We start from the raw sequence: 57,671 nt of genomic DNA, 5'->3' as shown, positions 1-57,671 counted from the left end.
GGAAAGAATGTATTTATTGCTCACAATCCTAGCTCAAATTGTAATTTATCAAGTGGAATTGCACCTATTAGAAGGTTTGTAACAAGAGGTATTCCTGTAGGGCTTGGAAGTGATATATCTGCAGGACATAGTTTGTCAATGACAAATGTAATTGTAAATAGTGGTCAGGCATCAAATTTAAAATGGCTTCAAAGCAGTAAAGTAGATAAGCCTTTTAGTACTGCGGAATTATTTTATCTGGCAACAAAAGGTGGAGGAAAGTTTTTTGGTAAAGTAGGAAGCTTTGAAAATGGATATGACTTTGATGCTCTTGTTATTGATGATAGCAGTTTATCTATATTTAAACAATTGTCAATAGAAGAAAGGCTGCAAAAGTTTATTTATACTGGAGATGACAGAAATATTAAGGAGAGATATGTAGCGGGCAAAAAAATAGAGGAGCCTAAGTGTTATTAAAAATAAAGTTCTTTAACTTAACAGGTTTTGGAACTTTAAATAATTTTATAATGGGGGTTAATTTATGGAAAGTGGAGTTAATGGACAGAAAAATTCGTTTCTAGAATCATACTTTAAGTTGAAAGACAATAACACAAATGTAAAGACAGAAATTCTCGCTGGATTCACTACTTTTATTACTATGGCCTATATAATATTTGTTAATCCAAGTGTCCTTAGGATAGCAGGTATGAATTCAGCAGGTGTAGTTGGAGATGCGGCTTCAAAGTTTAATGTAGGCTCTGATCCTATTGTGTCAGCGGTATTTGTTGCTACTTGTCTAGCTGCTGCTGTTGGAACATTTATAATGGGGTTCTATGCAAATTTGCCTTTTGCTCAAGCTCCAGGTATGGGTCTTAACGCATTCTTTACTTACACAGTATGTTTGACATTAGGTTTTAATTGGCACCAAGCTCTTACTGCAGTACTGACTTCAGGTATTTTGTTTATAATTATTACAGTTACATCCATACGAGAAAAAATTGTTGATGCTATACCTCAAAATTTAAAATATGCTATGTCTGGTGGTATAGGACTTTTTATTGCACTTATTGGTTTGAAAAGTGGTGGAATAATAGTTTCAAATAAATCAACACTTGTTGGGTTTGGAAATTTTGCACAACCAGGAACATTGCTTACCATAATAGGAGTTTTAATAATTGGTGTACTTATGGCAAGAAATGTTACAGGATCCATTCTTATAGGTATTGTTTTAACTACACTTATAGGTATACCACTTAAAGTTACTTCTCTTGCAAATTTACACATCTTTAGTGCACCACCTTCTCTTGCACCTACTTTTGCAGCTTTTGATTTTTCTGGCCTTTTTTCAAAAGGAGGTACTTCTATAGCAGGAGCAATTTTGAGTTTTGTTATGGTTGTTATAACAATTTGTTTGGTTGATCTTTTTGATACTATTGGAACACTTGTTGGAACTGCTACAAAGGCAGGGATGGTAGATGAAAACGGTAAAGTTTTAAGACTTAAGAAAGCTCTTATCTGTGATGCAGTAGCAACAACTGCAGGATCATTTTTCGGAACAAGTACTATTAATACCTATGTTGAATCAACATCTGGTGTTACAGCAGGAGGAAGAACCGGTCTCACAGCAGTAACCGTAGGTATATTATTTATTCTTTCATTATTCTTCTCAGGACTTGTTGGAGTAGTTCCTTCACAGGCTACAGCACCAGCACTTATTATAGTAGGTGCTTTAATGATGGGAGTAATCAAAAATATAGATTTTGGTGATTTTACAGAAGCATTACCATGTTTCTTCGCTATTTCATTAATGGCTTTTAGTTATAGTATAGCAAATGGTATTGCAGTTGCAATGATCATTTATCCTATAGTAAAAATAGCTACTGGTAGAGGTAAAGAACTTAGCCCAATAGTGTATGTTCTTGCCGTATTATTTGTGTTAAGGTATTTACTACTTCCGTTTGAGTAGAGTAATATATATTATATATTCAACTTTTACACATATGAGATTTTGACTTAATATAAAAACATTGTGAAGCAACTTTTTTAGTTAATAGTTAAGAGTGAAGAATTAATAGTTAATGTGGATTTTTTGCAATAGCTAAAAATCATCCTTCACTATTAATTTTTCATTATTAATTCTTAACTTGCGAAGCTTTGCTTCGCAATATTTTTAAACTGCGGAAGTAAGATCATAATAGGGCATTTTAATAGATTGGAGAAGTGAGTAGATGAATGAATTGACAAATAAAATCGATGCTGCTATGGGCAGGATAAAAGCAGAACTTGTACTGAAAGATGCTTTTATAATAAATGTATTTACTCAGACTGTTGAAAAAAAGGATATTGCAATAAATGATGGGATAATTGTAGGAATGGGTAAATATGAGGGAAACCATGAAATTGATTGTAATGGTTTTTTTGTAGCACCAGGGTTTATAGATTCTCACGTTCATATAGAATCTTCCATGGTAACTCCGGAAATATTTTCTGATTTAGTTATTAAAAAAGGTGTTACTACAATTATTGCAGATCCTCACGAGATAGCAAACGTTTTAGGAGAAAAAGGTATAGAATTTATGCTGGAAAACAGCAAAAAAGGGGATGGAGATATATTTTTTATGCTTCCGTCTTGTGTTCCGGCAGTAGATTTTGAAGATAATGGTGCAGTGCTTGAAGCAGATAATTTAGAAAAGTTTATTGAAGATCCTCAAGTTTTAGGACTTGGAGAAGTAATGGATGTTAATGCAGTTACTTCAGGAAATAAAGGGATGCTGAAAAAAATTTTAATGGTAAACAAGTATGGAAAAAGTTTAGATGGACACTGTCCTAAAATTAATGATAAAGAACTTAATGCTTATTTATGTGCCAACATTAGAACAGATCATGAATGTACCAATTATGAAGAAGCTTTAGAAAAAGTGAGAAATGGGATGTATGTAATGCTTAGGGAAGGATCTGCAGCTAGAGATCTGAAAAAAATATTACCTGCAGTAAATGACAAAAATTATAGCAGATTTTTGTTTTGTACTGATGACAGACATATTGAGGATTTAGTAGATGAGGGAAGTATAGATAATTGTATACGAACTGCTATAGCTGAAGGATTAGATGCTATAAAAGCATATACGATAGCATCATTTAATGCAGCTAATTGTTATAACTTAAGGGATAGAGGTGCTATTTCACCTGGTATGAAGGCTGATCTGGTAATATTTGAAGATATGAAAAAATTGAAGATTAAAAATGTAATTAAGGATGGTAAAATATATAAAGATAATCATATGTTTAAAGATATTTTTGCTAAGCCTTCAGTAAATGTAGATTATATAAAAGAAGACTTATTTAAGATTAAGGCTAAAGGCAAATTTGTAAATGTAATAAATGTGCAGCCAGGAGGACTAGTTACTAAAAAAGAAAAGAGAGAAGTTAAAATAAATGAAGGATTAGTTGAATGTGTTGAAAGTAAGGGAGAAGTTGTAAATAAGATAGCTGTGATAGAGAGGCACAAAAACAGTGGAAAACATTCTGTTGGGTTCATAGAAGGTCTAGGACTCAAAAAAGCGGCTATAGCTCAGACAATTGCCCATGATTCTCATAATATAATTGTATTAGGTGACAATGATAAAGATATGGAGATAGCAGTAAATAGCATTATATGCAATAATGGAGGTATAGTATTTGTATCTGAAGGTAAATTGTTAGAGTATTTAAAATTACCAATAGGTGGACTTATGACATCTGAGAATCCATCTTTGGTAGTAGATAAAATTATAAAATTAAATTCATTAGCAGTAAAGTTTGGAATTAAAAAAGAAGTTGATCCATTTATAACACTTGGGTTTATGGCACTTCCCGTAATTCCAGAGATAAAAATAACTTCAAGGGGATTATTTGATTATTCTAAATTTAGTTTTATAGATTTATTTACAGATATTTAAGTATAGCATATGGAGTTTCTATACAAATTTTGCGTAAAATTTAAACTTAGAGTATAATTTTATAGTAGATTATAATTGTTACGAGAAAGAGGTTATACTATGCCAAAAGATGCAAAAAAAGAGATATTAAATGCTGCTATGAAAGTAATTGCAAGGGAAAAAATAAGCGGTACCCGTATGCATATGATTGCAAAAGAAACCGAGAGAAGTCAGGCTAATTTGCATTATTACTTTCCAACTAAAAATGATATAATGATAGCCCTTTTAAATGATATACAAAAGCAATTTTCAGAGAACCGTAAGAAATATATAGATTTAGAAAATAAAAGTGTTTTAGAAAATATAAGAGGATTTTTTGAACAAAAGGAAGATGACATTTTAAATAATAAAGAATTAGATTATGTACAACTTGATTATTGGGTTCAAGGTACAGTAAATGAGGAAATAAGGGAAAAGTTTCAAAAAACTTTTAATATATGGCGCAGCGGCATTAGTAAAGTTTTAAATAAAGGGGAATTTAAAGACAGTGTAGATAATGAATATAAAGATATGCTAACATATATAATGCTATCATTAATGTTAGGAGCATCACTACAGTATCTTATTGATGAAGGCAAGTTTGATTTGAAAAAGTATTTTGATGTAGCCGAAGGGCTTATTGAACAGTGTTTAAAAGAAGAAAATTAGTTATTTTTACACTTGGACTAGAAACATATAGTCTTAAATTGTACATATATGCAAGTTGCAGCTAGATAAGGAGTATGGATATGGAGAAAGAGAAAAAAACAACAGGAGGTATAATTGCTGCTGCAGGAAAAACGTCAGAGAAAGATGAAACATATCCACTACGCAAAATTGGTTCCATCACTATAGTAAAAAGAATTGTCTTAACTTTTCAAAAGGCTGGGGTTTCACCAATTGTGGTAATTACAGGGTATAGATCTGAGGAAATTGAACGTAATTTAGCTTATTATGGAGTTATATTTTTGTATAATGGAGAATACGAAAATTCACAAATGCTTGATTCTGCAAAAATAGGATTGGATTTTTTAAAGAATAAATGTGATCAAGTAATATTTAATCCAGTAAGTGCCCCACTATTTACACCGGAAACTATTCAAAAGATGATAGAATGTGATAAACAATTGCTATCACCATCTTATCATGGAAAAACTGGACACCCCCTTTTGATATCTTCTAAGTTAATCCCTCAAGTTTTAAAATATGATGGTAATGGAGGGATGGAGGGGGCTATCAAAAACATTGGAATTGAAATACAGTTGATGGATGTGGATGACGAAGGAATTTTAAGTGATACAGGAGATCCTTGCCAATTGGAAAAACTTCTAAAAAAACATAACCAGCGGATTTTACATCCTTTTGTTAAAATAAGTATTGAAAAGGAGTCTATGTTTTTTAATTCAAGAACAAAATTGCTTTTGATTTTAATTCAGAATACACATTCTGTACGAAATGCATGTAAACACATGGCACTTTCCTATAGCAAAGCGTGGAATATGCTGAATCAGTTGGAAGAAGAATTAGGATATGCAGTGGTTAAAAGGAAACATGGTGGACGAAATGGTGGAAAAACTTATTTAACCGAAGAAGGTATGAAATTTTTAAAGAAATATGAGCAATTTGAACACAATGTTCGTCAGTATGCAAAAGATGAATTTGATAGACTATTTTAATGCAAAAAGCAAGTTCTTTTCACAAAGAATTTGATAAAGGTTAGCCTCCGTTTTATAATAATTATAACAATAAATTGTTAAATTTTTATAAAATAGGAGGTTATTTATGTTTACATTAAATATTAATGGTAAGGATGTAGCTTCGAATACTGATAAACCCCTATTGCGTTTTTTAAGAGATGATTTGAAAATCACTTCTGCAAAGGACGGTTGCAGCGAAGGTGCATGTGGAACGTGCACTATTTTAGTAGATGGAAAAGCAGTAAAAGCTTGCGTACAAAAAGTATCAAAATTTGAAGGAAAGAAAATCTTAACTGTTGAGGGATTAAGTCACAGGGAAAAAGAAGTTTACGAATATTGTTTTGGAGAAGCAGGTGCAGTACAGTGTGGCTTTTGTATTCCTGGGATGGTAATTTGTGCAAAAGCTTTATTAGATGTCAATTCTAATCCAACAAAGTTAGATGTAAAAAAGGCGATTAGAGGTAATATCTGTCGCTGTACTGGATATAAAAAAATTGAAGAAGCTATTTTAATGGCAGCAAAATATTTTAGGGACAATCTTCAGATACCAGCTCCTGTAGGTAAATTGAAGATGAATCAGAAATTTAAGCGTGTGGATGTAGACGAAAAGGTAAATGGAACAGGTATTTTTGTAGATGATATGGAGCTGCCTGGAATGATTTATGCCAAAACAGTTCGATCTAAATACCCAAGGGCTATTGTAAATAAAATTGATATAAGCAAGGCAGAAGCTCACCCGGATTGTGTGAAAATTTTACTGGCCAAGGATGTTCCAAATAATATTATTGGACACATAAAACAGGATTGGGATGTAATGATTCCAGAAGGTGCGACAACCAGATATATAGGAGATTCACTGGCACTTGTGGCAACTTATCATAAGGATAAGCTGGATGAAGTGTGCAAATTAGTTGATGTAGAATACACGGAATTGGAACCGATTACTTCTCCTGAAGATGCACTAAGAGCAGATGCACCTTTAATTCATTCAGATGGGAATATTATGAGTCGTTCTATTCTTCAACGTGGAAATGCAGATGAAGCAATTAAAAATTCTAAATATGTAGTGACGAGAAAATATAAAACTCCATTTCAGGAACACGGATTTATGGAACCAGAGTGTGCAATTGCAGCACCTGAAGGAGAAGATGGTATTTTACTCTATTCTGGCTCACAATCTGTTTACGACGAGCAGCGTGAAATTTCAAATATGCTTAAAATTCCAAAGGAAAAAATACACTGTCATTCCCAGCTTGTTGGAGGAGGATTTGGCGGCAAGGAGGACATGAGTGTTCAGCATCTTGCAGCATTAATGGCATGGTACACAAAAAAACCGGTAAAGGTAAAGTTTTCAAGGCAGGAAAGCTTAGATTATCATGTTAAACGTCATGCAATGGAAATGGAATTTACAACAGCTTGTGATGAAAATGGATATTTAACAGCTATGAAAGGTGTAATTATTGCAGATACAGGTGCCTATGCGTCCCTTGGTGGGCCTGTATTACAAAGAGCATGTACTCATGCGGCAGGACCATATAATTATCAGAATATTGACATTTTAGGTATGTCAGTTTATACAAATAATGTGGTTGCTGGAGCATTTCGTGGTTTTGGTGTAACACAAAGCTGTTTTGCTACTGAAAACAATATTAATTTATTGGCAGAGATGGTGGGTATTTCACCTTGGGAAATACGTTACCGTAATGCAATTCGTCCAGGACAGGTACTTCCAAATGGTCAAATAGCAGATAAAAGTGTTGCTATGGCAGAATGCTTGGAAGCTGTTAAAGATGTATATGAATCAAATCCTTATGCAGGAATTGCCATAGCTTTTAAAAACAGTGGAACTGGAGTGGGAAATAAGGATATTGGCCGATGCATTTTATCTGTAGAAAATGGAAAAGTTCATATAAAAACTTCTGCAGCTTGTATGGGACAGGGAATTGCAACAATGTGTACTACCATATTATGTGAAACAACAGGCTTAAATCCAGCACTTACTGTTCATGAAAGAGCAGATACCTTTCATACACCTGATTCAGGAACTAGTACCGCATCTAGACAGACTGTGGTAACTGGGGAAGCTGTAAGGCGTGTATCTGAAAAATTAAAAGCAGAATTGCACAAAGGATTGACTCTTTTTGATTTAGAAGGAAGAGAATTTTATGGTGAATATTCTGCGAAGACAGACCCAATGGGATCTCCAAAGAAAAATCCAGTAAGCCATGTAAGTTACAGTTATGGAGCTCAGGTTGTTATCTTGAATGAAGAAGGAAGAGTGGAAAAAGTAGTTGCAGCTTATGATATTGGAACACCTGTCAATATTCAGTCTGTTGAAGGACAAATTGAAGGTGGTATTGTTATGGGACTTGGATATGCCTTAACAGAAGAATTTAAAGTTGAAGGTGGCTATCCTAAGACAAAGCTAGGCACATTAGGACTTATGAGATCAACAGATGCTCCAGAACTTGAAGTTATTCTTGTACAAAGTAAAGGAAAGATTCCTGAAGCTTATGGGGCAAAAGGTTGTGGAGAATTATGTTTGATTCCGACAGCTCCAGCTTGCTCTCATGCATATTATAGATTAGATGGTAAATTTCGTAGTCAATTGCCATTAAAAGAGACATTCTATAAAAAGTTAAAAAAATAGTATATTACTCTTTTATATAAACTGAAATTTTGCAGAGTTTTATGAATTGAATATAGGGAGGTATTGTATGAAAAATATTAGTAAGTCTGTAAAGAAAAAAGATCATGAATTAAAAATAAGTGGCCATGCCCTTTATGTAGATGATCATGTGATGGATGATATGCTTTACGGCAGACTATTGCATTCCACAAAGGCAAGGGCAAAAATCACTAATATAAGTATTCCTAAATTACCTGATGGTTACTTTGTTGCTGACAAAAATGATGTAACAGGTGTAAATCGTGTTGCAATTGTGGAAAATGATACACCCGTTTATGCTGAAGATACTGTGGAATATGTAGGTGAACCTATTTTAATGGTTGTGGGACCTAGCCTTAAAGAAGTCAATAGGATTTTAAGTGAAATTATTGTAGTATATGAGGAACAGGTTCCTGTTCTGGATATGCAAAAATCTAATACAGTTTTTTTCCATTACAAGTGTGAAAAAGGAGATATTTGTAAGACTCTAAAAGAAGCTGATCAGGTTTTTGTTGAAACATTTCAAACTGGTTATCAAGAACAGGCATATCTTGAAACTCAGGGGATAATTGCTTATCCACATGATGGGCGAATGACAATACGTGGTTCTATGCAGTGTCCTTACTATGTGTATGGTGCAGTTTCCAAAGCTTTAGGATATGATGAAAAAAATATTCAGATTATTCAGGATGTTACTGGCGGAGGCTTTGGCGGTAAGGAAGACTTTCCGTCTATACTTGCATGTCAAACTGCAGTGGCAGCTAAAAAGGCAAATAAACCAGTGAAAGTAATATTTGATAGACGTGAAGACATGGAGTTTACTTCAAAACGTCACCCATCTATCTGTACCTATAAAGTAGCAGTTAAAGATGGCGAAATTACAGGTATGGATATTGATGTACTGTTTAATAGTGGTGCATATACAACTCTTTCTCCTGTTGTTTTACAGCGTGGAGTAATTTGTGCAAACGGCGTATATAGGGTAGAAAACTTGCGTGTTGTAGGACGTGCAGTTAAGACAAATACAGTACCTTGCGGTGCATATCGTGGCTTTGGTGCTCCACAGACTTTCTTTGCAGTAGAGATGATGATGGATCATATTGCAAAGAAAATGGGCGTTGACTCCCTTGAACTGAAGGAAAAATATATGGTTAAACAAGGCGATTCTACTTCTACAAGTGGAAAGTATCATTTCCATGTATCTCTGCCTGAAATGATCAAGCGAGCTGATGAACTTGCTGACTATCGTAAAAAACGTCAGATGTATAAAAATCAAAAGGGACGATACCGAAAGGGTATTGGCATGTCATTATTTTTCCATGGATGTGGTTTTACAGGAAGTGGAGAACGTGATCTCATAAAAGCTGTTGTAAAAATTAGAAAAAATGCAGATGATATAGTGGAACTTTTAGTGAGCAATTCGGATATAGGTCAGGGTATTAAAACTACTTTTTCTAAAATTGTTGCAGATACCCTTGGCATTTCTTATGATAAGGTGCTTATAAATAATCCGGATACAGACCATGTACCTGACTCAGGGCCTACTGTAGCAAGCCGTTCTTTAATGGTAGTTGGAGAATTGCTTAGGCGTGCAGCAGAGAAACTGAAAGGAGAATGGAAAACTGGAGAAGAACAGATTGTGGAAGAACATTTTGTGGAGCCCGACTTTATAATTCCATTTAGTCTTGAAAAGTTCAAAGGAGACGCATATCCGACTTTTTCCTGGTCTGTTAATGTCATTGAAGTTGAGGTGGACACACTTACTGCTATTACAAAGGTAACTGGAGCATGGGGTATTTTTGATGTTGGTGTTCCTATTGATATGAACATTATACAAGGACAGATGCAGGGAGGTTTTCTTCAGGGCATTGGATATGCTTCCATGGAGCAGATGGAATGCAATGATAAAGGCGTAATCCGTAATAATAGCTATAGTGATTATATTATTCCTACAGCAGTAGATGTTCCGAATCTTGTAACTGAAATAGTAGATAATCCATATAGCTGTGGCCCATATGGAGCTAAAGGTGCTGGTGAGCTTCCTCTTGTTGGTGCAGCTCCAGCTTATGTGGAAGCTATGGAGAATGCACTTGACGTAGATTTAAATAAAGCTCCATTTACTCAAGAGGATACTATGAAGGTTTTGCAGGAGGTGCTTAAGTAATGATAAAATTTATTCTTAATGGAAAAGAAGTTACATCTACTGCCAGGGGAAGTGAGCGTTTGCTTGATATACTTAGAAATGAGTTACACATTACTGGTGTAAAGTGCGGCTGTAAGGAAGGTGAATGTGGTGCCTGTTCTGTTATACTCGATGGCAAACTAGTTAATTCCTGTATGGTAGCAGTAGGTAGTATAGAAGGTAGTAGGGTTATGACTATTGAAGGATATCGTGAAACCAAACGTTTTGAAGTCCTTGATAAGGCATATGCTTCTGTTAGTGCTGTACAATGTGGCTTTTGTATTCCAGGTATGATACTTGCATCTGAATGTATACTTTCAAAAAATCCAGATCCTACAGAAGCGGAGATTAGAGAAGGCATTTCTGGAAATCTATGTAGATGTACTGGCTATAATGCTATTGTTAAAGCTATTGGTATTGCAGCAAAGGAGGGGAAAGGTTTATGGTAAATAGTTATAGACCATCATCTTTAAAGGAAGCATTGGATATTCTTGCAAAAGAGGAGGTTACTCCTTATGCAGGAGGTACGGATTTAATGATTAAGGCAGATGAAAATGCTAGATATTTGTTCTTAAATAAAGTATCTGAGATGAAAAATATAGTAGAGGATGAAAAGTATATTCACATCGGTGCGGGGTGTACTTTTACGGATGTTATTGAAAATGAATTGACTCCTGCTATTTTAAAAGAAGCAGTATCACAAATTGCAGCACCTGCAATTCGAAATTTAGGTACTGTTGGCGGTAATATATGTAATGGCTCACCTAAAGCAGATAGTGCACTTATCTTTTTTGTTACGGATTCTAAACTGCGTATTGTAAGTAGTAAAGAGGAGAGGATTATTCCTATTAATGAATTTTATCTTGGTAGAAAAAAGACTTCCCTCAAAAAAGATGAACTGCTTGTTGAAGTTCTTATGAATAAAGAAGAATTTGACAATTATTATTATAAGAAGGTAGGGGCAAGAAATGCCTTAGCAATTTCCAGGGTATCTTTTGCTGGTATTCTTAATGTAGAAAATAATAAAATTTGTAATTGCAGTACAGCCTTTGGTGCAGTTAAAGATGTTGTTATAAGGCTGCCAGTTATTGATAGAATGCTCATTGGTAAGACTATTGAAGAAGCAAAAGCTGTTAAGAAGGAGTACCTTGCAGCATATGATAAGGTTATTATCCCTATAAAAGGAAGGGTTTCAGCAGAATATAGAAAGACTGTATGTATGAATTTACTTCGTGATTTCCTTGAAAGTAATGGGATTTAACTTATAAGTAAAAATCACTTTATACTCCGGATATTTTTACAACCTTCAGTTCGGTTAAATATTTTGATAAGCCTAAGCAAAAAATTCTAAAAAATCTAAGAACTTTTGAAAACTCGTACCTCAAACAATTCAAAAATTTTAAGATTTTTTACGAATTTTTCACTAAGGCTTATGTACAAAATATTTAAAAGAACTTCATTATTGTAAAAATATCCTATGTATAAAGTGATTTTTTACAGTAGTGTAAATGCCTATATCTGCTTCAAATAATCCTTATTGATTAAAGCTAGATCAAGTTCTATAATTTGATCTAGCTTATTTGTTAATTTACTAAACTAAAGAAATAAAGGTTTATGTTGATTAATTGCGATAAGAAGTTTTTAGTATTTATGTATAATGTTAAAATCCTAATAAATGGGCTTGTGCAAAGCTTTTACTTTGATAACAGGGATAGATTAAAAATAATATTTCTTCCAAGATATTCTCCATATATGAATATGAATTTTCTAGTATAAGCTGAAGGTTCAACTGGAAACTCTATATATAGAAATTGTAGAAAAATTTGAATTTATACTTAAGGATATGCTGACAAAATTGAAAGCACACTTAAAAACTTTTCCTATAAGTCTTAGTGAAGTATTTTAGAAAATCTTAGAAGCGTAGATATGTCTGAGGTACGAGTTTAGCTAAGCTTCTTTAGATTTTCAAAATACGAACTGTAGACTTATTAAAAGCTTTTATGGTGCTAAAATTTGTGAGCATATCCTGAGTATATTTCAACTTTTTACTTAGAAGCACTATAATTACGTGTGCCTTATAACTCTACCGTAATTTCCTTTGCATACAACTCCATTTTTTACAGCAAGCTTTCCATTTAACAACACATATTTTACACCAACAGGTGGTTTAGTTGGATTCTTGTAATCTTCATAACCTATGATTTTGTCAAAATCAAATATAGTGATGTCTGCTATATTGTTAGGAACTAATTTACCTATATTTTTTAAACCCAGAGTAACTGCGGGAAATAGCGTTGATTTGTATATGGCATTTTCAAGGCTAATAGCCTTTTTTTGTCGTACAAATTTACCTATAAAAAGAGGATAATTACCATAGAAACGTGGATGTGGAACACCTGCAGGTATACTATCTGAACATATCATCTGTAGGGGATGGTGTATGAGTTTTATAGTGTCTTCTTCTGAAAATATATTTAAGGTAACTATTCCAATTCCTGCATTTTCTTCAATAAGTAGTTTAGATATAAAGTCTACTGGATGTATTCCCAAGTCCTTTGAAATATCTCCAACGGTTTTTCCAATGTACTTTAGATTTTTATCTTTTTTAAGTGAAGTGATGAGGATCCCATTCCAACCAGCTATTGCACTGTAATTATCCCATGCAGGGTAATGGATTTTTGTATTAGAAAGTTCATTTTTAACTCTATTTAATACTTGAACATCCTTTAGCTTTTCTAATAAGGTACCTTCTCCTTCTTTTGTAAGCCAGGGAGGTAAAAGTTGAGTCATTAAGGTACTGCCGGAGAGGTAGGGATGCTCATCAAAAGTGATGTCTATGCCATCGTCAATTGCTTTTTCTATGATTTCAATAAGTGAGTCAGCATTCAAACCTAATTCACTTGAATTATAAGATCTCATATGGGAAATTTGAAGCTTTACCTTAGATTCTCTGGCAATTGATATAATTTCTTCTAAAGCATTATTTATAGTGTTATCGTGATTTCTAACATGAACCATAACAATTCCATTATAACTTTTTACAACCTTACACATAGCAATTAATTCATCTCTACAGCTAAAAATACCTGGCATATATTGAAGACCTAGAGACATTCCAAAAGCACCTTTTCTCATAGCATCATCTACTAATCTGCACATGTGGTTAATTTCATATTGTGTAGGTATTCTAGGGTTAAATCCCATTACATTTGTCCTGACAGCACCCTGAGAAATTAATGAAGCATAATTGTTTTTTAATCCCATTGAATTAATTTTAGTCATATATTCATTCAGGTCAGAAAAGTGCCATTTTAGATCAGCACCTCCAACTATTCCAACAACATAATTTTTCCATGTATTATTCTGACTTTCTATATAAGGGAAAATTCCCAGGCCACATTGACCCACGAGTTCAGTAGTGACCCCTTGAATTAATTTTGAATTTCTAAGGCTTTCACAAGTAAAAGGCACTAGATCATTATGGCTGTGTACATCAATAAACCCTGGAGAAACTATTAATCCAGAGGCATCAATAACTTCATTTGCTTCACTTGGTATATTTTTCTCTATACTTATTATTTTGCCATCCTTAATTCCCATATCTGCATTATAGGGAGTAGTATTTGTACCATCTACAATTAAACCATTTTTTATTAAAATGTCTAACATTTAAATTACCTCTTTTTCAAAATTTCAATTAGAATGAACTCAACTTTTGCAGCTTAAAAACTTTGCGAAGCAATAGTTTTAATTAATAGTTAAGAATGAAGAATTAATAGTTAATGTGGATTTTTTTCCATTACACTACAAAAAATTTTTGATTAAGCTTTTTATCACTTGTTTTGCTAAAGCGAAACACTGCTGATTTATATAAACTTAAAGATTTTTTGCGACAGCTAAAAATCATCCTTTATTTTTAAATTTTCATTATTAATTCTTAACTTGCGAAGTTTTGCTTCGTAATTTTTTTATATTAAGTCAAAACTCTATATGTGCGAAAGTTGAGTAATCACTATATAAAAATAAACTTACACGTAGAAATGATTTTACAATAAACAAGCACATTTAAACATTTTGTATATAAGTCTTAGTGGAAAATTTATATACAAAACTTAGGACTTTTGAATTGTTTAAGGTACGGGTTTCCAAAAGTCCTTAGATTTGTATAAATTTTCTGCTTAGACTTATCAAAATGTTTAACCGGGCTTGTGGTTGTAAAAACATGCGGAGTATAAGTTTATTTTCTATTTAGGGTATTTATATTAAACTTTGATAGTCACCATCCCAAGTAATGTTTCTATATACTTTCGGATCAGTATTTCCTTCTGTACTAATGAGTAAAACGTTAGAATTTTTATCAAGTTTCAATGTTTCACGTAAGTCCTTATATTTATCCTTTGAAGAAATGGATAAGAGTCCTGCTGTTACAGCTCCTGATTCTCCTGATATTATTCTATTATCACCTTTAAGAGGATTTCCTAAGACACGCATTCCTCTTGCTGTTACCCAATCAGGGACTGATACAAATACATCAGCACAGTATTTCAAGATATCCCAGCCCATAGGGTTAGGTTCACCGCAGGCAAGTCCAGCCATTATCGTATTCATTTCTCCTGTGACGGCCTCAATTTTACCTGCTTTGCAGGATCTATAAAAACAATCAGCTTTTTCAGGTTCTACGATAATAATTTTTGGTGGATTTTTTTCAAATGTAGAAACAAATACACTTGCTATAACAGAAGCAAAGGCTCCTACACCTGCTTGTAAAAATACATGAGTTGGAACAGTTCCATGTAACTGTTCAATAGCTTCTTGTGCTAAAGTAGAATATCCTTTCATGATCCATTTAGGAATTTCAGTATATCCTTCCCAAGCTGTATCTTGAATGACTTCCCATCCATTTTTAGAAGCTTGCTTAGCTGTAAAACGTACTGCATCATCATAATTCCAATCAGTTATACTGACATCTGCACCAAATTCAGCTATGTTATTTAATCTGTTTTGAGTGCTTCCTTTAGGCATGTACACAATACACTTGTATCCCAGTTGTTTTGCCATCCAAGCGACCCCACGTCCATGATTGCCATCTGTAGTGGCAACAAAAGTAAGGTCCCCTAAATCACTTTTTACTTTCTCAGATTTTAGTAATGAAAATGGAAGTTCTGATATATCCTTGTCTAATTTTTGTGCAAGATGTTTTCCGATGGCATAAGAAGCTCCCAGCACTTTAAATGAATTTAATCCAAAACGAAAAGATTCATCTTTTACAAAAATATTAGATAGTCCTAAAAAGTTTGCCAATCCATCCAACTTAACAAGAGGAGTTTTTTTATATTGTTCAAAACTTTCATGGAAAGTCTTAACTTCACATAAATTTTTTTTACTTAATAAAGGTGTATGTGCTTTAACATCTTTTTTATTATTAACAATCCATTTCAACAACAAGTCGCCTCCAAATTATAAATTTTTAATAATAAATTAATTTCAAATAAATATTACTAACTAGTTAATCCACTTTTATTATAATTCTGAATTATATTCATGTCAATATATTGACATGAATGGTTTTAAATAGTATATTGTGTGCTTTTAACAAGCACTACTAATATTTTTGTGGAGTATTTTCAGAGGAGGCTTCAATATTAGTAACGTTTTTTTCACCGTGATTTAAAAATGCATTGAGAATTATTGCAACTACAGACGCAGAAACTATACCACTACTGAAGATTGATTTGAAAAATTGAGGAGTATGATCAAGTATAGTAGGAACAATAGTAACTCCAAGGCCTATGCCAATAGAGCAGGCAACAACTAGCATATTTGAATTCTTGTCAAAGTCTACACTTGAGAGCATTTGTATACCAGCTACGGCTACCATTGCAAACATTATGGTTGTAGCTCCACCTATAACAGGTTGGGGAATGATTGTAGCTAAAGCTGCAAATTTAGGGATCAATCCAAGACATATGAGAATAAAACCGGAAACGATTACGACAAAACGACTTTTTACTTTACTTAAAGCTAGGAGTCCTAAATTTTGATTGAATGTTGTGTAAGGGAAAGAATTGAAGATACCACCTAGGATTGTTGCAAGTCCTTCAGCTCTAAGCCCTCGCACAATGTCATTTTCTGTAATTTTTCTTTCGCATATTCTACCTATACCAAGATATGTGCCTGTTGATTCGATCATTACTGTAAGCATGACAAAGGTCATCATAATAATAGAGGCAAGATTAAATTTTGGTATACCAAAATTTAATGGACGAACAAAGCTTATCCATTTTGCACTCGCAACTACTGAAAAATCTACTTTCCCCATAAATGCAGCCACTATTGTGCCTAAAATAATGCCATTTAAAACAGAAATTGCTTGAAAAAATCCTTTAAAGAATTTATTGGAGAATATAACAACTAGCATTACAAATGCGCCGAGTAAAAGATTGGAGATGCTTCCAAAATCTTTAGCTCCTGAACCACCACCAATGCTACTAATGCCCACGTTAATTAGAGAGAGACCTATCATAGTAACGACTGTACCTGTTACAACTGTTGGAAAAAATCTTAACACTTTTCCGTATATTGGTGCAATTAATACCACAACAAGTGCTGCTACTATTATGGAACCATAGGCTGTCGGCATCCCATAACTTTTGCCGATAATAATAAGTGGACCAACAGCGGCGAAAGTACAGCCTAAAATTGCAGGTAGCTTAATGCCTACATAAGGCCCTATACCAATTGCTTGAATTAAAGTTGCAATACCACAAGTAAATAAATCTGCAGCTACTAAAAGTTCTAATTGTCTAGGTGTCAAACCTACAGAAGCACCAATAAGTAAAGGTACGGCTACAGCACCTGCATACATTGCAAGTACGTGCTGAAGTCCTAAAGTAAAAAGTTTTGGAAGAGGAAGCATTTCGTTTACTTTGTCTACATTTTTTACAGATTGTTCTGACATTTGTAAAACCCCCTATTAAATTTATTTAATATTTCAACTTTTGCACATATGAAAGTTTGACTTGATATAAAAAATTACGACGTAATTTTTTTAGTTAATAGTTAAGAATTAAAAATTAATAGTTAATGTGGATTTTTTTCCGTTACACTACAAAAAATCTTTGATTAAATTTTTGATAGCTCATTTTGCTAAAGCGAAACATGGCTGGTTCATATAAATTTAAAGATTTTTTGCAACAGCTAAAAATCATCCTTCACTATTAATTTTGATTTTTTGTTTTCTAGATGAGTAAAGAGCTGAAATTGATATCTAAGATTCCTGTGCCTGACAAGTAATAGGTAAACACATTATAGCAAAGCATTGTAGTGTATTGTAAATATAAGATGGATTTACCAGTTAGTATAATTTATTCTAATAATATTAATGGTATTTTGTCAACATTACAATTAAGAAGAAATTGTACAATGTAGAAACTGTAAGTAATATTAGACATTATTTTACTTTAAAAGAAAAATATTTTAATGTTGACAAAGATATTTTATTATTATAAAATCAAATTATACTAACTAGTTAGTCCAATTTTAAAATATACCATATCTAAGACAAAATATATTGATATTAAAATGTTAAAATATACTAATTCAATCATTGCAATTAGGAGGCATATCTTATGGAAAAATTAAAAGAACTTATTCAAAATTTAAAGAAACTAGATTATAAAAATATGTATAGTAATGATTTCTTTTTAACCTGGGAAAAAACAGACGAAGAGCTTAAGGCAGTTTTTACAGTAGCTGATATTTTACGTCAGATGAGGGAAAATAATATATCACCGCGTATATTTGATAGTGGACTAGCAATTTCATTATTCCGTGATAATTCTACAAGAACAAGATTTAGTTTTGCAAGTGCATGTAATTTACTTGGACTGGAGGTTCAAGATCTTGATGAAGGAAAGTCACAGATTGCTCACGGAGAAACTGTTCGTGAAACAGCAAATATGATTTCTTTTATGGCAGATGTTATAGGTATTAGGGATGATATGTTTATAGGCAAAGGAAACAAGTATATGCATAAAGTATCAGAATCAGTTCAAGAGGGATATAAAGCTGGAATCCTTGGACAGCGTCCTACCCTTGTAAGCCTTCAGTGTGATATAGACCATCCAACTCAATGTATGGCTGATTTACTTCATTTAATTCATTATTTTGGTGGAGCTCAAAATCTTAAAGGCAAAAAACTAGCTATGACCTGGGCCTATTCTCCTTCCTATGGTAAACCATTATCCGTACCTCAAGGAATTATTGGTTTAATGACGAGAATGGGTATGGAAGTTACACTTGCACATCCTGAAGGATACGACGTATTGCCGGAAGTAGAGAATGTTGCAAGAAAAAATGCTGAGATAAGTGGAGGTAAATTTATTAAAACTAATTCCATGAAAGAAGCTTTTGAGAATGCAGATATAGTTTATCCAAAGAGTTGGGCTCCATTTGCAGCCATGGAAAAGCGTACTAACTTATATGGAGAAGGTAAATTTGAGGAAATAGAGGTACTTGAAAAAGAACTGTTAAATCAAAATGCAAATTATAAGGACTGGGAATGCACAGAAGAAATGATGAAGCTCACTAAAGATTCTAAAGCATTATATATGCATTGTTTACCTGCAGATATTACGGGAGTAAGTTGCAAGCAGGGTGAAGTAGCTGTTTCGGTATTTGATCGTTATCGTGAAGAACTTTATAAACAGGCAGGATATAAACCTTACATTGTTGCTTCAATGATTTTCTTAAGTAAGGTGAAAGATCCTGTAAAAACACTTACAGAGATTATTGATTCAAAGCCACCGAGATTTTTAGCAAAATAAAATGTAAAAGTATATCTTAGGGGGAATATAAATGAGTGATAGAATGCGCCCTATTTCTTTTGAAAAAATGATTATTTGGGTTATAAAAGAATTAAAAGAAAAGGGATCTATTTTTGGAATTCATAAAGATAAATTTTATAAAAATAAAAGTGGAAAATCAATTGAAGTGTTTGGTGAAAAGCTATCTTCACCCCTTGGACCTGCTGCTGGGCCAAACACTCAATTAACTCAGAACATTGTCTCTGCCTATTTAACTGGAAGCCGATTTATTGAATTAAAAACAGTACAAGTTATTGATGGAGAAGATATAACAGTAGCTAAACCTTGTATTTGTGCACAAGATGAATGCTACAATGTGGAATGGTCTACAGAACTAAAAGTATCTGATGCTTTCTGTGAGTATATAAAAGCTTGGTTCTTGCTTCATATTTTAATGAAGGAACTTGATCTAAGTAAGCAAAGAGATTTCATGTTTAACATGAGTGTAGGCTATGATTTAGATGGTATTAAATCTCCTAAAATGGATAACTATATTGAAGGTATGAGAAATGCCTCTAATACAAAAGTATGGAATGAATGTAAAAAAGTAATTATTTCTCATATGAATTTGTTCTCCAATTTTAATGAAAAAGATTTAGAAGAAATATCCCCAATTGTCTGTTCATCTATTACAGTATCTACACTGCATGGATGCCCTCCAGAGGAAATAGAAAAAATATCAAATTACTTACTGAAAGAAAAAAAGTTAAATGTTTTTATAAAGATGAATCCAACTCTTTTAGGAGAAAAATTTGTTAGAAATACGCTTAACACAATGGAATATGGTTATATAACCTTAAATGGAGATCATTTTAAAAATGACTTACAGTATGGGGATGCTGTGGCAATGCTCCAGCGTTTGAAAGATACTGCAAAGACGTTGAATTTAGAAATAGGAGTGAAACTCACTAATACCTTACCAGTTAAAATTGAAAACAAGGAATTGCCTGGAGAAGAAATGTATATGTCAGGACGTTCTCTTTTCCCTCTTACAATTGCCTTAGCAGGTAAATTAGCAAAAGAATTTCAAGGGGATTTACAGGTATCCTATTCAGGAGGAGCAGATTTCTTTAATGTGGATAAAATTTTAACTACAGGAATTCAGCCGGTGACATTTGCAACCACTATTTTAAAGCCAGGTGGATATGAGAGAATAACTCAAATGGCTCAGAAGGTAGAGAGAAAGCTTAAAGGTAAATTCTCAGGAATAGATACAGATATGTTATCAAAATTGGCAGAAGAAGCTTTAAAAGATGATCATCATCTTAAAAACTCAAGAACTGTAGGAAGTAGAAAACTTTCTGTAGAACTTCCTACTTATGATTGCATGACAGCACCTTGCAGCATAGGATGTCCTATAAATCAGCAAATTCCTGAATATGTGGCCTTAGTAGGTAAAAAGAAATATGATGAAGCCTTTTCTATAATTGCTAAGGATAATGCATCACCAGCAATTACAGCAACTATTTGCAATCACAATTGCCAGTTTAAGTGTACTAGATTGGACTACGATTCATCTGTCTTAATTAGAGACATGAAAAAAATTGCTGTCTTAAATGCTGAGAAAAAGTATATTGAAAATATCAAACCTCAAGATATAAGAAGTAATAAAAAAGTAGCAGTTATAGGTGCAGGTCCTGCAGGACTTTCAACAGCTCTTTTCTTGAGAAGAAATGGTATAGATGTAACTGTAATGGATAAAAAAGAAAAACCTTATGGTGTAGTAAGGTATGTTATCCCGGATTTTAGAATTCCATCTGAGATGATTGACCAGGATTTTGAGCTTGTAAAGAAACAAGGAGTGAAATTTAAATTTGGAATTAATGAGAATTTTAATATAGATGAATTGAAGGAAAAATATGATTATATTATCTTAGCAATAGGTGCCTGGAAGCCAGGAAAATTATCTTTAAAAGAAGGTAAGGAAAAAGCAGTGAATGCCATTGCGTTTCTTGAAAGATATAAAGCAGAAAAAGAAAACATTGATTTAGGAAAGCATGTTTGTATTATTGGAGGCGGAAATGTAGCAATGGATGCAGCAAGGGCAGCTAAGAGAATAGCTAGAGTAGAGACTGTTTCAATTGTATATAGAAGAACCAAGGAATATATGCCTGCGGATTCTGAAGAATTAAAGTTAGCTATTTGTGATGGCATTGTATTTAAAGAACTTCTTGCACCGATAGCTATTAAAGATAATAAATTGCTTTGTGAAGAGATGATATTAGGAGAAAAAGATACTTCAGGTAGAAGAAGTCCTGTTTCAACTGGCAAAGAGGTTGTGCTAGATGCAGATACGGTTATTGCTGCCGTAGGAGAAAAAGTGGATAGTGATTTGTTAAAAATAAATGGAATAGAATTAAATTCTAAGGATTTCCCAAAACTGAATGAAGCTTGTGAAACTAATATTTCTAATATATATATTCCAGGTGATGCTAAATGTGGACCGGCTACTATTGTTAAGGCAATAGCAGATGGAAAAACAGTTGCCAAAAATATATTGTCAAAAGAAGGATTGAATAATGATTTTGAGAAAAAAGTTATCCCTATAGATGAAAAACAAATATATAGCAGGAAGGGTGTATTAAGAGATTCCACAAATTACGAAGAAGAACCTGAAAGATGTCTTTCCTGCAGTAACATTTGCGAATTGTGCGTTGATGTTTGTCCAAATAGAGCAAATGTAGCTATTAATGTAGGAGGATTTGCTTCTTCTCATCAGATTATACATTTGGATGGTATGTGTAATGAATGCGGAAATTGTGGAGTTTTCTGTCCATATGAGGGAAACCCATATAAAGATAAAGTGACAGTCTTTTGGAATGAAAATGATTTTGAAAATAGTAAGAATAAGGGATTTTGTGTTATTGATATTAAAAAAGGCATTTGTAAAGTTAGAGAGGAAGGTGGCAAAGTTGCCAGGTACACTATTGGTGAGGATAATATTATCTCAAAAGAAATGGAATGTATAATTAAAAGTTGCATAGATAAGTACAGTTATATGCTGTAACCTAATATTTAAAATTTAGGAGGGAAAATGTATGCTATTAATTGGGAATGGTAAGCTTATTACTAGGGATGATGCTAGGCCAATTATTGATAATGGATGTATTGCTGTTTCCGGAAATAAAATTATTGAAATTGGCTTGACAGAAGAATTGAAGAAAAAATATAAAGATGGAAGGTTTATTGATGCAAAGGGTAGGCTTGTTATGCCAGGATTTATTAATACCCATATGCATTATTATAGCACTTTTGCCAGAGGAATGGCTAATGACAGTCCTCCAGCAAAAAATCTTATGGACATACTTACAGGATTGTGGTGGAGACTCGATAAGGTATTAACTCCAGAGGATATTTATTATAGTGCTATTGTACCGATGATTGATGAAGTTAGAAATGGTGTTACAACTGCTTTTGATCACCATGCAAGTGCTTATTCAGTTAAAGGTAGTTTATTTAAAATAGCTGAGGCTGCAGAAAAGGTAGGTATCCGAAGCAGCTTATGTTATGAAACTTCAGATAGAGATGGAGAAAAAATTACTGATGAAGGTATTGCTGAAAATGTGGACTTCATTAAGTATTGTAATGATAAAAAAGATGACATGATTAAAGGTATGTTTGGACTTCATGCTTCTATGACAATTTCAGATAAAACTTTGGAAAAATGTATGGATGCCATAGAAAATTTAAATACAGGTTTTCATGTTCATACAGGAGAGGGAATACAGGACCTGGAAATAACTAAACAAAAATATGGCAAGGGCATTGTACAGAGATGGTATGATGCAGGAGCACTTTCTGATAAGACAATTTTAGTCCACTGTATTCATGTTTCTGATGAAGAACTAGACTTGATCAAAGAAAAAAATGCAATAGTTGTTCATAATCCTGAATCTAATATGGGTAATGCTGTAGGCGTATCTCCTGTACTTAAAATGTATAAAAAAGGAATTCTATTAGGCCTTGGTACAGATGGCTATACAGCAGATATGATGGAATCTTATAAGGTTGGAAATATTATTCATAAACATGCTACTGGAGATTCTACTGTAGCTTGGACTGAAATTCCAGAAATGCTTTTCTATAATAATAGAAAAATTGTTGAAAGATTTATTGATGGAAAAATTGGCATTTTAAAAGAAGGAGCACTAGCAGATATAATTATTGTAGATTATAATGCACCTACACCAATAAATGAAAACAATATTAATTCACACTTATTATTTGGCATTAATGGACGCTGTGTAGATACAACAATTATAAATGGTAAAGTTATTATGGAAAATAGAAAACTTGTAGGTGTTGACGAGGAAAGAATTATGGCAAGAAGCAGGGAACTAGCACAAGAGCTCTGGAAGCGTTTCTAAAGATAGATAAAATAGGGGGAAATTTAGATGGCATTAGATTTGAATAAAGAAAAAATATTGGATATGGCAGAAAAGTATAAACCTGAAATATGTAGATTTTTAAGGGATATGGCTCGAATTCCAAGTGAAAGTTGCGGCGAAGAAAAAGTTATACTGAGAATAAAAGAGGAAATGGAAAAAGTAGGTTTTGACAAAGTAGAAATAGATCCCATGGGCAATGTACTTGGATATATAGGACATGGCAAACACCTTATTGCCATGGATGCCCATATAGATACAGTAGGGATAGGTGATAGAAATCTATGGAAGTATCATCCTTATGAAGGATATGAAGATGATGAGGTTATTTTAGGAAGAGGTGTCACAGACCAGGAGGGAGGAATGGCCTCCATGGTTTATGCAGGTAAGATAATTAAAGATCTTGGACTTGAAGGAGATTATACATTAGTAGTAACAGGTACTGTTCAAGAAGAAGATTGTGATGGTTTATGCTGGCAGTATATAGTCAATGAAGATAAAGTAAAGCCAGAATTTGTAGTTATAACAGAACCAACTTCATTAAATATATATAGAGGACATAGGGGAAGAATGGAGATAAAAGTTACAACCCATGGAATTAGCTGTCATGGTTCTGCACCGGAAAGAGGAGATAATGCAATTTTTAAAATGGCTCCTATATTAAATGAGCTAAAGGATTTAAATGAAAAATTAATCAATGATGAATTTTTAGGAAAGGGTACATTAACCGTATCTGAAATATTCTTTTCATCACCTTCAAGATGTGCCGTAGCAGATGGATGCAGTATTTCTGTTGACAGAAGGCTTACTGCCGGTGAAACCTGGGAGTATGCAATTGAACAGATTAAGAATTTACCTTCGGTTAAGGCTGCAAAGGCTGAAGTTGAAATGTACACTTATGAAAGACCTTCTTATACAGGATTAAAGTATCCAACGGAATGTTTCTTCCCAACCTGGGTACTGCCTGAAGACCATAAAGTATGTCAAAATGTTGTAACTTGCTATAAGGATTTATTTAAGAGTGAGCCAAAGGTAGATAAATGGACATTCTCTACAAATGCAGTTTCCATTATGGGAAGATATAAAATACCATGTATAGGTTTTGGACCAGGTCACGAAGATCAAGCACATGCACCTAATGAAAAGACATGGAAAGATGAATTAGTAAAATGTGCAGCAATGTATGCGCTTATTCCAATATCCTATGTGACTAAATAATTATATGGGGGAATTATAATGGGATTTTGTAAATTGGTTATAGCATTAGGTGGAAATGCACTTCAAGAACCTGGTACGAAAGCTACAGCTGAAGCACAACTAGAAGTAATAAAAAAAACTTGTGAATATATTGCAGACATAAGCTGTAAGGGATATGAGCTTGTAATAGTTCATGGAAATGGTCCTCAAGTGGGAAGAATTTTACTTGCATCGGAAGCAGCTAATAGTGTTACACCATCCATGCCTTTTGACGTATGCAGTGCCATGAGTCAGGGATATATAGGATATCACATTCAGCAGTCACTAAGAAAGGCTTTAGATAAGAGAAACAAGAAAGTGCCAGTGGTAACACTTATAACTCAGGCAGTAGTTGACAAAAATGATCCTGCATTTAAAAACCCAACTAAACCCATAGGTACTTTTTATAGTAAGGAAGAGGCGGAAAAACTTAAGATAGAAAAAGGTTATGTGATGAAAGAAGACTCTGGAAGAGGGTGGAGAAGAGTAGTGGCTTCACCAGTTCCAAAGAGAATAGTTGAACTCCCGGCAATTAAAGTGTTGTGGGATTCTACTATCTGCGTAGCAGCTGGAGGGGGAAGCATTCCTGTTGCCCAAAAGGAAGATGGATCATTAGAAGGTGTTGCGGCAGTCATAGACAAAGATCTTGCAGCTGAAAGGCTTGCGGAAGATGTAAATGCAGATATTCTTATGATACTTACAGAAGTTGAAAAAGTATCACTTAATTTTAAAAAAGCTAATCAAATTGATCTTGGTCACATTACGGTAGCAGAAGCAGAAAAGTATATTGAAGAAGGTCATTTTGCCCCAGGGTCAATGCTCCCAAAAGTAAAAGCAGCAGTGATGTTTGCAAAGTCAAATTCCCGCCACAAGTCAATAATTACTTCACTTTACAAAGGTGAAGATGCCCTTGAAGGTAAGACGGGAACAGTTATTACTTTAGATAGATAATGAATACTCAACTTTTTTAATTAATAGTTAAGAATGAAGAATTAATAGTTAATGTGGATTTTTTTTCGTTACACTACAAAAAATCTTTGATTAAACTTTTCACCATTCGTTTCGCTAAAGCGAAACGTCGTTGACTTATATAAATTGAAAGATTTTTTGCGATAGCTAAAAATCATCCTTCACTATTAATTTTTCATTATTAATTCTTAACTTGCGAAGCTTTGCTTCGCATTATTTTTAAATTGTGAAAGTTAAGTTAATTATACTTTATATTTTTTATGTTAGAATATATAAAAAGGGAGGATTTGCTTATGGGTGTAGTACTTGAAGGTGGGAAAATTGTAACTGCTGTGGATTCTTATTGCTCGGATATAAGAATAGAAGATGAAAGAATTGTTTCAATAGGAAATGATATAAAAAAAAGTGGAGATGAAGTCATATCTGTAAAAGGATGCTATATTTTACCGGGTGGTATAGATACTCATACTCACTTTGATTTGGAAAGTGGTTCTATAGCAACTGCAGATAATTTTGAAACTGGAACAAAAGCGGCTTTAGTTGGAGGTACCACTACAATATTAGATTATGCTACACAAAACAGGGGAGAGACATTAAAAGAAGCCTTAAGAAAGCAGCATAAAAAATCAGATGGAATTTGCTATTGTGATTATGGATTCCACATGGGTATTACGGATTGGAATGATAAGACATCTTGTGAAATGGAAGATATGGTTAGAGAAGGGGTAACTTCATTTAAATTATATATGGCCTATAAAAAAACGCTTCAGGTAGATGATGGTGTAATATTTGAAGCTTTAAAAAGAAGTAAAGAGTTAAAGAGCTTGATAACTTTTCACTGCGAAAATGGCGATATTATAGAATCACTTATAAGTGAAGCTAAATCAAAGGGAAATAGTTCCCCTTATTATCATCCATTGACAAGACCTGCTTTAGTTGAAAAAGAGGCAATTGTAAGGCTTCTTAATATTGCAGAAATTGCAGATGCACCGGTGTATATTGTACATTTAAGTACTAGGGAAGGTTTATTAAGCATTTTAGATGCTAAAAAGAGAGGAATAAAAGTTTATGCTGAGACTTGTCCTCAGTATCTGCTGCTGGACGATTCCTGCTATGGAGATAAAAACAGCGATAATTTTGAGGGAGCAAAATATGTAATATCACCTCCTCTTAGAAAAACATATGATAATGATGCATTGTGGAAGGGGATAAGGTCTAGAGAGATAATGACAATTGGAACAGATCATTGTTCCTTTAATTATAAAGGTCAAAAAGAAGTTGGCATTGATGACTTTAGCAAGATTCCAAATGGGGCTCCAGGTGTAGAACATAGAATTGGACTTATGTATACTTATGGAGTTTTAAAAAACAGGATAAGTATGAATGAAATGGTTGCGCTTACTTCGACTAATGCTGCTAAGTTATTTGGACTTTTTCCACAGAAAGGAACTATTGCAGTGGGCAGTGATGCTGATATTGTAGTATGGGACCCTGTTTTTTCTAAAGCTATTAGTGTTAAAAATCAAATGCAAAATGTAGATTATACTCCTTATGAAGGTTTTGAACAGAAGGGAAGAGTGCTGCATGCTTTTTTGAGAGGAAATAAGGTTATATCTAATGGAAAATTTATTGAAGATAAACCTCTTGGAAAGTATTTGTATAGAAAAACACAGCCAGAAGGTATAAGTTATGACAAAAGTTTCTGATGATGATTTTAGCGGTATTCCCTTATTTGAAAAAGTAAATAGATCTACGTTGAAATTGATGCAAGCAAAGGCTTTTAAGATAAAACTTACTAAAGGTGAAGAATTGTTTTGCGAAAAAGACAAAGTGGATAAAATTTATATTGTTTTAAGTGGAAAAGTGACTATGTATAAGATATCAGAGGACGGACAAAAAAGGGTTGTATATATTTTAGGCAAAGGAGAATTTATAAATGAAGTCATTTTTGACAATTTACCTGCATCCATAAGTTGTGAAGCTTTTGAAGATAGTTATATATTGTATTTTTTTAGAAATGATTTGTTAAAAATAATGGCAGGGGATTTTGAATTTACGCATATTATAATTAATTCTATGGCTAAAAAAATAAGAAGACTCTACAGGCAATTGAAAAACACCGTACCTATAAAAATGGACAAAAAACTTGCAGCAAAACTCTGGAAATTGTCCAGGGACTACGGAGTGGAAACAAAAGAAGGTATAGTTATTGACTTAAATATAAGCATAACATATTTAGCTGAGATGCTTGGTAGTACGAGAGAGACTATTTCACGCTGCATGAACAATTTTGAAAAAAAAGGTATGATAAAATTTCATCACAAAAAGATAATAGTTATGGATCCCAAGGTGCTGTCAATGTATTTTAGGGGAATTTAGTGGAAGGCTGTATTTGCAGAAAACAATGCAAATGCAGTTTTTTATTTTTTGACTATAACGTGATTTACGTCATGTTAAATTTTCTGCATTTATGATATATTAAATATATAACAACGATGGTTACATGCTGTTAGGTTTACAAAAGTTTTAAGGAGGGAATTGACAAATGGGGTTTCAAATTAGTAATAAAGAATTTAATAATTTCTTAAAAAAGCTGCAAAAAGAGTACAAAATCTATGCTCCAGTGAAATTAAAAGGTAAGGGAAGATTTTCGGATACAGATATAGTTAGGTATGCAAAGATAAATACTATTGAAGAAATAATATTTGATGAAAAATCAAACTTTTCACCAAAAGAAGTGATGCTTCCAATAACTAAAACCTTGTTTTATTTTACAGAAGATTCTGTAATGGAACCAAAAGTGGATGACAAAAAGATATTGATATTTTTAAGAAGCTGTGACATCAATGCTGTAAGGAGAGTTGATGAAATTTATTTGAGAAATGGTGTAGAAGATCCTTACTATAAAAAAGTAAGAGATAAAGTAAAATTTGCACTTATGGAATGTGAACACAGCTTTGAAAACTGTTTCTGTGTAAGTATGGGCAGTAATAAGACAGAAAACTATGACTTATTTGTAAAGTATAAGGATGGAAAAGTTTCAGTAAAGTGTAAAGATGAAAGCTTTAAAAATTATTTTGATGGAATGACAGAATGTGATGTAGAACCTAACTTTGTAACAGAAAACGATGTAAAGGTTAAAGTTCCTGAAAATATGGATGTAAGTGTATTTAATGCTCCACTGTGGGAAGAGTATTCCTCACGATGTATTTCTTGTGGAAGATGTAATTTGGTTTGTGGAACATGTACATGTTTTAATATGCAGGACATTTTCTATAAAGACAATAAAAATGTAGGAGAGAGAAGAAGAGTATTGACTTCATGTCAGATTGATGGGTATACGGATATAGCTGGAGGACATAGTTTTAGACAGGATAAAGGACAGAGAATGAGATTTAAAGTTATGCATAAAGTTTATGACTTTAAGAAGAGATTTGGATATAACATGTGTGTTGGATGTGGAAGATGTGATGATGCATGTCCAGAATATATATCTTTTTCAAATTGTGTTAACAAGTTAAATGATACAGTGGGAGAGGTGAAATAAATGGAAAATGTATATTTGCCAAAGGCTAGTAAAATATTAGATATTACAAAACATACGGATATTGATTATACATTTAAAATGGAGTTTAAAGGAACTGTGAAGCCGGGACAATTTTTTGAGGTTTCCATACCTAAATATGGAGAAGCACCTATATCTGTATGTGAAATAGGAGATGGATATATAGGTTTAACTATAAGACGTGTGGGATTAGTTACAGATGTCATTCATACTTTTTTTGTAGGAGATACTCTATTTATGAGGGGACCTTATGGAAACGGTTTTGACTTAGAGACATACAAGGGAAAAGAACTTATTGTAGCTGCAGGAGGAACTGGATTAGCACCGGTAAAAGGTATTATAGATTACTTTGCTGCTAATAGAAATGAAGTTACAAATTTTAATGTTTTAATGGGATTTAAGTCACCAGAGGATATATTGTTTAAAAAGGATATAGAAGAATGGAGAAAAAATGTTGGTGTTACTTTAACAGTGGACAAGGCTGATGAAAGTTATGGTGGAAATGTAGGTTTAATTACTACTTATATTAAAGATTTAACTATAAATAATGTGGAAGAAGCTCAGGTAGTAGTAGTAGGTCCTCCAATAATGCTTAAATTTACTATAGCAGAATTTTTGAAGAGGGGAATTAAAGAGGAAAATGTTTGGGTTTCTTATGAAAGAAAAATGTGCTGTGGTTTAGGAAAATGCGGTCATTGTAAAATGGACGATACATATATTTGCCTTGACGGTCCGGTATTTAATTATGTTAAAGCTAAACTTTTAATGGATTAAAAAAGGAGGACGATTATGGATATTAATACAAAGGTTCTAAAAAAGAATGCATTTAGAGTAACTAAGGAAAGGGGAAAGACGGCCATAAGGATTAGAGTACCAGGTGGATATATCGAAGCAAAATATTTTGAAATAATTCAAAAGGTTGCTGAAGAATATGGAAATGGAACAATTAATATTACTACAAGACAAGGCTTTGAAATACCTGGAATTGATATGAAAAACATTTCTGAGATAAATGAGATGATACAACCTGTTATTGAAGGACTTGAAATAAATCAAGCTGATTCTAAAAATGGATATTCAGCATCAGGAACAAGAAATGTTACTGCTTGTATAGGAAATAAAGTCTGTCCTTTTGCAAATTATGACACCACTGCTTTTGCAAAGAGAATAGAAAAGGTTATATTCCCAAATGACTACCATGTAAAAGTAGCGTTAACGGGATGTCCAAATGATTGTGCAAAAGTAAGAATGCATGATTTTGGAATTATAGGCATGACAGAACCACAGTACGAAAGTTATAGATGTGTGGGCTGTAAAGCTTGTGTTAAAAATTGTAAACTAAGATCTGCAGATGCACTCAAATTTGAAAATTTTAAGGTCTTAAGAGATGATAAAAAGTGTATAGGTTGTGGTGAATGTGTGGACAAATGCCCAATGGGGGCATGGACAAGAAGCAGTAAGAAGTATTTTAAACTGACTATCCTTGGTAGAACGGGAAAGAAAAATCCAAGATTAGGCCAGGATTTCATTAAATGGGTAGATGAAGATAGCATTGTGAAGATAATTTTAAATACCTATGAATATATAGATAAATATATAAACAAAAATGCTCCTGGTGGAAAAGAACATATAGGATATATTGTAGATAGAACAGGGTATCAGGAATTTAAAAAGTGGGCTTTAAAAGATGTACATTTAGACCCTAAAGCTGAAGTTGCTGAAACTATAAATTGGTAAAGCATTTAAATCGCAAATAGGAGGGAAAATAATGGATATTGTAAATGTTAAAGGAAATTCCAAACAAGGATTAACAGGAGCAACCTTAGGTTTTTTTGTAGGATTTGCAGCAGTCGCACTTTATGGTGCTACAGCTGCTGTGTTTAAAAAAAGTTTTATAGATTTGAATCCTATTTTACTAGCACTTCTTATTGCAATACCAAATTTATCAGGATCACTGCTTAGGATTCCATTTGCAGCTTGGGTTGACGTAGATGGAGGAAGAAAACCATTTATTACATTACTTATACTTTCAATAATTGGTATGACGGGACTCTATATAGTTATGGCTTTTTTTAAGCAGGATTTAAGTAACTGCTATTCTTTACTTTTAATATTTGGGGCACTGTCAGGCTGCGGCATAGCTACCTTTTCTGTAGGAGTTAGCCAATCGTCCTATTGGTTTCCACAAAATAAGCAGGGAGTTGCACTTGGCATATATGGTGGAGTGGGAAATCTAGCACCTGGAATATTTACACTTTTGCTTCCAAACGTAGCACTGCCACTTTTAGGATTATCAGGTTCTTATTTAGCCTGGTTGATATTCTTAGTAGCAGGAACTATAGCATATTTTATTATAGGAAAAAATGCTTGGTATTTTCAACTAATTCATGCAGGAGTGGGAAGAGAACAAGCAAAGATGACAGCTTCAAAGAAATATGGTCAGGAACTGTTTCCTAATGACAAAGTGAGTGAAAGTCTTATTATTTCTGCAAAGACATGGAAGACCTGGGCACTTGTTGTAGTGTACTTCACCACATTTGGAGGCTTTTTAGCACTAACTAGCTGGCTTCCAACATATTGGACAACATTTTTTAAGTTGAACTTGAAAACTGCAGGTTTATTAACTGATATCTATTCAATTACTACATCTATTGTAAGAATTTATGGTGGAAAGATAGCAGATAGAGTTGGAGGAGAATCTACATCCATTACAGCACTTTTTATAATGCTTGCAGGTACAATATGCATGTTTATTGCTTCTTCACTGCCTCTAGCTGTTATAGGAATTTTACTTTTAGCTGTAGGAATGGGTGTGACAAATGCTGCTGTATTTAAAATACTTCCTAAAGAAGTTCCTCATGCTATTGGAGGTGCTTCTGGCTGGGTCGGTGGATTGGGAGCTTTTGGAGGCTTTGTTATACCACCTTTAATGGCATCCTTTATAGATAAGACAGGTAAGAGCTTAAGTGGCTATTCTAGAGGGTTTGTAATATTTATAGCACTTGCTTTGATTTCACTTATTATTATAGGTTTGTTGAAATCTACTTCAAAGGGTAAATGATTTTGAAATTTAAATCATGTATTTTTAGTAAAAAATATTGAGAAGTGGAGATGAATTACGTGGAAGTAAAACAATCAACTTGTAATTATTGTGCACTTGGATGTAATCTGGACTTTTATGTTGAAGATAATAAAATAAAGAAAGTACTTCCCACTAAAGGTTATCCGGTAAATGATGGATTTTGCTGCATAAAGGGATTAAATTTAAATAAGCAGTGCAGAAAATTTAAATCCAGTAAGTTACCTCTTTTGAAAGATGAAAGTGGGAAGATGAAAGTAATTTCTTGGGAGGATGCCTTTGAAACTTTTGCTTTCAAAATGAGATCTATTCAAGAAAAATACGGAACTGAAAGTGCAGCGTATTTGAGTACAGGTCAAATAACAACAGAAGAAATGGCTCTCTTGGGATTTATAGGCAGGTCCTGCATGCAAATAAATGGGGATGGAAACACAAGACTTTGTATGGCTACGGCAGCTGTAGCACATAAACAAAGCTTTGGATTTGATGCACCTCCTTATACACTAAAAGATTTTGAAATTTCTGACACTATTATATTAATTGGGGCAAATCCTGTGGTTGCTCACCCTATAATGTGGAGTCATATAAGAAAAAATGAAAAAGCTAGAGTAATAACTATTGATCCTAGAAAATCTGAAACAGCAATTAACTCAAATTTATGGATAGATATCAAGCCAAAATCTGATATTATACTTTTTTATACCCTTGCAAATGTACTTATAGAAAAGAACTGGATTGATAGAGAATATATAGAGAAATATTCAGAAGGCTTTGAAGGATTTAAAGAACACGTGAAAAAGTATACTTTAGAAAATGTAGAAGAAAAAACTGGAATTTCGAGCAAAAGGGTAATGGAATTTGCGGAAATAATTCACAATGGGAAAAGAGTTTCATTTTGGTGGACTATAGGAATAAACCAAGGATATGAGGCAGTTAGAACTGCACAATCAATAATAGACCTTGCAGTTATTACCGGAAACATAGGAAAAGAAGGTACTGGAGCAAATTCAATAACAGGTCAGTGTAATGCTATGGGTTCAAGAATATACAGTAATACTACAGCTTTATATGGAGGCAGAGACTTTGATAATCCAAAGCATAGAGAAGAAATTGCTTCTATTTTAGATGTTCCTTGTGAGATGATACCCAAAAAGCCAACCATACCTTACAATAAAATTATAGATAAAATAAACAGCGGAGAAATTAAGGCATTGTGGGTAATTGGAACAAATCCTAGACATTCCTGGGCAAATAACGAGGAATTTGAAAAAGCAGTTCAAAAATTAGAATTCTTGGTTGTTCAGGATATATATGATGATACGGATACTTCTAAATTATGTGATTTATTTTTACCTTCTGTTTCAGCTCTCAAAAAAGAAGGATTTTTTATAAACACGGAAAGGCGTTTGTCAGCTGTAACTCCAGTGCTCAAAAAAGAAAAAGATGAACTTGCAGATTATGACATATTGCTTGGAATAGGAAAAGCGCTGAAAGTAGGAAAGCATTTAGAAAAGTGGAAAACTCCAAGACATGCTTTTGGGCTTATAAAACAATTTAGTAGTAAAATGCCCTGTGATATAACTGGCATTGACTATGAGATGTTGGTTTCATCAAAAGGAATACAGTGGCCCTTTAAAAAGGGGGATATATTAACTAGTGATGAGAGAAGACTGTTTGAAGATAATAAATATTTTACAGCAGATAAAAAAGTAAAACTAATTTATGCAGATGCAGCTCAAAAACCCTTTACCCAAACAGAGAAATTCCCATATATATTTAATTCAGGTAGGGGAACTGTAGGACAATGGCATACCCAGACTAGAACTAGGGAAATTGAATTTGTAAAAAATAGCTGCTTTACAGATCCTTATGTTTTCATAAACTATAAATTAGCTGAAAAGCTGCATATAAAGGAAAATGAAAAAGTTGTGATTTTATCGGCAAATGGACATAAAAATGAATTTAGAGTTGTACTGACAAGAAATGTAAAAGAAGATCAATTATATGCTCCAATTCACTATATAGAAACAAATTCATTAACTCCATCTATATTTGATCCTTACTCAAAAGAACCTTCTTATAAATATGTGCCTGTAAATATTGAAAAAGTTTCGGAAGTTAGGAGCTGATAATTTTGAAGAGAATAAAGATAGATAGAAGTAAGTGTATTGGATGTCTTACTTGTACTACAGCCTGTATTGTTTCGCATGATTGTGTTGATAACAGAAGTAGGATTACGCTGAGTAGTAAAGGAAAATATGCTCCCATATTTTGCAGGCATTGTGACAAGCCAGAATGTGTATATACGTGTATGACTGGTGCTATGAGAAAAACCCCAGATACCGGTATTGTGGAGTACGATAAAAATCAATGTGCAAGCTGTTTTATGTGTATAATGGCATGTCCTTATGGAGTGCTAAAGGCAGATAGTGAAAACAATAGAGAAATTATGAAATGTGATATGTGCCAGCATACGGAAGGTAAAAGTCCGCAGTGTGTAGCCAGATGTCCTATGCACGCTATTACTTTAGAGGAGGTGTAGTGTATATGACTTACGTTGTAATAGGGGCTTCTGCATCTGGTATAAATGGTGCAAGAACTCTTAGAAAGCTTGAACCTGATGCAGAGATAATATTGATTTCAAAAGATGAATATGTCTATTCCAGATGTATATTACACCATTATATTAGTAATAAAAGAAATATAGATGCACTCAATTTTTCAGAAAAGGATTATTTTAAAAAGTACAATATAAAATGGGTGAGAGGAATTGCAGTAGATAAGCTAAAAGATGAAGAGCATGAAATAGAGCTTTCAGATGGCAGCAGGTTAAATTATGACAAGCTTCTTATAGCAAGTGGAGCAAGTTCTTTCATACCTCCTGTAGAAAATCTTAGAGGAGCAAATAATGTAGTAGGACTTAGAAATTTGGAAGATGCACAAAAAATAAAGGATGCAGCTAAAAAAGTAAAAAATGTAGTTGTACTTGGAGCAGGTCTTATAGGAATTGATGCAATTACAGGGCTTTTAGGTTATGGATTGAATATTTCAGTTGTAGAAATGAACGACAGGATTTTAGCAGTTCAGCTTGATAAATATGCAGCAGGCAGATATGAAGATTTATTTAGAAAAAATGGAGTGAATTTAAAGCTGGGAGTTAAAGCAGAGAAGCTTTTAGTTGATGAAGCTAATAATCCTAAAGAATTGCTTCTAAATACAGGTGAAATAATTCCTTGTGAGTTTGTAGTTGTATCAGCAGGAGTTAGAGCAAATACCGCCTTTTTACAAGGGAGTAATGTGGAATTTGACAAGTTTGGCCTTATCATTGATGAAAGAGGGCAGACAAATATAGAGGATGTGTATGGTGCAGGTGATGTAACTGGAAGAAATCCAATTTGGCCTACAGCTGTTAAGGAAGGAATTGTAGCAGCTAGTAATATGGCAGGAAAAAAACTTTTAATGACAGATTTCTTTGGAAGTAAAAATACCATGAACTTTTTAGGACTAGCAACTATGTCTCTGGGAAATGTATCAGCTCCAGATGAAAGCTATAAAGAAGAAATAGAAACTAAAGATGGTAATTACAAAAAAGTAATACATAAAGATGGCATAATATATGGCGCCATAATCCAAGGGGATTTATCTTATGCAGGTATATTGACTCAACTTATTAGGAGAAAAATAAATATTTCAGCTGTTAAGAAATCCATTTTTGAAATAGATTATTCAGACTTTTTTAATATAAATGAAAATTTAGAGTATACTTTTTAAAAAGTATACTCTAAATTTTTATTATGGATTAGATGTATAAAATAAAGTTTTTTATTAAAAATTTATTTCCTTTGGAGGCTGGCCGGAAAAATCTGATATGGTTGCCTTAGCATGTTCAATATAAAATACTTCAAAAATAGGATTGTCTGCAGTTGTATACATTTTCTTCAATCCTTCATTTTCGTTAAGTATTTTTTCTTTATATCGCATATCTTTTGTGAAAACCACTTTGCCAGATAATCTAACTGTTATCATATCCTTTGAAGTAGTAGTAAATTCAGCAAAAGGAGTTGATTGCAATTGCTTATATACGTCTTTATTATTGGCTGTACAAAAATAAAATTTCTGATTTTCTTCAAATTGAAACATCCAAGGTCTTACACGAGGCTTTCCATCTTCTACAGTTGCGAAAGCACCTGTTTTATTTTCATTTAATAGTTGAACAACAGTTTTCATTATAAACCCTCCTAATATTTAATTATCTAAATAATTTGAGCTAATTACAATAATAGTATAAATAAACAATTTATTCAAGCTATAAATATAATTCATATTATGTATTCTATCGGAATAGTATCAATAAAAAGGCAAAAATGAATGGAATAGTACAATATTATTTGAAGCTGCAAAGGGAGCTTGTTTTCGAATCTGGAGTAAATTAATATTAATCATTTAATAAATATTAGAAAGGAATGTGATGTTATGTACCGCTATGTAGGAATTTCCTTAGAAAAACTATTAGAAATTGATATTCTTAAGGATGCAAGAATTTTAGCTGGAGCAAAAGGAATGACAAATAGGATTACAAAAGTAAATGTAATGGAAGTTCCAGATATTATAGAATGGGTTGGGGAAGGTGAGTTTTTAATCACTGCAGCTTATCCAATAAAAGATAACATTAAAGTTCTTCTTGAACTTATTCCTAAATTAAATGAAAAAGGGGTATCTGGTCTTGGAATTAAGTTAGGTAGATATATAAACATATTACCACAGAATATTATAAAAATAGCAGACGATCTAGGATTCCCCATTATTAAAATACCATTTTCTGTTTCACATACAGATGTAATATCAGCAGTACTAACAGAGGTTGTAAATGATCAGATGAATAGTTTTTTTAAAATAGATCACTTTAACAAAGAAGTTATGAATATGATGGCAAATGGTGGAAGCTTAAAGGAAATTACAAAGAAACTTTATGATAATATAGGCAATTCATTGGCTATATATGAAAGCATGAATGACAGATATGAAATTATGTGTGATCAGGAGCTAGATAAAAAAATACTTGATAAGCTGATAAATGAAAATACAAATCAAAAATATATAGAAAGGGGTAATGATACTGATTGTGCATATAAATCATGTACAGATAACATTAAGGGAAGGAACATTAAACGAGTAACCATTCCAATTATTATAGAAAGAGTTGAATATGGGTGTATTTTTATATGGCTTGATAAAAAAGAATTAACACCAGTAGATAATATGCTTATCGATTCATATGTGCATATTATAGCCTTGGATTTTGTTAAAAAAATTTCTTTATATAAAATGGAAAGTCATTATAAGTTGGAGTTTTTTGATGACTTACTTTGCGATGATGCACAGAGACAAGAAAGGGCAATTGAAAGATCAAAAACTTTTAATTTTCGTAAGGAACTAAAACATACTGTGATTATTATTCGTGTAAAAGGTTTATATACAGAAACAAAATTAGATAAAGCAAATTATTCACAAGGTATAATAAGAAGTTTATTATTTATCATAGCAAGAGTGTCAAAAATTTATAACGAAAAAATAGTATGTGTTGAAAAAAGTGATAGAATAATAATTTTATTTGGTAGTGAAAAAGAGAAAAGTATTAAATTGATAAAGGAAGATATAATTGATTTTAGCGAAAAATTATTAAAAGAAGCTTTGAAAAAGTTTAAAGTTAACCAAATAACAATTGGCATAGGTCGCTCTTATGAAGACATTGTGCATCTTTGGGAAAGCTATGAACAAGCTAAACTTATTGTTGAAAACCTAAGTAAAATTAATACTGGAAACATAATTAATTATGATGATTTGGGAATATATAGATTGCTTTCCTTTAATGGACTAAAAGGTGAGCTTAAAAGTTTTTACATGGATACAGTAAAACCACTTATTGAATATGATAAATTAAACAACACTGAATTAGTAAAAACGTTGGAAGCTTATTTCGAGTGTTGATTATTTCGCGTTCACGGAGCCATCAATACGCAATTGAGAGCCACCTATTCGCATAATGATTCCACTCTGTTTTTTATAAGGTCATTCGTGGAATGATTCCACTTATTCATAAATCTTCTGTACAATAAATATGGAGCTAAAAGCTACCTAATTTTACAGAAGGGAGGCCTTTTTATGGCCAATAAAATCAAAGTGAAGCTCATCCTAGAGCTTCGAGCAGCACGTATGTCACGTAACACAATTGCAGCTACCAGGCATATGTCTAAAAACTCTGTTAGTGATGTGTTTCACATCGCTGATTCTCTCGGCATTACCTTCGATACTGTCAAAGACATGGATGAGGAAATCGTATATCGGATTTTCTATCCGGATAAGCATGTCATCGAAAATATGTATAGGAATCCTGATTATGAGTATGTTCACAAAGAATTGAAGAAAGTTGGTGTTACATTAAAACTGCTTTGGCAGGAATACTGTGATAAATGTAATAGCTCCAACGAAATCTCTATGGGCTACACTAAATTCTGCGAGGGATACAGTGATTATACGATTGCAAACAAACTGACTAATCATCTGGATCACAAGCCAGGTGTCATCACAGAAGTAGACTGGTCAGGACCAGGGATGTCTTATGTTGATGCTACAACAGGTGAAGTGATTACCGTATATCTGTTTGTTGCTACACTTCCATATAGCCAGTATTCATATGTAGAGCCCTGTCTTGATATGAAGCAGGACACATGGCTTAGATGTCATATTCACATGTATGAATTCTTTGGTGGTGTCACCATCCGTACTGTTTGCGATAATCTCAAAACTGGTGTTATATCCCATCCTAAAGAAGGCGATATCATACTTAACGACAATTATGAGGCACTTGGTTCTCATTACATGACAGCAATCATGCCAACCGGAGTCAGAAAACCTAAACAGAAAGCATCAGTAGAAGGTACTGTTGGAAAGGTAGCAACTGCCATCATTGCTAAACTTCGTAATAAGCTCTATTACTCATTTCATGAATTAAAGATGGGTGTCTCAAATGCCCTTACGGACTTTAATAACCAAAAGTTCCAAAAACGTGAGGGAAGCCGAAAGGCAGTTTTTGAAGAAGAAAAGAGTTATCTTCATAATCTTCCAATCATCCCATATGAAATCGCTGAATGGATTTATGGCAGAAAAGTAAATCTTGACTGTCACGTGGTCTATAACAAGAATCGATATTCCTGCCCTTATCAATATGTTGGTAAAACAGCAGACCTAAAAGTTACCGATTCTAACTTGGAAATATATATATCAAGGGAACGTGTTGCTACCCATACAAAGTTTCCTGATTATGTAATCAATCGTTATTCAACACACGCTGAAGACATGCCTGATCAGTTCCAACAACCTGAATGGGATAATACACGAATCAGACGACGGGCTTATTCTATCGGAAGCAGTACCGGTGAGGTTATTGATAGGATATTTGCTGGAGTAAAAATAAAAGAACAGGGATACAACCCATCCCTGTCCGTTTTACGCTTGAGCAAAACCTATTCAGAAGCCCGTCTGGAAACTGCCTGCGAGTTGGCACTAACTAGAGTCAAAACGCCCCGCTATCATCATGTTAAATCTATTCTTGCTACTAATCAAGACCAGATTTATCTAGAAAATAAAAATGCATCCGTAAAACCCAAGAAAAATACAGGTGGATATGTACGTGGTGCAGAGTATTACGGAGGTAGCAGTAATGATTAATGACCCTTACCCACTTTGATAGACACGAGGAACTCGTGTTATATTAAAAGTGAAAGGAATGGTAGGGTTATGAAAAAACAATATAGTGCAGAATTTAAAATTGAAGCAATAAAAAGATTAGAGAAATCTGGAGAATCATTAAATAAGATAGCAACAGAATTAGGAGTAAGACCAACAACAATGCATGGATGGGTAAAGAAGTATAGAGAATCACCTGATACACCTTTTCCTGGCAGTGGACATCTTAAGCCTGAAGATGAGAAATTAAGAAGATTAGAAAAAGAAATTAGAGATCTTAAAGAAGAAAATGAAATATTAAAAAAAGCGGCAGCCTACTTCGCCAAGAACCTAAAATAAAGAGGTTTGAGTTTATCAAGGCTAGTTGCCATAAATATAGAATAGCGAAGCTGTGCAAGGTTTTAAGCGTGTCAAGAAGCAGTTACTATGCATGGGATAAAAGACCTGAAAGTCAAAGATCAAAGGAAAATAAACAGTTATTAGAACAAATTCAAACAATCCACAAAGAAAATAGAAATGTATTCGGTTCTGTTAAAATTACTAAAATAGTAAATATGAAAAATGATAAACCTATTAATCATAAAAGAGTAGAACGTATCATGAATCAGAATGGCATAAAATCAAGGGTTTCAAAGAAATTTAAGGCTACTACTAATTCAAATCATAAACTTCCAGTAGCAAAAAATATTCTTAATCGAGATTTTACTGTGGATAAACCTAATGAAAAAATGGTCAGTGATATTACATATCTGTGGACAAATGAAGGATGGCTTTATATAGCAGCAGTAATGGATTTGTGTGGACAAAAAATAGTTGGTTTATCTATGAATGAAAGAATGACAAAAGAATTAGTAATCAACGCATTAAATGACGCATATCAACGTGCAGGAAGACCAACTGGTGTTATTCTACATTCGGACAGAGGGTCACAATATTGCTCAAATGATTACCAAAATTTAATAAATAAGTATGGATTTATATGCAGTATGTCTCGTAAAGGTAACTGCTGGGATAATGCTCCTATGGAATCATTCTGGGGTAAAATGAAATGTGAATGGCTTTATGGGAATCACTTTAAAACACGTGAAGAAGCTCGTGCTGCTGTATTTGAATATGTTGAGATATTTTATAATAGGCAAAGAATACATGCTTCTAATGGTTATGTAACGCCTGAAAAATATTATAACAATTCAAATAAAAAATCAAAAGCAGCATAAAAATTATGATAATCTACGAAATAAAGAGATATTACGAGTTTAAGATGTCTATTTTATTGGGGAAAGGTCATAACGATGAAACAAAACGAAAACTGCGTGAACTGAATCTTAGTGAACTCATTACTGCATTGGAAATACAGCAGCGAGACATCAACTGTGTCACTCTGCAATTTGATGAACGCATACAAAGGCTGATGGATTATCTTTACCAGGAGAAATATAACAGTAAGATTCAGCGACTTATGAAGCTTTCAAAGTTCAGGCTTCCCAAAGCCGAAGTAAATGATATCTATTATTCAGAACGTGGTATTGAAAAGCAGGTGATTCAAGAATTGTCCACATGCCAGTTCATTGGAAACAATTCAAATGTCATTTTTCAAGGCTTTACCGGTTCTGGCAAAACATATCTTGCATGTGCACTTGGAAGGCAAGCCTGCAAATATCAGATCAAAACTAGGTATATAAGACTTCCAGACTTATTAGTAGAGCATGATGAGGCTTCTCTAGTCACTAAGGGCTCAGCAAAACTACTTAAGAAGTATAGCTGTTATGGATTGCTAATTTTGGATGAATGGCTACTTGAAGATATCTCTGAAGAAGAACAGCATTTCATCTTCGAACTGATTGAACGCAGACACGATTCAACATCTACTATCTTCTGCACGCAATACCGTCAGGAAGACTGGCATTCAAGACTTGGTGGTGGTGTTCATGCTGATGCCATCATGGACAGAATAGTACATAATGCAATCTGGGTTGAAACAGGATCCCTGAACATGCGTGAGTACTGTGCTAAACACAAGCTATAATTTCAAGTGGATTCATTCCGTGAATTGCTGGATTCAAGACGGATTATTACTGGTACGGAGCTATGCTCCGTACTGGATTCTTTTCCGCGAAATAATCAGAGTGTAATGGCAACATGAAAAAAATATCGCAAAAAATGTACATGCATTATAACACTATTATATATAGGCTGCAAAAAATACAAGATATTACAGGGATTGATTTAGATAATTGTGAAAGCAGACTAAATCTTGAGGTTGGTCTAAAAGCTATGAATTTAATTAAATATAGAGAATAAACTTCAAATACGAAATTTTATTTTAACTAGAAGTTGGGACCAATAAAGGGATTAAGGAGTATGTATGTTAAAGGTATACAAATATGTATCTCAATATTTAGAATATTTACATAAAGACATTATAAAACAAATAAGGTAATATATACATAAGATAGAAATAAGGGATTGGTTATATTGAAAGCATCGTTTATATGTGAAAATCTACTAAAAGCTATAGCAGCGGAAGAAATAGTACAGGGTCGAGTCCATTCTGTTTTTAAAAATGCTTGTAATATTGAGGCATCTGGTAATTTTATTACGTTATTAAGTAATAAGAAAAATATGGCGCCCATGAGTATTCTTATAGATAGCAGTAGGAAATTTGACTTCAAGAAACTTAACATAACTCAAAATTTATATTTCAATTTTAATGTAAATGGTATCTATTGTAGTGAAAGAAATTTATTTATAAGATTGGATGAAGCCCAAAAGTGGTCTCCTCGTGTATCCATAAGATCTTCAAATATAACTGAAAAAGAGCTAGCTAACAATATAAAAATAATGGAAATTGGACTAAATACACATGGCAAACTTTATGGTATAGGTCCATTGGTAAACATGATAAATGATGAGTTGCCAAATCTCAAATTATTTTCTTTTGAAATTCATTCTATTGATGAAAGCTTTAAATTTATTAAAAGCAGGTTTTTGAAATTAATTCGAGCATTAGAAATATTAGACATTGATGAGATAGCTCAAATAGGAGGAAGTATTATTGGTTTTGGATCAGGACTTACCCCTGCAGTGGATGATTTCATAAGTGGTCTTATGATTTGCTTTATTTATCTTGGATATTACTACAAACTGGATATTTCCCTAATACATGAATTTAATAGCAAAATGATAAGCGAAGGCATAAATAAAACAACGAAGGTAAGTTCTGAAATGTTAAAGCACTCATCTATTGGAGAGACAAATCAAGCTGTAAGAGAACTTATGGAATCAATATTATATTATCATGATGAAGAAAAAATTAATAAAGCTATATTAAACATCATTAGTTATGGCGAAACTTCTGGAACAGATACAGCTTTGGGAATTTATGTAGGTTGTAAATTTCTGACCACTATAAAGTATAGGAGGGTTTACGAAAATGAAGTTCTGTGTAGATATCAGGAAAAACACATATTATGATTCTGTTGCGCTAATGGTAATTACTAAAGAAATTAAGAAGCTGCCCTATGTTAAAGAAATAATTGTGGGTATGGGAACAGATCTTAACAAAGAACTATCTGAGAATTTAAATTTAAGTAATGACGAAATAAGAAATCTTACACCAAATGATTTCTTTATTGCAGCTTATGTGTCAGATGAAGAAGAAAATCCAACTAAAAGTATTGTAAATAAAGTAAATGAGCTTTTAAATTCAAAAGAAGAAGAATCTGAAAGTGAAAACGAATACAAACCTAATACTTTTAATGCTGCACTTAAGCATATGAAAGATGCAAATATGGCAATTATTTCATTACCAGGAAAGTATGCAGCAGATGAGGCAAGAAAAGCTCTTAAAAATGGACTTAACGTTATGTTGTTTAGTGACAACGTAACTGTTGAAGATGAAATAGAACTAAAGAAGATGGGTAGAAGTAAAGGACTTCTTGTAATGGGACCAGATTGTGGAACCGCTATAATTAATCATGTTCCACTATGCTTTGCTAATGTTGTTAGAAAAGGTGATATAGGAATTGTTGGAGCATCAGGGACAGGTACTCAGGAAGTTACAGTTCTTATTGACAAATTAGGTGCTGGAATATCTCAGGCAATTGGTACTGGAGGAAGAGATTTAAAAAGCAGCGTTGGCGGAATTATGATGATTGAAGGATTTAAGGCACTGATTGAAGATCCAGATACAAAAGTAATAGTTTTAGTTTCAAAACCACCAGCTCCTGAAGTAGCTAAAAACATATTAGACACGGTAGCAAGTACAAATAAACCAATAGTTGTAGATTTTATAGGCGGAGATAGGAAAGCAATTGAAGACAGTGGAGCTTATGCTTGTGTAAGTTTGGAAGATGCGGCATATAAGGCAGTAGCACTTTCTAAGGGCAATCCTGTTTGTGACTATACCTCCTTTACACAGCCAATAGAAGAAATAGACAAATCAGTTGAGCAAGAAGCTGCTAAATTTGACAGTAAACAAAAATATATAAGGGCATTATATACAGGTGGGACTTTAGCTGATGAGGCTATGAAGTTACTTGGCAAAGAGGAATTTGATATATATTCAAATATTCCGCTTAAGAAAGAACTTAGACTTAAAAATATATTAAAAAGTGAAAAAAATACTTGCATTGATTTAGGAGACGATGATTTTACTGTTGGCAAACCTCATCCAATGATTGATCCAATGGGAAGAGTGGAAAGGTTACCTCAGGAGGCAGAAGACGAGGAAGTAGCAATAATTCTGATGGACTTTGTAATAGGCTATGGCTGTCATGCTGATCCAGCAGGAGAGATGTTACCTGGAATTATTGATGCAAAGAAGAACATGGAAAATAAGGGCAAATACCTTTGTGTAGTTGGTTATATTTGTGGAACAGAGAATGATCCACAAAATTACAAAGCTCAAAAAGAAAAACTAGAACAAGCTGGGGTTATACTTATGCCATCCAACGCACAAGCCGTTAGATATTGTGCAAGGTTGATGAAAAAAATAAATAAATAGTAAATGAAGGGAAGTGATTGGTTTGACTGCAGTAAATGAATTATTTAACAAAAATATTAAGGTCATTAACTTAGGATTAGAATCTTTCTGTAAAGATTTGAAAGATCAACATGTACCATGTATTCATGTTAATTGGAGACCACCAAGTGAAGCAAGCAAAGGACTTTCTCTTTTAGAAGACGAAGGTATAGCATCTAAAATTGAAAAAGCTAATGAAGAAGCAATAGATAGACTTCTAGCTGCAAAACCAATACTTATTGGAGTAGGTCAAGCTGGGAAAGTAATACCAGGGATGACGAAAAAAACAATTCTTCATGCAGGACCGCCAATAGCATGGGATAAAATGAGCGAACCAGTTAAGGGAGCTATAGTTGGTGGACTAATTTACGAAAAGTTGGCATCAAATGAAGAAGAAGCAATTAAATTGGCATCTTCCGGAGAGATAACATATGATTGCTGTCATCACCATTCAACAGTTGGTCCAATGGCAGGTGTGGTTACGTATTCGATGCCAGTTTGGATTTTAAAAAATAAAACTTTTGGTAATTACGCATATTCCACATTTAATGAGGGATTAGGCAAAGTATTAAGATTCGGAGCATATAGTAGTGAAGTTATAGATAGATTAAATTGGATGCAAAACTCACTTGCACCAGTACTAAAAGCAGCTTTAGAGATAAAAGGAAGTATAGATTTAAAAACAATAATAGCACAGTTCCTTCAGATGGGTGATGAAGGTCATAATAGAAATAAAGCTGCAACGTCACTTTTGTTTAGAGAACTTGCACCAGCAATTGTAAAAACTAAATTTTCAGATGAACATAAAGCAGCTGTCTTAACATTTATTGATAAAAATGATCATTTCTTTTTAAATATTTCCATGCCGGCTTGTAAATGTAGTTTAGATCCATTAGAAGATATTGAATATTGTACAATACTTACAGCAATGTCCAGAAATGGTACTGATTTTGGAATTAGAGTGGCTGGGACAGGTAAGAAATGGTTTACAGCTCCTTGTGAAATGGTACGAGGGTTATATTTCCCAGGTTTTGATGAAAGCGATGCTAATCCTGATCTTGGAGATAGTTGTATAACTGAAACAGCTGGAATTGGTGGTTTTGCCATGGCAACAGCACCAGCAATTGTTAAATTTGTAGGAGGAACGCCAAAAGATGCAATTAATTATACAACCACTATGTATGAGATAACTTATGCAGAAAATAATGCATACAAGATACCAAATATTAACTTCAGAGGCACACCTACTGGAATAGACATGAGGAAAGTCATAGAAACAAGAATACTGCCTGTAATAAATACTGGAATTGCCTGCAATAGAGCGGGAGTAGGACAGATTGGAGCGGGAGTAGTCAATCCGCCAATGAAGTGCTTTGAAGATGCACTTAAGTCGTTTATTAAAAAATATAATTTAAAATAAATGGAGGGTATATTATGAACATTATTGATTCTTTCAAAAATGTACAGATGTATGATTTAACTCAAAAAATTAGCCATTTAACGCCACCATGGCCAACTTATGAACCACTGCAAATCAAGTTTTTCAAAAGACTTTCATCAAATGGTGCAAATGGCCAGGTATTAACTCATTCTAATCATGTAGGCACTCATCTTGATGGTTCGCTGCATTTTTGTACTCATGGAAGAGACATTTCATCTATTCCACTTGAAGAATTAGTAGCACCAGGAGTTGTTGTTGATATTTCTGATATAGCAGAAGACTACGGAATATATACCTCAAAAGATATTATGCAAAGAGCGGATGTTAGAAAAGGTGACATACTAATAATCCATACTGGTTATCACAAATATGCATGGGATGAGCCAGAAGCTGATGAAGAAAGAGTAATGATGAGACATCCAGGTCCAACAAAAGAATTCTCAAAATGGTGCAGGAAAATGGAATTCAAATGGCTGGGAGTTGATTGTGGTTCTGCAGATCACCCGATGAATACAAAAATTCGTGAATGGGCTCCAAAAGAAGCTAAGAAGGCAGAAAAATATTTGAGAGCCAAATATGGTAAGGGAATTGCAGATTTTTGGCCTGATGAAGACTATCAGTTAATGCACTATGATTTGTTCCCTTATAATATCGTACATGCTGAAAATTTAGGCGGAGATATTGATAAGGTATTGGGAAAGAGATTAGTAATAGGATGCTTCCCATGGAGATTTGTAGGTGGAGAATCCTGCATATGCCGTATAGTTGCATTTGATGCTAAATAACTAAATTAGAAATACAAAAACAAAAATTTGAATTAAATAGAAAGGATGTTGAAAATGATAGTAGATAAAATGGAACAAAGTTTAAGACCAGTTGAAACACCATTGGCACAATATCCGCCAAAGGTAATAACTATGGCTAGTGGAGATAAATTAGTAATTCGTCAAATTAGAAGGGATGAGGTTCCTCATATATTAGAAGCAGTTAAACCTCTAATGACAGTAGAAAAAGATTTTTATGACATAGTTGCATCTAGAATATATTCAGAATTATTAGGATATTACAGATATAGAGTTAAGGATGAGTATTGCTTAATTGGAACTATAGATGGAGTTATAGTAGGAATTGTTAATGGTCGTACTGTTGATGATAAGGTTGGAATGTCTTATCATACTATGACATTAAGACAAGGACTTAGAATAGGAGCACAATTATTTGCAGCTAAAATGGAATACCATCTTGATATCTTAAAGCAAGAAGAAGTTTGGATAGTTGCAGAAAGTCCAAATGGATTTAAAAGATGGATGATTGAATATGAATTAGAATCAAGACCAGAAATATGGCACGAGTTAGGAGGCGTACCAACGTATGTATTAACTAGGGCATTATGGGAAAAACATAAGGCTGATAAATTAGCTGGACGACGTCCAGTAAGTGCTGAACTATTAAAGACTGCTGAAAACCCAATCCTCCCAGAAACTTATGCTCAGATTCCGGGATATAAAAGATGCGCGAAGTAGGAATTGTTGGTGTTGGCCATACTAATTTTGGTAAATTTTCAGGGGGGACTTTTATCGATATGATTAGTATGGCAGCTGTAGAAGCACTTGATGACGCCGGCGTTAAACTAGCCCAGGGACAACATGGAATAGATCAAGTTTTTGTAGCTACAATGGGAGCTGGTATATTAAATAAACAAAGTGGTATTGCATCTGCACTTGTAGACACTTTGAATTTAAGACCAGCAATGGCTGAAACTGTAGAAAATGGTCCTGCATCGGGTGCTTCAGCAATAAAACTAGGTTATATGGCAATTGCCAGCGGAATGTGTGATGCTGTTCTCGTCGTTGGTGGTGAAATGATGAGAGTTGTCAGTGGATGGGAAGGCACAGACTTTGTTGCTACCATGCTTCATCCTGAGGCAGAATATAATTATGGTATAACGCTTCCAACGCTTGCAGGAATGTTTACAAGATTATGCATGGAAAAATACGGAATTACAGAAAAGGATTTAGCAATTGTATCAGTCAAAAATCATGAAAATGCACTGCATAATCCGGTAGCTCATCTTCATATAGTACCAAATCTTTATGCAATTACTGAAGATGAAGATGCCGGCATAGTTAATCCCTATGTGGCTTCTCCACTTAGATTATACTCAGTTTGTCCAGTTTCAGACGGTGCAGCAGCAGTTTTGCTGTGTGCTATGGATAAAGCTGATAGATTTGCAAAGAAACCAGTTAAAATTGCTGGAATTGGTCAAGCTACAGATACACATGCAGTATCAGAAAGAGAAGTACCTACAGATTTACTTGCAGTAAGATTGGCAGCACAAAATGCATACAAAATGGCAGGATTAAAACCTGAGGATATTGATGTAGCAGAACTTCATGATGCATTCCAGATACTTGAAATTGTAGAATCTGAAGAAGTTGGTTTCTTTAAGAGGGGTGAAGGCCACATAGCAGCTAGAAATGGTGAAACAAAAATTGGAGGTAAGATTCCAATAAATACATCAGGAGGCTTAAAGGCAAAAGGTCATCCACTTGGCGCAACGGGAGTTTCACAAGTTGTAGAAATTGTAAAACAACTGAGAGGGGAAGCAACCGGACGTCAGGTAAAAGATGCTAAGACTGGGCTCGCTGTAAACTTTGGTGGATTTGGCAATAATGTTGTAGCAACAATACTCACAAAGGAGGCGGAGTAACTATGGATGAAAAAATGTACGCTTACAAATGTACAGTCTGCGGGAAGCTCCACCATCCAAAGCATTTTGTATGTAAAAAATGCGGTAATAGATCATTTGAAGAAGTTCCACTAGAAGGTGAAGTAACACTTTTAACTTACACAAAAGTATATAATCTTCCTGAGGGATATATGAAACCGTATTTATACTTTGGTATAGTTAAATTTGAAAATGGTCTCACAGTAAGCGGCCAACTAGAAGTAGATAACCCTGTAATAGGAATGAAACTTATATCAACAGTAGGAGTTGTCAAAGAAGGCACAAATAATGATTGCTATGGGTTTATTTTTAAAGATATAAAATAGTAAGATAAATAAAGAACACTAGTGGTTTAATTATTAAAACACCCTTGATAATATAGCATGATTATACGTAAATGCATAATATTTTAGGGGTGTTTTGTGAGTATTATTAATTAGGAGGAATAAAATTGCAAGATTTTCAGTATATAAAGCCTAAAAATTTAGAAGAAGCTTTAGAACTGATAGATAAATTTGGAAAAGAAGCCAAAATGTTAGCTGGCGGCACAGATGTAATAGTTGGTCTTAAATGTAATGTAGTACATTGTAAATATCTTGTCGATATAAAAGGTATAAATGAACTAAGCGGTATAGAATATAATGAGGTTGATGGATTATCTATTGGTTCCCCGGTTACTCTAAATGAGATAATTGAATCTGATAAAATTGGACCAAGTTATAAAGTGTTAATTGATGCTTCTAAATCTCTTGCTAATGCTTTAATAAGAAATAGAGCTACATTAGTTGGAAATATATGCAATTCATCACCTGGAGGAGATATGCTTCCAACTTCACTTGTGTTAGAAGGGAAAGTTTGCGTTTCATCAGTAAATGGTAACAGGGAAATACCCCTTAAAGATTTCTTTACTGGAGTTAAGAGAAATGCCTTGAAAACAAATGAAATGGTGACAAAAGTTATTTATCCACCAATAAAAGGAGAAGGAAAATTTATAAAGAAATCAAGAATAAAAGGACATGACCTTTCACAAATAAGTGTTGCTGGATATTTAAAGGAAAATGGAGACTTGAAAATTTCATTAGGTGCAGTTGCACCTACACCGATTTTAGTTGAAGATTTTGGTAACTATAAAAATAAAAACCTTATAGCAGATAAAAATAAAATTGCTGATAAAGTTATGAGTAAAATTAATCCAATTGATGATGTAAGAGCAACGAAAGAGTACCGATTAGCAATGGCTAGATATTTAACTTGTGAAATTCTAAAGCAGCTAGGGGAGGGAAAATAAACATGATGGAAAAGATACATTTGTTTGTTAATGGAGAAGAAATTTTTGAAGAGATACCTTCAAATAGCACCCTACTTTGGTTTTTAAGAGAGAAACTTGGATTAACAGGAACTAAGGAAGGATGCGGCGCAGGGGAATGTGGGGCTTGCACCGTTATTTTAAATGGAAAAGCTGTTAACTCTTGTTGTGTTATGGCATTAGAAGCTGCAGAGGGAGAAGTACAGACAATTGAAGGTGAAGCAAAGAATGGAAAATTGTCAAAACTTCAAAGAGAATTTATTAAGCATAACGGACTTCAATGTGGTTTCTGTACTCCTGGAATGATAATGTCAGCTAAAGCATTATTAATTAGGAAACCTCATCCTAAAAGAGATGAAATTAAAGAAGCTATGCAGGGAAATCTATGTAGGTGTACAGGTTATGAGGCCATTATAGAATCTATTGAAGCAGCATCAAAGGATGGTGAATAATATGGACTATAACTATGTAGGAAAAGGAATCCCTAGGATTGATGGAATAGAAAAAGTTACTGGGGAAGCACAGTATGTTCAAGATATAAGCTTTAAGGGCATGCTTTATGCAAAAATCAAAACAAGTCCCTATGCACATGCATTAATTAAAAGTATTAATACAAGTAAGGCTAAAAAATTACCTGGAGTAAAAGCAGTTTTGACTGGCCATGAGGCTTATCAGAAGCTTGGCATATATATTGTTGATAAACCAATACTCGCCGTAGATAAAGTAAGATATTTTGGCGAAGCAGTTGCAGCCGTTGCAGCTGTTACTATTGATATAGCCGAAAGAGCAATAGATCTTATTGAAGTTGAATATGAACCTTTGCCAGTTTTACTAGATGTTGAAGAAGCAGTAAAACCTAATGCTATTTTAGTCCATCCAGATTTAGGAAATTACAAAACTATTCCAGATGTATTTTTCCCAGAGGCAAATACAAATATATCAAACCACTTTAAGTTAAAAAAAGGTGATATTAAAAAAGGGTTTAAAGAATCGGACTTAATAGTTGAAAATAAATTTTATGTACCTCAAATACTTCATGTTCCAATGGAAACTCATTCAGTAATTGCAAAATGGGGTACTGGTGATAAAATAAAAATTTGGAGCAGTGCACAGTCACCATTTACACTGCGTAATTTGTTTAGTATTGCTTTAAATATCCCAATGGAAAATATTGAAGTTATAGTACCATATGTAGGTGGTGGTTTCGGAGGAAAAGCAGGAATTCATCTTGAACCATTAATTGCACTCCTTTCCAAAGCTTCAAACGGAAAGACAGTAAAATTTGTAGCAACAAGGGAAGAAGAAATATCAACGCTGCCTTGCAGACAGGGGCTAGTTGCTACAATTAAGACAGGAGTTAAAAAATCAGGAAAAATTGTAGCAGAAGAAATTGAATATCTTTGGGATGCAGGAGCTTATGCAGATTACGGTGTTAATATCACAAGAGCTACTGGTTATTCTGGGGCAGGTCCATATGACATAGAAAATGTTAAACTAGATTCCGAAACTGTTTATACGAATCATCTATTTGGTACAGCATATAGGGGATTTGGACACGCAGAGATTTTCTGGGCTATTGAAAGGCAAATGGAACTGGTTGCTAAAAAATTAGGTATGGACTCACTTGAGTTTAGGCTTAAAAATCTATTAAGACCAGGATCTATTACTATAACAGGTGAACCTATTCATGAACAATCTGGAAACGTTATCAAATGTATAAAGACTGTAGCCGATAGAATAGGATGGGGAAAACCTAAATCAGAAGAAGAAAAAGCATTAGAAAAGAAAACGGGTAAATATAGGGGCAAAGGTATAGCTGTTCTGCATAAAGCACCTGCAATGCCGAGTAATGCAGCTACATCAGCTATTATTCAAATGAATGAGGATGGATCTCTGCGATTTAATATTGCAGGTATAGATATGGGACAGGGTTCATATACAGCAATGGCTCAGATTATTGCAGAGAGACTTCATTTACCTATTGAAAAAGTTCATGTAGTATTTGAAACAGATACGGATGAAGCACCATATGATTGGCAGACGGTAGCAAGTCGTATGACAATACTTGCAGGTAATGCCGTAATTGAAGCATGTAATGATTTAAAGGAACAAATTTTTGATATGGCAGCAATTGTATTGCGTGCAGCTAAACATGATCTTGTACTTGGCGATGAATGTGTTTATGTAAAACAGTTTCCAGAAGAAAAAGTATACTATAGTCAAATTGCAGTGGGATACACGTATCCAAATGGAAACGGAATCGGTGGCCCACTAATTGGCAGAGGCAATAGTATAGCTCAAGGGTTAACAATTTTAGATCAAGAAACAGGACAGGGAAGACCGGCTTTAGATTGGACTTTCGGTGCTCATGCTATGGAAGTTGAAGTAGACACTAATACAGGAGATACAAAAATTATAAAAATTGTAACAGCTATAGATGTAGGCAAGGTTATTAATGAAATGGCAGTTAAAGGACAAATAGTTGGTGGAGTTGTTCAAGGAGTGGGAACGGCTATTTCAGAAGAACTTAAATATAACAAGGAAGGCAAATTATTAACTAAAAGTTTTGTCGATTACAAAATTCCAACAATGCAGGATTTACCAGGCTGTATTGAGGTCCACTGCATTGAAACTCCACAACTTGATGGGCCATACGGGGCAAGAGGATGTGCTGAACATCCAATGATATCTATAACATCTGCTATGGGAAATGCTATTGCAGATGCTACAGGAGTTGAATTGTTTGAAACTCCATTTACAGCCGAAAAAGTATATAAAGCATTAAATGAATGTAAGCACTAAATTTGATTTATTTCGGTGCAATATTATATATTTAATGATACTGCACTGAACTTAAATAAATAATTTATAGGAGTGTTAATTTATGAGACGTATTGTAGGAATTCATGAAAAGCTACCAGTACTTGAGACTATACCTCTTAGTTTTCAACATTTGACAGCTATGTTTGGTGCAACTATCTTGGTTCCATTACTACTAGGCATAAATCCAGCGATTTGCTTGCTTATGAATGGTATCGGTACATTGGTTTATTCTTATTTTACTAGAGGCGGAATTCCAGCATATTTAGGTTCAAGTTTTGCATTTATTGCACCTACTCTTTTAATTATTGGCTCATTTGGTGGAGTTAGTCACGCTCAATCTGGATTTATCTTTTTTGGTTTATTCTTTATCATAATGGCCCTCATTGTGAGGAAATTTGGAATAAAATGGATTGATGTGGTAATGCCTCCGGCTGTAATGGGCGCAGTAGTTGCTGTCATAGGACTCGAACTTGCTCCAACAGCAGCAATTCAGGCAGGACTTGCTCCAGCTGCAACAGCAGTTGGTAAAGTAGTTCAGCCATATGTTGCTGACCCTCGTGTTATTGGAGTTGCTATGTTTACATTGGCTGTTGGAATATTTGGTTCAGTTTTATTTAGAGGATTTGCACAGGTTATACCAATTCTTATTGCTGTTATTTGTGGTTATCTTCTTGCATTTGCAATGGGGATGGTTGATACAAAATTAATTACAGCTGCAAGTTGGTTCCAGATTCCTCATTTTTCAGCACCTGTATTTGATATCAATGCTATATTTATAATTGCCCCGGCGTGTCTTGTCGTGCTTGCTGAGCATATAAGTCATTTAATAGTTACTGGCAGAATAACCGGTTCAAATCTATTAGAGGATCCAGGACTCTGGAGATCACTTCTTGGAGATGGTATTAGTAACGTTATTTCAGGTTTTACAGGATCAACACCAAATACAACCTATGGTGAAAACATAGGAGTTATGGCTATAACTCGTGTTTATTCTGTATGGGTTATTAGGGGAGCTGCTATTCTTGCAATTATTTTCTCATGCTGTGGTAAAATAGCTGCTACTATACAAGCAATTCCTGGACCTGTTATGGGCGGAATTACAATGCTTCTTTATGGATTAATAGCTGTCCAAGGTATTAGAATGTTTGTTGAAGAAAAAGTTGACTTTAGTGTAAACTATAACATGGTTTTAGGTGCAATTACATTTGTTGTTGGTGTAAGTGGAGCTAGTGTTACAATTGGAACAGTACAATTTAAAGGTATGGCATTTGCAGCTATAGTTGGTATTTTATTATCAATTTGTTTCTATATTTTAGGAAGATTAGGAATAATGAATGAAGAATACAAAATAAGATTTGATGACAAAAACAAAAATATTCAAGCATAAACACAATAAGAATTAATACGGAATTTCGGAGGATATAAATATGTTAAAAATTGTTGTCAGTCTTGGAGGAAATGCACTTCAGAAAAACCCAAAAGATAAATCGGCAGAAGCTCAACTTAAGACATGCCAGGACACTGCCCAATCAATAGTAGATCTTATAGAAGATGGAAATGAAATTATTATTACACATGGAAACGGTCCACAGATAGGACAGATTATTTTTGCATATGAGAAATCACAAAGAGAAGACGCATTAAATCCCATTATGCCTTTCCCTGAATGTGGTGCTATGAGCCAGGGATATATTGGGTATCACTTGCAGCAAGCATTAAAACAGGAGTTAAAGAGGAGAGGAATAAGTAAACAGGTTGCAACAGTTATTACACAAGTTGTAGTTGACAAAGACGATTCAGGATTTAAGAATCCTACAAAACCAATTGGGTCATTTTTCACGAAGCAGCAAGCTGAAAAGCTTATGAAAGATAACGGATACTCAATGAAAGAGGATGCAGGCAGAGGCTGGAGACGTGTCGTAGCATCACCAATGCCAAAATCTATTGTGGAAGATGAAATTATTAAAACACTAGTTAAATCAGGACATGTAGTAATAACTGTAGGAGGCGGCGGAGTCCCAGTAATTGAAAAAGATGATGATACAATTGAAGGAGTTGCAGCTGTTATTGATAAAGATTTTGCATCAGAAAAAGTTGCAGAAATAATTGATGCAGATATTTTGTTAATATTAACTGCAGTTGAGAAGGTTGCAATAAACTTTAATAAAGACAATCAAAAAGACCTATTACAAATGGACACAGGAGATGCTCATAAATATATTGACGAAGGACAATTTGCATCAGGTTCAATGTTACCTAAAGTGAGGGCTGCTGTCATGTTTGCTGAATCAAAGAAGGGCAGACAGACTATTATAACTTCTCTTGAAAAAGTTAAAGAAGCACTTCATGGTAAAACAGGAACAGTAATAACTAATAAACAGTAAAAATTAAAAAATGAACCGGTGATTTCAATGTTAAATGAAATTACTGGTTTTTATTTAATGAAATAAAAAGCAATTTGCAATTATTATGTTAAGGGGAGCGGGAATATGAAAATTAAAACTGTATCTATATTAGGTACTGGAACAATGGGACATGGAGTAGCATTATTATGTGCCCAAGCAGGATTAGATGTATTATTGTATGGAAGGTCAGATAAAAGTTTAAACAAAGGAATGAAAAGTATAGAATCAAGTTTGGAATTTTTTAAGGAAAAAGGTAAATTGCATAACAAACAACCAGAAGAAATCCTATGTAAAATAAAATTTGTTAAAACAATTATAGAGGTGGCTCAAAGTGCTGATTTAGTAATTGAATGTTTAGCAGAAAATTTAGAGCTTAAACAAGATATTTTTAAAAAGTTAGATGAAATTTGCCCTAACGATACGATTTTATCGAGTTGTACGTCAGGACTATTACCAACAGATATAGCTAAGAGTACAAAACATCCTGAAAGAGTAGTAGTTGCTCATTTTTGGAATCCACCACAATTAATGCCTCTTGTAGAAGTGGTGCCTGGTGAAAGAACATCAGATGAAACAATGAAAATAACTATGGAATGGGTTGAATTTATAGGCAAAAAAGCTATTAGAATGGAGAAAGAATGTCAAGGCTTTATTGGAAATCGACTTCAGCATGCACTTTTAAGAGAGGCTTTATATATAGTAGAGCAGGAATGGGCAAAACCAGAAGAGGTTGATAAGGCTATTGAATATGGACTTGGAAGAAGACTCCCTATTACAGGACCAATTTGCACTGCAGATTTAGCAGGGCTTGACACAGTTAATTCAATAGCTTCTTATTTATTAAAAGATCTTTGCAATTCAAATGAGCCTTCCAAGTTACTTAAAAGCAAAGTTAAAAATGGAGAATTAGGAAGTAAGAGCGGACGAGGATTCTACAATTGGGCACCAGATATTTTAGAAAAGAAACAGAAAGAACGAGCAGAATTGCTATTTTATTTTCTAGAAAGAGATACAAGAAAATAATTACTAGAAGAGGTAGATACATGATATTTATGGGATATTTAGGTATAACAACTGGACTAATTAAGACTTAGGAAAAGGATAATACTAAAGGAATGCCTGGGCTTTTATAGTTACAAATTAGATGTATAATATTATATAGAAATGATTACTACAATATTTTAGTAAAGGTTATGGAGCTGGTACTTGATGCAAAATTATTTTACAAATGCAGTTAATATAGCTAGGAATATATGTAAAAGAAAACTTAATAAAGGCGATATAGCAGTGGATGCTACTATGGGAAATGGAAATGATACGGAACTTCTAGCAGAACTTGTAGGAAGCTCTGGGAAAGTTTATTCTTTTGATATACAAGAAGCTGCCATCCAAAATACAAAGGAAAAGTTAATGGAAAACAATGTATCTGAATGGGTAAAATTAATACATGATGGTCATGAAAACATGGACAAATATGTAAAAGATAAAGTGAATCTCGTTATTTTCAATTTGGGGTATTTGCCTAAAGGGAAACATTCTGTTACAACAAAATCAGCAACTACACTAGTCGCACTTAAAAAAACTTTGAATTTAATATGTAAAAATGGAATAATAATTTT

Annotated in this window: 46 protein-coding genes (2 of these 46 only partly in view); 42 read left to right on the top strand and 4 right to left on the bottom strand. The window is 33.6% G+C overall.

Annotation, left to right across the window (positions count from 1 at the left end):
* From guaD to B5S50_RS01965, 9 genes are all read left to right on the top strand, one after another.
* Positions 1-456, top strand: partial view of a guanine deaminase gene (gene guaD / locus B5S50_RS02005; protein WP_217302947.1) — the end only. Its footprint begins 828 nt before the window's first position; 456 of the gene's 1,284 nt are visible here — the last part of the coding sequence; the start codon falls outside the window, past its left edge; it ends in the stop codon at positions 454-456.
* Between the two features lie 64 nt (positions 457-520).
* Positions 521-1,945 (top strand): NCS2 family permease, encoded by a 1,425-nt coding sequence (locus B5S50_RS02000; protein WP_065078032.1) that lies wholly within the window; start codon positions 521-523, stop codon positions 1,943-1,945.
* Between the two features lie 262 nt (positions 1,946-2,207).
* Positions 2,208-3,917 carry an adenine deaminase gene (gene ade, locus B5S50_RS01995; RefSeq protein ID WP_217302946.1) on the top strand — a complete coding sequence of 570 codons (1,710 nt, stop codon included), beginning with the start codon at positions 2,208-2,210 and terminating at the stop codon, positions 3,915-3,917.
* Positions 3,918-4,016: 99 nt separating this feature from the next.
* On the top strand, positions 4,017-4,604 hold the full coding sequence (locus B5S50_RS01990) for a TetR/AcrR family transcriptional regulator (protein ID WP_217302945.1): 588 nt from the start codon (positions 4,017-4,019) through the stop codon (positions 4,602-4,604).
* Between the two features lie 80 nt (positions 4,605-4,684).
* Positions 4,685-5,611 (top strand): NTP transferase domain-containing protein, encoded by a 927-nt coding sequence (locus tag B5S50_RS01985; protein WP_217302944.1) that lies wholly within the window; start codon positions 4,685-4,687, stop codon positions 5,609-5,611.
* 106 nt (positions 5,612-5,717) lie between these two features.
* Positions 5,718-8,282, top strand: a complete 2,565-nt coding sequence (xdh, locus tag B5S50_RS01980) for a selenium-dependent xanthine dehydrogenase (protein WP_217302943.1) — start codon at positions 5,718-5,720, stop codon at positions 8,280-8,282.
* Between the two features lie 67 nt (positions 8,283-8,349).
* Positions 8,350-10,464: a xanthine dehydrogenase family protein molybdopterin-binding subunit gene (locus B5S50_RS01975; protein ID WP_217302942.1), complete on the top strand. Its 2,115-nt coding sequence runs from the start codon at positions 8,350-8,352 to the stop codon at positions 10,462-10,464.
* Entirely contained in the window at positions 10,464-10,931 is a 468-nt protein-coding gene (locus tag B5S50_RS01970; protein WP_065078038.1) for a (2Fe-2S)-binding protein, read from the top strand. Before B5S50_RS01975 ends, B5S50_RS01970 begins: the two co-directional genes overlap by 1 nt.
* Positions 10,925-11,743 carry a xanthine dehydrogenase family protein subunit M gene (locus B5S50_RS01965; RefSeq protein WP_217302941.1) on the top strand — a complete coding sequence of 273 codons (819 nt, stop codon included), beginning with the start codon at positions 10,925-10,927 and terminating at the stop codon, positions 11,741-11,743. Before B5S50_RS01970 ends, B5S50_RS01965 begins: the two co-directional genes overlap by 7 nt.
* 803 nt (positions 11,744-12,546) lie before the next feature.
* Here B5S50_RS01965 and B5S50_RS01960 read toward each other — a convergent pair.
* The 3 genes from B5S50_RS01960 to B5S50_RS01950 all read right to left on the bottom strand — a co-directional run bounded on the left by B5S50_RS01960 (position 12,547) and on the right by B5S50_RS01950 (position 17,440).
* Positions 12,547-14,151: an amidohydrolase family protein gene (locus B5S50_RS01960; protein WP_065078041.1), complete on the bottom strand. Its 1,605-nt coding sequence runs from the start codon at positions 14,149-14,151 to the stop codon at positions 12,547-12,549.
* Positions 14,152-14,739: 588 nt separating this feature from the next.
* Positions 14,740-15,921, bottom strand: coding sequence for a diaminopropionate ammonia-lyase (gene dpaL, locus B5S50_RS01955; protein WP_065078076.1), 1,182 nt, complete (start codon positions 15,919-15,921; stop codon positions 14,740-14,742).
* 163 nt (positions 15,922-16,084) lie between these two features.
* Positions 16,085-17,440 (bottom strand): nucleobase:cation symporter-2 family protein, encoded by a 1,356-nt coding sequence (locus B5S50_RS01950; RefSeq protein ID WP_065078042.1) that lies wholly within the window; start codon positions 17,438-17,440, stop codon positions 16,085-16,087.
* 670 nt (positions 17,441-18,110) lie between these two features.
* Between B5S50_RS01950 and ygeW the strand changes: the two genes are divergently transcribed.
* The 14 genes from ygeW (at position 18,111) to B5S50_RS01880 (ending at position 36,351) form a co-directional block, all read left to right on the top strand.
* Positions 18,111-19,307, top strand: coding sequence for a knotted carbamoyltransferase YgeW (gene ygeW, locus B5S50_RS01945; protein ID WP_217302940.1), 1,197 nt, complete (start codon positions 18,111-18,113; stop codon positions 19,305-19,307).
* A 31-nt stretch (positions 19,308-19,338) separates the two neighbouring features.
* Positions 19,339-22,353: a putative selenate reductase subunit YgfK gene (gene ygfK, locus B5S50_RS01940; RefSeq protein WP_065078044.1), complete on the top strand. Its 3,015-nt coding sequence runs from the start codon at positions 19,339-19,341 to the stop codon at positions 22,351-22,353.
* Positions 22,354-22,384: 31 nt separating this feature from the next.
* Positions 22,385-23,713 (top strand): putative aminohydrolase SsnA, encoded by a 1,329-nt coding sequence (gene ssnA / locus B5S50_RS01935; RefSeq protein WP_065078045.1) that lies wholly within the window; start codon positions 22,385-22,387, stop codon positions 23,711-23,713.
* A 27-nt stretch (positions 23,714-23,740) separates the two neighbouring features.
* Positions 23,741-24,949: a YgeY family selenium metabolism-linked hydrolase gene (locus B5S50_RS01930; RefSeq protein WP_217302939.1), complete on the top strand. Its 1,209-nt coding sequence runs from the start codon at positions 23,741-23,743 to the stop codon at positions 24,947-24,949.
* Between the two features lie 18 nt (positions 24,950-24,967).
* On the top strand, positions 24,968-25,918 hold the full coding sequence (gene arcC / locus B5S50_RS01925; protein ID WP_217302938.1) for a carbamate kinase: 951 nt from the start codon (positions 24,968-24,970) through the stop codon (positions 25,916-25,918).
* A gap of 311 nt (positions 25,919-26,229) precedes the next feature.
* Positions 26,230-27,642, top strand: coding sequence for a dihydropyrimidinase (gene hydA / locus B5S50_RS01920; protein ID WP_217302937.1), 1,413 nt, complete (start codon positions 26,230-26,232; stop codon positions 27,640-27,642).
* Complete coding sequence (locus tag B5S50_RS01915; protein WP_217302936.1) at positions 27,626-28,315, top strand: Crp/Fnr family transcriptional regulator; 690 nt, start codon at positions 27,626-27,628, stop codon at positions 28,313-28,315. The genes hydA and B5S50_RS01915 overlap by 17 nt, the downstream gene beginning before the upstream one ends.
* A 166-nt stretch (positions 28,316-28,481) precedes the next feature.
* A complete protein-coding gene (asrA, locus tag B5S50_RS01910; RefSeq protein ID WP_217302935.1) occupies positions 28,482-29,483 on the top strand; it encodes an anaerobic sulfite reductase subunit AsrA in 1,002 nt (333 codons plus the stop codon).
* A complete protein-coding gene (gene asrB, locus B5S50_RS01905) occupies positions 29,484-30,275 on the top strand; it encodes an anaerobic sulfite reductase subunit AsrB (protein ID WP_065078051.1) in 792 nt (263 codons plus the stop codon).
* A gap of 15 nt (positions 30,276-30,290) precedes the next feature.
* A complete protein-coding gene (gene asrC, locus B5S50_RS01900) occupies positions 30,291-31,238 on the top strand; it encodes a sulfite reductase subunit C (protein ID WP_217302934.1) in 948 nt (315 codons plus the stop codon).
* A gap of 31 nt (positions 31,239-31,269) precedes the next feature.
* Entirely contained in the window at positions 31,270-32,562 is a 1,293-nt protein-coding gene (locus tag B5S50_RS01895; RefSeq protein WP_217302933.1) for a nitrate/nitrite transporter, read from the top strand.
* A gap of 59 nt (positions 32,563-32,621) precedes the next feature.
* Positions 32,622-34,709, top strand: a complete 2,088-nt coding sequence (locus tag B5S50_RS01890; RefSeq protein WP_217302932.1) for a molybdopterin oxidoreductase family protein — start codon at positions 32,622-32,624, stop codon at positions 34,707-34,709.
* A 5-nt stretch (positions 34,710-34,714) separates the two neighbouring features.
* Positions 34,715-35,122 carry a 4Fe-4S dicluster domain-containing protein gene (locus tag B5S50_RS01885; RefSeq protein ID WP_217302931.1) on the top strand — a complete coding sequence of 136 codons (408 nt, stop codon included), beginning with the start codon at positions 34,715-34,717 and terminating at the stop codon, positions 35,120-35,122.
* Between the two features lie 5 nt (positions 35,123-35,127).
* Entirely contained in the window at positions 35,128-36,351 is a 1,224-nt protein-coding gene (locus B5S50_RS01880) for an NAD(P)/FAD-dependent oxidoreductase (RefSeq protein WP_065078056.1), read from the top strand.
* A 54-nt stretch (positions 36,352-36,405) separates the two neighbouring features.
* Here B5S50_RS01880 and B5S50_RS01875 read toward each other — a convergent pair whose 3' ends face one another.
* On the bottom strand, positions 36,406-36,807 hold the full coding sequence (locus B5S50_RS01875) for a pyridoxamine 5'-phosphate oxidase family protein (RefSeq protein ID WP_065078057.1): 402 nt from the start codon (positions 36,805-36,807) through the stop codon (positions 36,406-36,408).
* A gap of 246 nt (positions 36,808-37,053) precedes the next feature.
* On the opposite strand from B5S50_RS01875, the gene B5S50_RS01870 reads away from it, so the two are divergent.
* From B5S50_RS01870 to B5S50_RS01780, 19 genes are all read left to right on the top strand, one after another.
* Positions 37,054-38,568 carry a PucR family transcriptional regulator ligand-binding domain-containing protein gene (locus B5S50_RS01870; protein WP_217302930.1) on the top strand — a complete coding sequence of 505 codons (1,515 nt, stop codon included), beginning with the start codon at positions 37,054-37,056 and terminating at the stop codon, positions 38,566-38,568.
* A 174-nt stretch (positions 38,569-38,742) separates the two neighbouring features.
* Positions 38,743-40,308, top strand: a complete 1,566-nt coding sequence (gene istA / locus B5S50_RS01865) for an IS21 family transposase (protein WP_217301825.1) — start codon at positions 38,743-38,745, stop codon at positions 40,306-40,308.
* A 69-nt stretch (positions 40,309-40,377) separates the two neighbouring features.
* Positions 40,378-41,543, top strand: a protein-coding gene (locus B5S50_RS01860; RefSeq protein ID WP_243121154.1) for an IS3 family transposase whose coding sequence is annotated in 2 segments (ribosomal slippage) — positions 40,378-40,636 and positions 40,636-41,543 — 1,167 coding nt in all. Because the reading frame shifts where the segments join, the coding sequence is not laid out codon by codon here.
* Between the two features lie 5 nt (positions 41,544-41,548).
* The gene (locus B5S50_RS01855; protein WP_254306644.1) at positions 41,549-42,352 is read left to right on the top strand and encodes an ATP-binding protein; all 804 of its coding nucleotides are present in this window, start codon (positions 41,549-41,551) and stop codon (positions 42,350-42,352) included.
* Between the two features lie 113 nt (positions 42,353-42,465).
* Complete coding sequence (locus B5S50_RS01850; RefSeq protein ID WP_217302929.1) at positions 42,466-42,627, top strand: helix-turn-helix domain-containing protein; 162 nt, start codon at positions 42,466-42,468, stop codon at positions 42,625-42,627.
* A 174-nt stretch (positions 42,628-42,801) separates the two neighbouring features.
* Positions 42,802-43,800, top strand: coding sequence for a DUF2877 domain-containing protein (locus tag B5S50_RS01845; protein WP_217302928.1), 999 nt, complete (start codon positions 42,802-42,804; stop codon positions 43,798-43,800).
* Entirely contained in the window at positions 43,760-45,331 is a 1,572-nt protein-coding gene (gene fdrA, locus B5S50_RS01840) for an acyl-CoA synthetase FdrA (RefSeq protein ID WP_217302927.1), read from the top strand. The genes B5S50_RS01845 and fdrA overlap by 41 nt, the downstream gene beginning before the upstream one ends.
* A gap of 22 nt (positions 45,332-45,353) precedes the next feature.
* Positions 45,354-46,769 carry a DUF1116 domain-containing protein gene (locus tag B5S50_RS01835; protein WP_217302926.1) on the top strand — a complete coding sequence of 472 codons (1,416 nt, stop codon included), beginning with the start codon at positions 45,354-45,356 and terminating at the stop codon, positions 46,767-46,769.
* 14 nt (positions 46,770-46,783) lie between these two features.
* The gene (locus B5S50_RS01830) at positions 46,784-47,575 is read left to right on the top strand and encodes a cyclase family protein (RefSeq protein ID WP_065078062.1); all 792 of its coding nucleotides are present in this window, start codon (positions 46,784-46,786) and stop codon (positions 47,573-47,575) included.
* 54 nt (positions 47,576-47,629) lie between these two features.
* On the top strand, positions 47,630-48,313 hold the full coding sequence (locus tag B5S50_RS01825) for a hypothetical protein (protein WP_217302925.1): 684 nt from the start codon (positions 47,630-47,632) through the stop codon (positions 48,311-48,313).
* A complete protein-coding gene (locus tag B5S50_RS01820) occupies positions 48,301-49,500 on the top strand; it encodes an acetyl-CoA acetyltransferase (RefSeq protein WP_217302924.1) in 1,200 nt (399 codons plus the stop codon). Before B5S50_RS01825 ends, B5S50_RS01820 begins: the two co-directional genes overlap by 13 nt.
* A 2-nt stretch (positions 49,501-49,502) precedes the next feature.
* Entirely contained in the window at positions 49,503-49,844 is a 342-nt protein-coding gene (locus B5S50_RS01815) for a Zn-ribbon domain-containing OB-fold protein (RefSeq protein ID WP_217302923.1), read from the top strand.
* A 125-nt stretch (positions 49,845-49,969) separates the two neighbouring features.
* Positions 49,970-50,806 (top strand): xanthine dehydrogenase family protein subunit M, encoded by an 837-nt coding sequence (locus B5S50_RS01810; RefSeq protein ID WP_217302922.1) that lies wholly within the window; start codon positions 49,970-49,972, stop codon positions 50,804-50,806.
* Positions 50,807-50,808: 2 nt separating this feature from the next.
* Positions 50,809-51,276, top strand: coding sequence for a (2Fe-2S)-binding protein (locus tag B5S50_RS01805; RefSeq protein ID WP_217302921.1), 468 nt, complete (start codon positions 50,809-50,811; stop codon positions 51,274-51,276).
* A gap of 1 nt (position 51,277) precedes the next feature.
* The gene (locus tag B5S50_RS01800; protein ID WP_217302920.1) at positions 51,278-53,626 is read left to right on the top strand and encodes a xanthine dehydrogenase family protein molybdopterin-binding subunit; all 2,349 of its coding nucleotides are present in this window, start codon (positions 51,278-51,280) and stop codon (positions 53,624-53,626) included.
* Positions 53,627-53,708: 82 nt separating this feature from the next.
* On the top strand, positions 53,709-55,034 hold the full coding sequence (uraA, locus tag B5S50_RS01795; RefSeq protein ID WP_217302919.1) for a uracil permease: 1,326 nt from the start codon (positions 53,709-53,711) through the stop codon (positions 55,032-55,034).
* Between the two features lie 40 nt (positions 55,035-55,074).
* Positions 55,075-56,031 carry a carbamate kinase gene (gene arcC / locus B5S50_RS01790; protein WP_217302918.1) on the top strand — a complete coding sequence of 319 codons (957 nt, stop codon included), beginning with the start codon at positions 55,075-55,077 and terminating at the stop codon, positions 56,029-56,031.
* A 105-nt stretch (positions 56,032-56,136) separates the two neighbouring features.
* Positions 56,137-57,075 carry a 3-hydroxyacyl-CoA dehydrogenase family protein gene (locus B5S50_RS01785; protein WP_217302917.1) on the top strand — a complete coding sequence of 313 codons (939 nt, stop codon included), beginning with the start codon at positions 56,137-56,139 and terminating at the stop codon, positions 57,073-57,075.
* Positions 57,076-57,261: 186 nt separating this feature from the next.
* Positions 57,262-57,671 carry the 5' portion of a class I SAM-dependent methyltransferase gene (locus B5S50_RS01780; protein ID WP_207644799.1) on the top strand. Its footprint extends 157 nt past the window's final position, so only the first 410 of its 567 coding nucleotides appear in the window; its start codon is at positions 57,262-57,264; its stop codon lies off the right edge, out of view.

The organism is Clostridium sp. 001, assembly GCF_019056555.1.
Lineage (GTDB): Bacteria > Bacillota > Clostridia > Clostridiales > Clostridiaceae > Clostridium_B > Clostridium_B ragsdalei.
The sequence above is the reverse complement of the archived record's forward strand: the minus strand, read 5'-3'. Positions and strand labels throughout refer to the sequence as shown.

What these genes read in the sequence shown, in the direction of transcription:
- B5S50_RS01850 (WP_217302929.1), top strand. Translation starts at nt 42,466, where the DNA reads ATGAAAAAAATATCGCAAAAAATGTACATGCATTATAACACTATTATA.
- B5S50_RS01815 (WP_217302923.1), top strand. Translation starts at nt 49,503, where the DNA reads ATGGATGAAAAAATGTACGCTTACAAATGTACAGTCTGCGGGAAGCTC.
- asrC (WP_217302934.1), top strand. Translation starts at nt 30,291, where the DNA reads ATGGATATTAATACAAAGGTTCTAAAAAAGAATGCATTTAGAGTAACT.
- B5S50_RS01820 (WP_217302924.1), top strand. Translation starts at nt 48,301, where the DNA reads ATGCGCGAAGTAGGAATTGTTGGTGTTGGCCATACTAATTTTGGTAAA.
- asrA (WP_217302935.1), top strand. Translation starts at nt 28,482, where the DNA reads ATGGGGTTTCAAATTAGTAATAAAGAATTTAATAATTTCTTAAAAAAG.
- fdrA (WP_217302927.1), top strand. Translation starts at nt 43,760, where the DNA reads ATGAAGTTCTGTGTAGATATCAGGAAAAACACATATTATGATTCTGTT.
- B5S50_RS02000 (WP_065078032.1), top strand. Translation starts at nt 521, where the DNA reads ATGGAAAGTGGAGTTAATGGACAGAAAAATTCGTTTCTAGAATCATAC.
- asrB (WP_065078051.1), top strand. Translation starts at nt 29,484, where the DNA reads ATGGAAAATGTATATTTGCCAAAGGCTAGTAAAATATTAGATATTACA.
- B5S50_RS01915 (WP_217302936.1), top strand. Translation starts at nt 27,626, where the DNA reads ATGACAAAAGTTTCTGATGATGATTTTAGCGGTATTCCCTTATTTGAA.
- xdh (WP_217302943.1), top strand. Translation starts at nt 5,718, where the DNA reads ATGTTTACATTAAATATTAATGGTAAGGATGTAGCTTCGAATACTGAT.
- hydA (WP_217302937.1), top strand. Translation starts at nt 26,230, where the DNA reads ATGGGTGTAGTACTTGAAGGTGGGAAAATTGTAACTGCTGTGGATTCT.
- B5S50_RS01855 (WP_254306644.1), top strand. Translation starts at nt 41,549, where the DNA reads ATGATAATCTACGAAATAAAGAGATATTACGAGTTTAAGATGTCTATT.
- B5S50_RS01895 (WP_217302933.1), top strand. Translation starts at nt 31,270, where the DNA reads ATGGATATTGTAAATGTTAAAGGAAATTCCAAACAAGGATTAACAGGA.
- B5S50_RS01960 (WP_065078041.1), bottom strand. Translation starts at nt 14,151, where the DNA reads ATGTTAGACATTTTAATAAAAAATGGTTTAATTGTAGATGGTACAAAT.
- B5S50_RS01830 (WP_065078062.1), top strand. Translation starts at nt 46,784, where the DNA reads ATGAACATTATTGATTCTTTCAAAAATGTACAGATGTATGATTTAACT.
- uraA (WP_217302919.1), top strand. Translation starts at nt 53,709, where the DNA reads ATGAGACGTATTGTAGGAATTCATGAAAAGCTACCAGTACTTGAGACT.
- B5S50_RS01970 (WP_065078038.1), top strand. Translation starts at nt 10,464, where the DNA reads ATGATAAAATTTATTCTTAATGGAAAAGAAGTTACATCTACTGCCAGG.
- B5S50_RS01975 (WP_217302942.1), top strand. Translation starts at nt 8,350, where the DNA reads ATGAAAAATATTAGTAAGTCTGTAAAGAAAAAAGATCATGAATTAAAA.
- arcC (WP_217302938.1), top strand. Translation starts at nt 24,968, where the DNA reads ATGGGATTTTGTAAATTGGTTATAGCATTAGGTGGAAATGCACTTCAA.
- arcC (WP_217302918.1), top strand. Translation starts at nt 55,075, where the DNA reads ATGTTAAAAATTGTTGTCAGTCTTGGAGGAAATGCACTTCAGAAAAAC.
- B5S50_RS01785 (WP_217302917.1), top strand. Translation starts at nt 56,137, where the DNA reads ATGAAAATTAAAACTGTATCTATATTAGGTACTGGAACAATGGGACAT.
- B5S50_RS01965 (WP_217302941.1), top strand. Translation starts at nt 10,925, where the DNA reads ATGGTAAATAGTTATAGACCATCATCTTTAAAGGAAGCATTGGATATT.
- B5S50_RS01950 (WP_065078042.1), bottom strand. Translation starts at nt 17,440, where the DNA reads ATGTCAGAACAATCTGTAAAAAATGTAGACAAAGTAAACGAAATGCTT.
- B5S50_RS01985 (WP_217302944.1), top strand. Translation starts at nt 4,685, where the DNA reads ATGGAGAAAGAGAAAAAAACAACAGGAGGTATAATTGCTGCTGCAGGA.
- B5S50_RS01825 (WP_217302925.1), top strand. Translation starts at nt 47,630, where the DNA reads ATGATAGTAGATAAAATGGAACAAAGTTTAAGACCAGTTGAAACACCA.
- ygeW (WP_217302940.1), top strand. Translation starts at nt 18,111, where the DNA reads ATGGAAAAATTAAAAGAACTTATTCAAAATTTAAAGAAACTAGATTAT.
- B5S50_RS01930 (WP_217302939.1), top strand. Translation starts at nt 23,741, where the DNA reads ATGGCATTAGATTTGAATAAAGAAAAAATATTGGATATGGCAGAAAAG.
- B5S50_RS01800 (WP_217302920.1), top strand. Translation starts at nt 51,278, where the DNA reads ATGGACTATAACTATGTAGGAAAAGGAATCCCTAGGATTGATGGAATA.
- B5S50_RS01870 (WP_217302930.1), top strand. Translation starts at nt 37,054, where the DNA reads ATGTACCGCTATGTAGGAATTTCCTTAGAAAAACTATTAGAAATTGAT.
- B5S50_RS01880 (WP_065078056.1), top strand. Translation starts at nt 35,128, where the DNA reads ATGACTTACGTTGTAATAGGGGCTTCTGCATCTGGTATAAATGGTGCA.
- ssnA (WP_065078045.1), top strand. Translation starts at nt 22,385, where the DNA reads ATGCTATTAATTGGGAATGGTAAGCTTATTACTAGGGATGATGCTAGG.
- B5S50_RS01875 (WP_065078057.1), bottom strand. Translation starts at nt 36,807, where the DNA reads ATGAAAACTGTTGTTCAACTATTAAATGAAAATAAAACAGGTGCTTTC.
- istA (WP_217301825.1), top strand. Translation starts at nt 38,743, where the DNA reads ATGGCCAATAAAATCAAAGTGAAGCTCATCCTAGAGCTTCGAGCAGCA.
- B5S50_RS01805 (WP_217302921.1), top strand. Translation starts at nt 50,809, where the DNA reads ATGATGGAAAAGATACATTTGTTTGTTAATGGAGAAGAAATTTTTGAA.
- ade (WP_217302946.1), top strand. Translation starts at nt 2,208, where the DNA reads ATGAATGAATTGACAAATAAAATCGATGCTGCTATGGGCAGGATAAAA.
- ygfK (WP_065078044.1), top strand. Translation starts at nt 19,339, where the DNA reads ATGAGTGATAGAATGCGCCCTATTTCTTTTGAAAAAATGATTATTTGG.
- B5S50_RS01990 (WP_217302945.1), top strand. Translation starts at nt 4,017, where the DNA reads ATGCCAAAAGATGCAAAAAAAGAGATATTAAATGCTGCTATGAAAGTA.